We start from the raw sequence: 41,576 nt of genomic DNA on the forward strand, positions 1-41,576 counted from the left end.
TCCTCCCCTTCTCCCCCACTCCCCCACTCCCCTGCTCCCGGAGTTATTCAGCAAGCCCTACCTCTTTTTTCAGGGTCTTAGACTTCTCTGTGCCTTGTCTAGTCAGCTTTCTGGCTCTTCTCAGCCAGTCTTAATGAGTCGGGCCATCCTGATGAATCCCGCAGTTTGCTAAACTGTGTAATGGTCTAATTACACAACAATTGGAATTGGAGTAGGAATGGAAATCGGAACAAAGGTACAAGTTTGCCGACTCAGAGATCGGGTTGCTAAAGACATTGCCGATAAATTGGGAAAAACTGGGGTGGTCGAAGGCTATAAAATGACCGATGGGAATGGGGTCGGGGCTGTAGTGAAATTTGACGATCAAAGTTCAAGCTGGTTTTTTGAAGACGAACTGCGAGCAATTGAAAACTAAGGCATGGCTCAAGTTTTAACATTTTTAGGCAAAGGGGGCAGTGGTCGCAGTACAGTGGCGATCGCCGCCGCCAAAAAACTCTCCGGCGAAGGGGTGCGGGTGCTATTGGTATCCAGCGATCCTAGCCCCGCCTTTGGTTTGATATTAGGGGTCAACCTAGAAGGGGATCCCCTGAACATTGGCGCGAACCTTTGGGCCGTTCAATTACAAGCCACCCACCTAATCGAGAAGGCCTGGGAAGAGGTGAAGCAACTAGAAGCCAAATATTTGCGATCGCCCACCTTAAAAAACGTCTACGGTCAAGAATTAAGCATATTCCCCGGCATGGATACCGCCCTGTATCTCAACGCCATCCGGGAATATAACACCAGTGGTCAATATGATGTCATTATTTATGATGGCTCCGGCGACTTAACCACCCTGCGGATGTTGGGCATCCCCGAAAACGCCAGTTGGTATTTTCGCCGCTTCCGCCAAGTCTTCCGCGAGTCCGACTTTGGCAAAGCCCTGTCCCCCTTCGTCCAGCCCGTCAGCGCGGCATTATTTAACGTCAGTTGGTCCTTTGATGACTTTGCCGAACAACCCACCCAAGAAGTGACCTCCTTATTGGACCAGGGGAAAGCCGCTCTGACCGACCCTAAACAGGTTTTAGCCTATTTAGTCACAACGGAACAAGCCAGTGCGATCGCCCAAGCCCAATACCTTTGGGGAAGCGCCCAACAGGTCGGACTCTCCGTCGGCGGCGTGATTGCCAACACAGGCGGTAATAGCGGAGACTTAGCCTCCCAATTTGCCCCTTTAACCGTCACCCCCCTGCCCCGAACCACCGGGGATGATTGGCAAACCCTCATGGAGGCCTTGCCCTCCCTACAAAATCCCGCCAACATCCCCCAACCCATCACCATTGACGTATCAGCCCGTCAAGTGCGGGTTTTTCTCCCCGGATTTGACAAAAAACAAGTCAAACTGACCCAATACGGGCCAGAAATTACCATTGAAGCCGGGGATCAACGGCGAAATATCACCCTTCCCCATCCCCTAACCGGATGTCCCGTCAAAGGGGCTAAATTTCAAGATTCTTATCTCGTGATTTCGGTGTAAAACCTTTATCTACTGCTCCTGTCATGACGAACAACGAAGTCCAAACCGACACAGGTTCTAAAACCCGGCAACTCCTCGGCATGAAAGGGGCTGCATCCGGAGAAACCAACATCTGGAAAATCCGCTTGCAGTTAATGAAACCCATCACTTGGATTCCCCTCATTTGGGGAGTCGTTTGTGGTGCAGCCTCCTCTGGGGGGTATGTTTGGGGACTAGAAGACCTGTTAAAAGCCTTTACCTGTATGTTACTCTCAGGCCCGTTAATGGCAGGTTATACCCAAACCCTCAATGATTTCTATGACCGGGAAATCGATGCCATTAATGAACCCTATCGTCCCATTCCATCAGGGGCAATTTCTGTCCCCCAAGTGGTGACACAGATTTTAGTCCTACTCTTGAGTGGATTAGGGATTAGCTATCTGTTGGATCTCTGGGCGGGTCATGAATTCCCCTCCATGCTTTGTTTAACCCTATTGGGGGCATTTTTAGCTTATATTTACTCCGCCCCGCCCTTGAAGTTAAAACAAAATGGCTGGCTGGGGAACTACGCCCTCGGGTCGAGTTATATCGCCCTGCCTTGGTGTGCAGGTCATGCCCTCTTCGGCCAACTGAACTGGACCATCGTCTGGTTAACCTTGTTTTATAGTTTGGCCGGCCTAGGGATTGCCGTAGTAAACGACTTCAAAAGCGTAGAAGGCGATCGCCAACTGGGGTTAAAATCCCTCCCCGTCATGTTTGGCGTAGGAACAGCCGCTTGGATTTGTGTCCTAATGATCGACCTCTTTCAAGGAGGCGTAGCCCTGTATTTGATCACCATTGGTCAAAACCTTTACGCCACCATTCTCCTCCTGTTGGTCATTCCCCAAATCACCTTCCAAGATATGTACTTTTTGCGTGACCCCCTAAAAAATGACGTGAAATATCAGGCCAGCGCTCAACCCTTCCTCGTTTTAGGAATGTTGGTCGTAGGACTGGCATTAGGTCACTCCACGCTTTAACGATTCACCCCCCCTATCCTCTATGCCACTCATTGCTTTTGCAACGGTTCCTGCAACAACGGCCAACTTGGGACCCGGTTTCGACTGTATTGGCGCTGCTTTAACTTTGTACAATCAATTTGATTTTGTCCTGGGCAGTGAATTTTCCTCAGACCCTTTGAAAATTAAGGTCGTGGGTTCTCAGTCCAGTCAAGTCAGCACCGATAGCAGCAATTTGGTCTATCAAGCCTTTGCCAAATTTTACGAACAGTTGAAACAAAGCCCGCCCCCGGTGGAAATTACCGTCAAATTAGGCGTTCCCTTGGCGCGGGGCTTAGGCAGTTCTGCCACCGCAATTGTGGCTGGATTATTGGGGGCGAATCAACTCGCCGGGACTCCCCTGAGTACCCGAGACATTATTGAATTAGCGATCGCCATGGAAGGCCATCCCGATAACGTCGTCCCCGCCATCCAAGGAGGCTGTCGTCTCTCCGCCCGCCAAGAAGATGGACAATGGCAAATCTGTGAAATTGCTTGGCACAACACCATCCTCCCCGTAGTCGCCGTCCCCAACTTCACCCTCTCCACCGAAGAGGCCCGTTCCGTCTTACCCCTAGAAGTGAGTCGCCGCGATGCCATTTTTAACGTCTCCCATTTTGGGCTATTAATTAAAGGCCTCGAACGGGGCCGGGGGGATTGGCTCAAAACCGCCCTGAAAGACCGCATCCATCAACCCTACCGCCAGTTTCTCATCCCCGGCTATCAAGTGGTTGAAGAAGCTGCCCTAGCCGCCGGAGCCTACGGCCTGGTAATTAGTGGAGCCGGCCCCACCCTCCTCGCCCTCGCCGACGCACAACAAGCCAAAGCCGTCGCTACAGCCATGACTGAGGCTTGGAATTCCCAAGGCATCCCCGCTCAATCTCGGGTCTTAGCTTTAGATGCCCAAGGCGCTAGAAGTAGCCGAGAAATGCGCCGTTGAACAGGATTGACATGGCCTGTGAACTGGGCAATAGGGGGTTTAGGGGATTTGAGCATTAAGAATTAATTGTTAATTAGGGTCTGCTGAATAAGCCCAACGCTAGACTCAACAAGGGAATAGGTAATAGGTAATAGATAATTGTTCCCCCGCTCCCCTGCCCCCCTGCTCCCCCGCTCCCCTGCTCCCAACTCCCCGAGTTATTCAGCAAGCCCTAATTATTCCCCATCAAAAACGTCCCCGACAGGGCTCGAACCTGTAACCCACTGCTTAGAAGGCAGTTGCTCTATCCGTTGAGCTACGGGGACTCAGTGAAGCTTAACCATGATAGCACACATTGACTAGGACGGCCGCCCCCCGCTTGGTTCGCCGAGACAACCGGAGGAAGCACCAGGAAAAAGCTTAGGATGCTTCAATGCGTAGATGTTTTTGTTCTTACTGACGGTCTGATTGTAGCATAAAGACACGGGGACTGAAGTCCCCCGAGTCGCTTTCCTCTCAGGGCTAAAGCCTCTGAGTTTCCCGCTCACCGCTATATTTGTTATGAAGACTCAGGATAAACTAAGATAGCGGTTAGGGTTGGGGAAATGAGAAATCAGCAAAGGGACTAGAAGGCGGTTAGTTGTCTGTCTAGTCCAAGCTAAATCTCTCGTTGATCCCCCCCTAGGAACGCCCATTCCGGCCTGTCAGGAGTCACTTACTCATACTATGTTTATTCTCAAACGGCAGGATGTTGAACTCTCTAGCATTCAGCACCCCAAGCGAGATCAAAAAATCCCCATTTTAAAATATCAAGATCAGACCTTTCGCTTGATCAGGGTTTTTTCTGCGGAACAGGCCGATGAAGCGATTAGTTTTTGGAAGGATCTGACCGACAATCAGGGGAAATTTTGCGTCTTACTGCAAGAAAGCGATCGCCATAGTGTTTGGGGACGAGTTCAACTCGATCAGCTACTGGCAGAAGGAGCCACCTTAGAGGTGGTACCCGATAGTTACACTCAAGCTTGTTTATTAATTTTGCAGGCGGTTTATTTTGATATTGAGGAACTCCTCGGGACGAGACAAGCGAAATTATTCCAAAAAGATTTAGCCGGAGCCTTAGATGGTCGGCAATTACCCCAAGCCAATTCAGAAAAGGCGATCGCCGCACTCCTCGAATGTGACCCCCTCAACACCAATCAACTCCCCCACTGGGAGTCCCAGCATTTGATTTTTATCCTGCAAGCCGTTCATGGACTGGGCAAAGCCTACTTCGGGAACACCAACTTTGCCCAGGAAGTAGAAGATATCCTACAAGACCTCCCCGAGGGAGAATGTCAACAGTTCGTCACCTGGTTAAAACAATCTCCCATTGGCAAAGATTGGGGCTAAAGATACAGCACCCCCCCAAAAAAACCAAAACCAAGCTCCGTTAGAATCGAGGTCGCTTGTGTCCAGAAAACCTCTAGAATAGAAAGATGAAAATAGGCATAATTTAGTCTAAACCCAGTTGAGTGGGCTAAATTCCCCACCCGTTTGTTACGTCTGGGCGAGTTAACCAGACCTGCACCCCAAACACTGGGGAAGAGCAAGAGGGAGCAATCCCGAGGTCACAGGTTGACTCTTGTGCGAACAAGAGTTAAGAGGAATAAAGTGCTAAGAGGAAGAGCTATGAGTAGCCCTGTAGAAAATACAGCAGAGTCAGAATCTTGGGTTAAAGGGCAAACCGTTATTTATGGGGGCATTACTTGGGGCGTTTTATCACTCGCCCTGTTTCTCAGTGGGATATTCCTACCAGACCTTGAAGATTCTATGGTTTACCTAGTAGGAACTTATATCGCCGAATATGTCCCCTTTATTGCGGGTGTAGCCTTGTGTTATCGAAACTGGCGCAGCCCAAAAATTGCCAGTGGTCGCAATGTTTGGCTAGGCATTGGACTCGGAATTTTATCTTATTTTATTGCCGACTTAATCTTTGGCATTTGGGAAATTTACTGGGGTTTAGATCCAGAAATTTCCCCAGCCGATTTATTTTATATTGCGTTCTACCTCTGTGTGGGGGGGGGAATGGTGCTGGCTGTATTTTCGAGACGCTTAAACTTGGAAGTGTGGCAATGGGTGACCTTATCGATCATTGCGATCGCCGGAAGCGCCCTAGCCATCTGGATTGCCCTAGCCGAACCCGTAGCCTCCGCCGAGATTCTTTCCTCCCCTGTCACCTCCGATCTGGCCACCGAAGAAGGTTTAACCCGCATTCCCCCCGAATGGTTAATGTCCTTGCAAGACTTCCTCTTGCAATTTTCTAAACCCGTAAACTTCTTCTATATCATTTGTGACGTAGCCCTGCTGATTGTTGCCGCCATGCTCCTGTTAGCCTTTTGGGGCGGGACTTTTTCTCAATCATGGCGCATGATTGCCGCCGCCGCCTTCGCCAAGTATTTGGCCGATATGTGGTTTAAGTATGCAGCTACTTTACCCACAGAATACGCCAGTGGTGGTTTTCTTGAAGTATTCTTTGTTTTTAGTGGCATCTTATTTGCCATTGGTGCTGCTCTAGAATATGACATTTCCAGTCGCCCTCGGAAAAGTCGGCGCAGACGGGCTAACAGTAGCGGTGAAGTAGCATGAGTCCTAGAAAATTAACTGAATCCGATAAACAAGAAATCCTGACCCTGTACCGAATGCCCCAAGAAACAACCTCGACCTTGGCGGATCGGTTTCAGGTCAGTAGTTCCACCATTAGCCGCTTTCTCAAGAGCAACCTAGCAGAAGACGAGTATGAAGACTTGATTCAACAGAAGCGTTTGAGTCGAACGCCAACGGGAGCCGCCCAAGTCATGAGTTTATATGAACAACAACAAGATCCCGAGGAGTCGGAAAACGAAGATCACCCGGAAACGGAGGCCATCCCAACCCCTTCCGGCAATCTGACCTTGAGACTCAAAGAGGAACTAGACTCCAACCTGACAGAGGAAACGGACAAACCCTTGCGATCGCGCCCAATCCTCACCAGAAGCAAAACCGAGAGTCCATCAGATCGTCCATCCGAGTCCCAACCTCATCAGTTAGAGTTACTCTCAGAGCGTCCCTTAGAAAGTGACTTTGAGCTAATCCCCTCGGAATCCGCCGACCAACGGAAACCTAAACCCATCCCCAAAAAGAAAATAACTGTCGGTTCCCTCGTCTCAGGAGAAGACTACTTTGAACTCGACGACGACGAAAACGACGTTCACACCCTAGAAGAAATGCTCGGGGAAGATATCGGCGATCTCGATGATGAGGATGAGGATCTCGACGACTATGACGAGGATGACTGGGACGAAGACGACGACGAACCCACGATTCCCCATACTCACGGCGATAAGGTTAACGTCCTTCCCCTATCCGAGGCCGCTTTCCCCAGAACTTGTTACCTCGTCATTGACCGCTCCGGGGAATTAATCACCCGTCCTTTAGAAGAATTTCGGGACTTGGGAAATATTCCTCTTGATGAAGTGCAACAGGAAACCCTGCCTGTCTTTGATAATCACCGGGTCGCGAGACGATTTTCTAAGCGTTCTCAACGGGTGATTAAAGTCCCCGATGGCAGTTTATTCCAAAAAACCCAACCCCATTTACAGGCTAAGGGGATCACACGCTTGTTACTGGATGGTCAAGTCTATTCTTTGGGCTTAAATTGACCATCGCTAGACTGCAAGGGGACTGGGACTCTACTCAGTTAAGCATGAAAGTCCTCTGGTCAAAGTCAGGGAATCGGCAATCGGGAACAATTATCAATTATCAATACTCAATATCGGGGTCAATCTCTGATTGGCTAGACCAGAGTCTCTGAGGAAATAATCCACTCGCCTTTAGGCAGTGAAGTGTCAATCTAAGGGGGATTAGATTTCCCCCTCAAACAAACCCCACGCACCCTCGACAATTCCGAATGGGATGGGTAAGATGCTTGGAAAGCAAGAATCAAGGTGGAAGGATTGCGCTACAACTAGAGATAAACAAAAAAGCTCCTGAGAAACCCGAAAACAAGGAAGGTGAAAGTGAACGCATCTGAACAAGCGACTAGCTTAACCGTGGCCAGTAAAATTGCTGCCATTGTCAACCTGTTTAAAAGTCAATTTCCCGATGCTAAAGCCGATCTCAAACCTTGGCACAGTGACCCAGACACCCAAGAATGGGTAGACCCGGACTCCATTGATATTGGATTCCATCTTCCCGGATGGAGTCCCCGCTTTCAGGGTCGCAGTATTTTAGTCCAAATTCGGTTTCATCAAGACCCCATTGAACACTCTTACCGTTTGATTGGAGTTGAAACGGCAGCCTTTAATCATCAAGGGCAAGCTTGGCGCTTATCAACGGTGGACAATTGGCAATTTGTCGGTCAGGCACTGCCTTCTCCGGATGTGGCAGATAAGCTGAAACAGTTTTGTCGTCAGGTGTTGGAGCTATGGAATAATGTCACTTGAGGGGAGATATTTATTTTAAGGTTAAGACGTGACCCGGAAAAGCAGATAATAGAAATCTGTTCAGATGGAGAAAGTCAGCATGAACCCAGTGCAAGGGAAAATCCGAGTCGGCGTTTTAGGATTTGGAGGATTAGGGCAAGCAGCCGCTACAATCTTAGCCCAGAAACAAGAAATGGAATGGGTGGCGGTTGCCGACCACAAAGGCTATGCTTACAATCCGGCAGGTTTAGACCCCCAAGCCTGTCGTGCCGTCTATCAAAGCCAAGGCACTGTAGGCTATTTAGAACCTTATGGCACTCTCAGCCACCAGAGTATTCAAGATTTACTGGAAAAGGCCGAAGTGGATGGTTATTTCTTAGCGTTACCCAATTTACCCAACACATTTATGGCTTCAGTCGCCCAGCAGTTTATTCAATCGGGGTGGCGAGGGGTGTTAGTCGATGCGCTCAAACGCACCAGCGCGGTGGAACAACTCCTCACGCTACGGGAAGATTTAAAAGGGGCAGGAATCACCTATTTAACGGGCTGTGGCGCTACTCCGGGTTTATTAACGGCAGCCGCGACCTTAGCCGCCCAAAGTTATAGCGAAATCCACAGCGTTAAAATTACCTTTGGGGTAGGGATTGCCAACTGGGAGGCTTACCGGGCCACGATTCGGGAAGATATTGCCCATTTACCGGGGTATAGTGTGGAGAAAGCCCAGGCTATGAGTGATCAAGAGGTGGCGGAGTTGTTGGACCAAACCAATGGCATTCTCGCCTTAGAGAATATGGAACACGCCGATGATATTATGTTGGAGTTGGCGGGAATTTGCGATCGCCATCAAGTCACTGTGGGCGGTGTAGTCGATACCCGCAACCCCAAAAAACCCCTAAGTACCAATGTTCAGGTAACAGGGCGCACCTTTGAGGGCAAAATCTCCACCCATACCTTTACACTGGGAGATGAAACTAGCATGGCAGCCAATGTCTGCGGCCCCGCCTTTGGTTATCTCAAGGCAGGGATTAAGTTCCATCGTCAGGGTTTCTATGGTTTACTCACAGCAGCTGATCTCATGCCTCAGTTTGTGCGTTAATCAGTCACAGATATAACCGTAGGGTGCGTCAGGCATAAAGTCACTTCTCCTAAACCAAAGTCATGGGGTCTGACCCGCCCTACAAACTGATTACTGATTACTGATTACTAATTTCACGCTATACCTTTAGCTGCATTTGAGGGGCAACAATTTACATGGAAAACACCGGGGTTTGTCTTAATATTGGTTGTGGTTTAGTCGTAGCTGAAGGTTGGCAAAATCTCGACGCTTCCCCCAGTCTGAGAATTAAAAAAATCCCCCTCATTGGTCAACCTTTAACCAAATTGCTTAAATCTCCCGATTGGCCCGATGAAGTGATTTATGGCAATATTATCCAAGGTCTAAATATCCCTAAAAACAGTTGTGATTTGATCTATGCTTCCCATGTCTTAGAACACCTCACCTTATTAGATTTTGCCCTAGCAATGGATCATATTCATTCTTATCTTAAACCCGGTGGGATTTTTCGGGCAATTGTACCAAATATAGAGCAACTTGTCAATATTTATATTAAACAGAAAAAAGACCCAAACCTAGCACCCCAAGCAGCATTTAACCTAATGCAGGATTCATTAATGGGGCATACAGGCACCCGGAAAAATATGCTAGTTCGCTGCCGAGAAATATTTTCTAACTATCGCCATCAATGGATGTGGGATTCCGATTCTTTAAGTGCTGCTTTCGTCAAACATGGCTTTAAAAACGTGCAGGTTCGCCAGTATGGCGAATGGTCAGATTCCCGTTTTGCGCAAGTAGAACATCCCGAAAGTTTTCTAGATGGGATTTGTGTGGAAGGGACAAAACAGTAATCAGTAAGCCCCGGCTATTTTATTCAAAAACCCGGTTTCTCGTGTAATCGGACAGTTTTTCGCCCATCCTCACCAGAAACCGGGTTGCTAGAATCCTTATACTTCAAACTTCTAAGGGGTGTTTCTGACTAGCTAACTTCGCCAAGGCAAAACACAACAAGGCATTAAGGCCTAAAAAGCCTTGAGCCAACAAACCGGCCCCCAATCCCCACACTTGAGGATTGACAAACATACTCACCGCTAAACAGGAGGCCACCCCTAACGCACTGCCAATGGCGAACCATTTCCATTGAGGATGACCGAGGAATAAGGTAATTAAAATCCCCGGAATCAAGACACTAGCAAACAAGGGATTGAGCATGGTTCCCCCTTGAATCGCTGTTCCTAACTCAGGAATCGAACTCCCTAACACCCGGAAGGGGGCTTGAGGTAGGTCAAAGACGTAGAAACCGCGCAGGAAGAATAACCCTGAACTCCCAGCAATCAGTCCTCCGGTTAAGGACCAACTCCAAGCAAAGGGGAAATAGTTGCGTAACAGGAAGGCCAAGAGATAAGACCCAATGACCATGGCAATTTTTGGCAGCAGGGCAACGGCACCGCCATCAATCCAGAAGCGGGGGTTTAAGTAGCCGTTTTCTCGCAACCATCGGAAGAAGTCTTTAAAGGTAATTTGTCCTTTCGCCGCTAGTTGGACGGCTTTTCCGGCGTTGAGTTGTCCGGCTCCATAGTGATTAAAGGGGTCTTCTTCAACTTTTTGGGCGGACTCTTGCAGGATGCTGAATACTTCGGCTGGGTCACTGACTCCGGTGGCTTTGATTAAGGCCGCTACTCCAGCAACGTGGGGAGCGGCCATACTGGTGCCTTGATATTCAGCAAAGATGGCCTGATTGGTGCGAGGGTCGATGGTGTTTTGTAGAATTTTGCCGTTTTCACTGCCTCCGGGGGCGGCAATGTCTACTCCTGCACCAAAGTTAGAGTAAGGGGCTTTCAGACCCGCAGAATCAAGGGCAGAGACGCTAATCACATGGGGATAGCGGGCGGGATAGGAGGCGGAATTGCGACTTTCGTTTCCGGCGGCGGCGATGATGACTACACCTTTGTTATAGGCGTAGTTGACGGCATCTTGCATGAGTTTACTTTCTCCGGGACCGCCTAAACTCATGTTAATCACATCTGCCCCGTGGTCGGCGGCGAAGCGGATGCCTTCGGCGATGTCGGCGACGGTGCCACCCCCTTGGGCGCTGAGGACTTTAATGGGCATGATTTTGGCTTCGTAGGCGATGCCTGCTACGCCGTAGTTATTGTTGGTGGATTGGGCAATGGTTCCAGCAACGTGGGTGCCGTGTCCTACGTCGTCGGTGGCTTCAACGCGCTTGTTTACGAAGTCGTAGCCTTGGACGAATTTGGTGTCTTTTAGGTCGGGAACTTGGGTGACTCCGGTATCAATGACGGCGACGGTGACTCCTTTGCCTTTAGTTTCGGCCCAGGCTGTTTCTAGGTTGATGGCGCGGAAGTTCCACTGTTTGGCATAGTCGGGGTCGTTGGGAGTGAAAAAGCTGTGATAAATGTAGTTGGGTTCGATATATTCGGTGCTTTCTTGAATCCCTGCTTCTTTGAGGGTGGCGACGGTTTCTTTGTCGCCTTTGAGGATGTAAATGCGATCGCCCTTGGAAAACTCGCTGTTGAATTCTGGGGTTAGGTTATATTGTTTTGCGATCGCCTTGACCTGTTGTTCAACTTGTTCTTGGGGAATATCATTCCGGAAGTTTAAGATCAGGGAATCATATTCCCCCTGATTAGCTAAACCTTTAAACTGGGAGAGGGCAAACCCTAACCCAAGAATAAATAAGCAACATAGTAGAAAGTTTTTCATAAGCTCAATAGGAGAAGGAAAGACAACAGAATGGAAACAGCAAAAAGGAACAGATACTGTCTCGCTCTGTTCCTTCCACCATAACCCAAGTTTATGGGGTTCTGTTGAAATCGGCTTTTAACGCCATCTAACAGGTTTTCGCCACAGCACTCCCCGGACTCCGCACAATACGATAGTCGGGGTCAATCCAGCAAAGGGGCAGGGGTTCACCGGACGGAAAACGCAGATCCACTTTCGGATAAATTAAAGGATCTTGCATTTCTTCCCCGGCATGAGAACGTCCCATAATTTCGGGTAAGCAAGGATCAAAGAGGTCTTCAATCCGCATGACTTCGATTAGTTCGCGAGTGGGCTGATATTCTAAAAACATAATCCTCCCTCCCAATTCATTAGAACTGGGCAATTCTCAGAAATAGACGCTGCGCGATCTCTTGATCAACAACTCTTGATCAGAAATACTTTTTCAAAGTGACAATAGAAAAACAGTGGAGAGGGAATAGAAACGTGGTGTACTTGCTATTTGACCAACTTAGACCCCTTAAGCACTAACCCCCCATGTTATAGACGCTCAACAGACCAATCTCAGGGGTCTTCCATCCCCTCTGGCTCTCCACCTAGGGCTTGCTGAAAAAGCCCAACGCTAGACTCAACAAGGGAATAGGTAATAGGGAATAATTCTTAATTCCCCGATTCCCGATTCCCGACTCCCCGAGTTATTCAGCAAGCCCCACCTATAGATCGGTTTTTATGCTATTGGTTTTTTGGCTTTCCGATTGCAGTCGTTCCAGTTCAAGCCAAAGAAATCTCTTATCCCTACGCCGAGCCATGCCTCTAGCAGACTCCACAGCGCGGGGTTACAGCGCAGGGCAGTCGAAAGTCTCGCCCAGCAAAAGCCGAACCGACCTCTCCGGGTTTTCAATCTCTCCAGCTTTCTAATCTCTCCGAGTTTCCAACGATGAACTCCGTACAGATATGTTGAGACATTCCGTATATTTACTCTATCACAAGTACAAGGATTGAAGCACAAATATTAAGAAAATTGAACAATTGATGAGTAGACATCTCGTTTCCAAGCAACGTCCATGAAACCCACCCCACCTCGCCCAAGGCAGGTGGGGTTCGGGTGTCGCTATTTGGTTTAATGCCTCTAGAAAATCACCAAACCCAGCGTCTAGAGTGTGCTTACTTGACATTCCTCTAGACACGGCATTAATTGTTACTCTTAAGGGGAAACCCGTTGTACCTTCGCTCCTAACCCCTTCAACTTCGTCTCTAAATCATCATAGCCTCGGTCTAAGTGGTGTAGCCCTTGCACCAGCGTCTCCCCTTCTGCGGCCAAACCCGCCAACACTAGGGCCGCCGATGCGCGTAAATCCGTGGCCAACACAGGCGCACCGGAAAGGTGGGACACCCCGCGAATAATCGCGTTTTGCCCTTTGATGCGAATATCAGCCCCCATGCGGACTAATTCCGCCACATGACGCATCCGGTTCTCAAACACCGTTTCTGTCACTACACTATTCCCCTCCGCCAAGGTCAACAGGGCCATTAACTGGGCTTGCATATCTGTCGGGAAACCGGGATAGGGTAAGGTTTCAATATCTGTAGCGCGCAATTCTCCGGGAATAATCCGCAGACGATTGGGACCGTCGAGGACGATTTCTGAGCCAATATCTTTTAACTTGGCAATGACAGGGGTGAGGTGTTCGGGAATCACGGGAGAAATACTGATTTCTGAGTGGGTGATAGCCCCGGCCACCAAAAACGTTCCCGCTTCAATGCGGTCAGGGATAATGCCATAGTCTACGCTGTGTAAATTCGGCACCCCAACAATGGTGATGGTATTCGTGCCTGCGCCGCGAATTTTTGCCCCCATTGCCCGGCAGAAGTTGGCTAAATCTTCGACTTCCGGTTCTTGGGCGGCGTTTTCAATAATCGTCTCCCCATCTGCCAAGGTGGCGGCCATCAGGAGGGTTTCGGTTGCCCCGACACTAGGATAGTCGAGATAAATTTTCGCCCCCTTTAAACGCCCGCCACTGCCCCGGATATCAGCGTGAACGATGCCGTGTTCAATGTGAACTTCTGCGCCCATCGCTTGCAAACCCCGAACGTGGAGATCTACGGGTCTAGCGCCAATGGCACAGCCGCCGGGTAAGGGAACCCGGGCGGTACCTAAACGAGTTAGGAGGGGCCCAGTGACAAAAAAACTCGCTCTGAGTTGAGAAACGAGATCGTAGGGAGCTTTGGAGGTGGAGAGATGACTGGTATCAAGTTCTAGGGTGTCGTTATGCCTCTCTATTTTTACGCCCAAGGCCTCTAACACTTGTCGCATTTTGGCAATGTCGGCTAGGCTGGGAACATTGCGTAGGCGACAATGTTGGGGACAAAGCAACGCGCCGGCCATGATGGCGAGGACGGAGTTTTTCGCCCCGCTAATGTGAACATGACCGGACAAGGGATGTTTGCCCCAAATTCTGAGGGACTCTAACTCAGTGTCAGGTTTGGCTTCACTGGGTTTTGGGCTGATTAAAGGGTTAATGGCTTTATTCTCCACGATCAACAAAGGGTTTGTGACGATTTTTGAATTTTTGGTTCTGATTGTACCTGAAAGATGGAAAATGTCTAGTCTTTTGTAATTTTCCGGTTCTCTGTCAGATGCTGCATTATACTGGAAACCTTTAGTCAAAACGGAATATTTTTCTGAAAAAAAATATTCCCCCTTGACAAAAAAGGGGAGGAGTGCAATAATACAAAATTGCGTGATTAATGCGGAACTGGCGGAATTGGTAGACGCGCTAGATTCAGGTTCTAGTGGGAGTTTATCCTGTGCGAGTTCAAGTCTCGCGTTCCGCATGATGGAATTGAGTTCTGTAATTTGGCCTTGGGGTAGGGCAAAGGGGGAGCGTTGATTACCAGTTTGCAAAACCCTTTGATTAAACAGTTGCGGAAGTTACAGCAGAGTAAGTATCGTCGGCAAGAGAATTTGTGCCTGTTGGAGGGGACGAATTTGGTGGCGATGGCGAGTCAGGGGGGTTTACCCTTGGAGACGATCTGTTGTACGCCAATTTGGCAAGAACGCCATCCCCAATTGTGGTCAGTGTTGGAGCAAGGGACGGCGAGGCTGGAGGTGGTGAGTGATGAGGTATTGCGATCGCTCACGACAACTGTTAATCCTGATGGGGTGATTGCCACCTTACCCCGAGATCAGATCAGTCCCCCTCCCGTGGCCTTTCCCCGTTTAGGGGTAGTTTTAGAAACCTTGCAAGATCCCGGCAATTTAGGCACGATTATCCGCACAGCGGCCGCCATTCCCAGTGATGGTCTGTGGCTCAGTGGAGATAGTGTAGATTTCGATAATCCGAAAGTGTTGCGCGCTTCAGCCGGCTTTATTTTTCAAGTACCAATGGCCCGTTATGGAGATTTACCCCAACGGGTGAAAGCTTACCGACAACAAGGGGGACAGGTCATTGCCACTGTCCCCCAAGGGGATTTGTCCTACTGGGAAATCGATTTTCAAAAACACACCCTGTTATTATTTGGCAATGAAGCGGCCGGACTATCTCAGGACTTACTCGCACAAAGTGATTTACAAGTCACTATTCCCTTAGCGGTGGGGGTAGAATCGTTGAATGTTGCGATCGCCGCCGCTTTACTCCTCTACGAAGGGAAACGGCAAACCTGGCGCTCGTCTCAATCGTCCTCTTCCTTGAAATAGACCTCTAAATCTTCCCCAGCTTCCTCCCATAAGGCCTCATCAGCCAGAGAAAGGGACTCTTTAGGAGTAGGGGGGGGTTTAACCGATTTTTTAGGCTCCAGAATCTCTTTTAACTCTTCTAGGGATTGCTTAAAAGCCTGATCGGCATCATGACGAGGGTGATATTCATTCATTTTGCAACTTGGGGTTTGATCAACTACGGGCGTTCTTTGCTCTTCTTTAACTCTAGATCCTCTTCTCTTAACATTCCCAGTTTTAAACCTATTTTCCCGGATCTTTTGGCTGAAGACATGACAAAACCCAAAAGTGCAGGGTTTTATCTGCAATGTCGGGTGAAGACCCTCGGCTTGTATAATGGGAGGGTTAACAAAGTGTCATAAAAAGTCCCCAAATCACCAAGGGGGGAGACATAGATCCAAACCAACTCGCAAACAACACGGACAACGAGAAGATGAGTTTTGATTATGATTTGGTCATTATTGGGGCAGGTGTCGGAGGACATGGTGCAGCCTTACACGCGGTGCAGTGTGGCTTGAAGACGGCGATTATTGAAGCGGCCGAGATGGGTGGGACTTGTGTGAATCGGGGCTGTATTCCGTCGAAGGCCTTGTTAGCGGCATCAGGACGGGTGCGAGAGTTATCGGATCAGCAACATCTGGCGGCACTAGGTCTAACGGTGGGTGGTGTCGCTTTTGAACGAGGTGCGATCGCCGATCATGCCAATAATCTCGTCAGCAAAATTCGCGGCGACCTAACTAACAGCTTAAAGCGCCTCGGAGTCGATACCATTCAAGGTTGGGGGAAAGTGGCCGCCCCCCAAAAAGTCTCCGTTAAAACCGAAACGGGGGAAAAATTCATCACCGCCCGGGATATTCTACTGTCTACGGGATCGATTCCCTTTGTGCCGCCGGGCATTGAAATAGACGGCAAAACCGTATTCACCAGTGATCAGGCCGTGAAACTGGAAACCTTGCCCGATTGGATTGCTATTATCGGCAGTGGCTACATTGGTTTGGAATTCTCCGATATTTACTCGGCGCTAGGCTGTGAAATCACCATGATTGAAGCCTTAGATACCCTCATGCCCGGTTTTGACCCGGAAATTGCCAAGTTAGCGGAACGGATTTTAATTACCCCGCGAGATATTGAAACCTATAGTGGAACCTTGGCGAAAAAAGTCACCCCCGGCAGTCCAGTTGTGATTGAATTAGCCGACGCGAAGACCAAAGAACCTCTAGAAGTGTTAGAAGTGGATGCTTGTTTAGTGGCCACAGGACGCATTCCGGCGACCAAGAATCTAGGCTTAGAAAATGTGGGAGTCCAGCCCAATCGTCGGGGCTTTATTGAGGTGAATGATCAGATGGCTGTGGTGTTGGATGGTCAAGTCGTGCCGAATCTCTGGGCGATTGGGGACGCAACCGGAAAAATGATGCTCGCCCATGCGGCCTCAGCCCAAGGGGTGGTTTGTGTGGAAAATATCTGCGGCCGGGAAAAAACGGTGGATTATCGCAGTATTCCGGCGGCCGCCTTTACCCATCCTGAGATTAGCTATGTGGGCTTAACAGAGCCTCAAGCGCGGGAGTTAGGGGAAGCGGAAGGGTTTACTGTGGCGACGGCAAAAACCTATTTTAAGGGCAATTCCAAGGCCTTAGCGGAAGGGGAAACCGATGGGATCGCCAAGGTGGTCTATCGTCAGGATACGGGGGAACTGTTGGGGGTGCATATTCTTGGCCTCCACGCTTCGGATTTGATTCAAGAAGCCGCCAATGCGATCGCCCAACGCCAAGGGGTGCAAAATCTGGCGTTTAATGTCCATACTCACCCCACCCTCTCAGAAGTGCTGGATGAAGCCTTTAAGCGTGCTAAAGTAACAGCTTAAAGGGGACATGGGGGGGTCAAACCACCGGCCTATTCTCGGTCTGCTGATTCAGTATAAAACGCCAATCCGGGAAATCTCGGAGGAGAAGCCTACACTTCCCCGACAGGGAAGTGTAGGAGTGCGTCACAAAAGCAGGGATTCTCTATCCTTGCTCTGGCTTTGAATGTTGTACTTTATGCTCATCTCCTATGAAAATTCGTAGAAAACACCCTAGTCCTCCGGTTAATGTGGACATTTTGCGCTATCAAGTTAAAGTCCCGGATGCAGAACCTCGGCATATTTTAGAAAAGATTGTCTGGCATAAAGAGACGGAAGTTGAACGGATGCGCGATCGCCTTTCTCTGTTAGAACTGCGCAAACGAGTGAGAGATGTCCCGCCCCCCTTGGACTTTTTAGCCGCCCTGCGCCAAGGCAAAACCACCCCCGCCTTAATTGCCGAAGTCAAAAAAGCCTCCCCCAGTAAAGGCGTGATTCGGGCTGATTTTGACCCCGTGGCCATTGCTCAAAGCTATGAGCAAGCCGGAGCGAGTTGTATTTCTGTACTAACGGATCGGGAATTCTTTCAAGGGAGCTTTGAAAATTTGGCCTTAGTGCGCTCAACTGTCCAGATTCCAGTATTGTGTAAGGAATTTATTATTTACCCTTATCAAATCTATCTCGCTCGCAGTCACGGGGCCGATGCGGTTCTTTTGATTGCCGCTATTCTCAGCGATCAGGATTTACGGTACTTCGTGAAAATTGTCCAAAGTTTGGGCATGACTCCTTTAGTCGAAGTTCACACTCTCGCCGAATTAGATCGCGTTTTAGCTGTAGAAGACGTTACCCTAGTAGGCATTAACAATCGGAATTTAGAAAACTTCTCGGTTGATTTACAAACCACCAGCCAGTTAATTGCAGCACGGAGGGAGCAATTAGAAGCACGAAACATCCTCGTCGTTAGTGAGTCCGGGATTCACACTCCCGAAGATCGGCAGGTTGTCCATGAGGCTGGCGCTCAAGCGCTGCTAGTTGGGGAGTCTTTGCTCAAACAAGGAGATCCTCAAGAAGCGATCGCCTACCTGTTCTCTTAGATTATTCGTCCCATTCTTTTTCTATTTTATGACCTACCCTATGCCCCACTCTGAGGATTTAGCTTCTATGGCTCAAATCCCCCTCCCGTCCCATATTCATTATGAATTGCTCTTACAACTCCTAGAACGCCAGACCTCGCCTTCTGTCGATCATTCTCCAGTCATGCGGGAACAGGTACAACAGTTAATTATTACTCTGCGCAAGGCGCTCGCCCAACAGCGCCAACTCGAAACCATTTTTGAGCAGGCGAAAATCCCCTATGAGCATCGCTGGTCTTTAAATAGTTGTGGTATTGACACTCTCAGGTCTAAAGACACTGAGATTCTGCGGACAGAGTAGATTTTGGTATTGTCCAAAGTCTGACTCTCGCTACGGTCGTCAAACACCGTCTACCCAGTTGGCTAAGGTCTAAGCCTAGCTTGCTGGCTACTTTTCTGAGGATATTTGCAGCCTTGTTTGTGCCATCACGTATTTGATGGTTACGCTTGGGGGTTACAGGGTCTAAAGGGAAATCTCTGAAGCCGGGAGAGGTTGACAGAATAGGTAGCCCTGCCCAAATTCACAGCCTAGTTCTTGCAAATATTGTAATTGTTCTCGCGTTTCAATGCCCTCAGCGACCACAGCTAAACCCAGTTGATGACTCAACGCAATAATAGTTTGCACCATCTGATAATTGCGGTTGCCGGGTTGCATTTGGTTGACAAAAGAACGATCGATTTTCAGGGTGTCAATGGGGAAACGGTGCAAGTAGCCTAAAGAAGAGTACCCAGTCCCGAAATCATCTAAGCTGATCTGGATTTGTCGCGATCGCAATTCCTCAGTCAGCGCGATCGCCATTGTTGTATTCTCCATCAAAGCACTTTCGGTAATTTCCAACTTCAGATCCCAAGGATTCACCCCAGTTTTCGCCAGAACATTCTCCACATCCGCCAACAACGTAGCACTCCCAAACTGACGCACCGAAAGATTCACACTCATTATCAAATCTGAATGCCCCTGTTGATGCCACTCCTGGAGTTGTTGACAAGCTTGTTCTAACACCACTAAACCCACCTGCACCACCAAACCCGTTTCCTCCAGACAAGGGATAAACTCCCCCGGTGACACCAATCCTCGTTCAGGGTGTCGCCAACGCACCAAAGCTTCAAACCCCACAATCTCCTGAGTGGTGAGCCGAATAATGGGTTGATAATAAGTGATAAACTCCTGCCCTTCTAAAGCGCGTTGTAAGTCCGTTTCTAGTGTTAACCGTTTTAGCGTCGCTGCCTTCATTTCACGGTTAAAGATTTGAGAACACCCCTTACCCCGGAGTTTCGCCTTATACATTGCCATATCCGCCGCTTGTAAGAGGGCTTCTCCACTCGTGCCGACTTCCTCTTCTAGAGCAAGTCCCAGACAAACCGACATGAAAATATCACAGTTGGCCACCTGAAAAGGACTCAGAAACCCCGCCATCACCTGATCAATCCAAGGGATTAACCCATCAGCATTGGGAACATGATGGAGCAAAAAGCAAAACTCATCCTCCCCCACCCGGCACAGCAAATCCCCCGGGCGTAGATACTGTTTGAGGCGTTGGGCGATGGACTGAAGCAATTCATTTCCTACCCCATAGCCAAAAGCACCATTGACTAACTTGAATTGATCACAGTCTAAATAGGCGATCGCACGATTCCCCCCAGAATCGAAAGTCTTTGCCAATCTATCCAGTAAGTAGACCCGACTCCCTAACTGGGTCAAACTATCTACATTGAGCAAATTTTCTAACTGGGCTGTGCGTTCTACAACCATTGCCTCCAGTTGAGTATTAAACACCGCTAACTGTTGATATTGTTGGTGAATTCTCAACATCGAACGAACCCGCGCCATTAGTTCCAACCGACTTAGAGGTTTGGCAATAAAATCATCCGCCCCCGCCGCTAAACATTCAGCGAGAGTGTCTTTGGAGGACAAAGCCGTGACCATAATAATCGGAGTTCTTGCCCATTCTGGCATCTCTTTAATGCGTTTACAAACCTCGATCCCATCTAGAACAGGCATCATCACATCCAGTAAAATTAAATCCGGTTGGATGATGGGCAGAATGGCAATGGCCTCTGTGCCATTGGCGGCATAGTGTAAGTCATAGAATGAACACGAGCGCGTAATTCTAACGCATTAATCGGTTTACCCATAAAGTCATCTGCACCCGCGGCCAAGCATTCGGCGAGACTTTCCTTAGAAGATAAAGCTGTAACCATAATGATGGGTGTTGTTGCCCATTCTGGCATCGCTTTGATACGACGACAGACTTCAAGTCCATTCATAACAGGCATCATCACATCCAGTAAAATTAAATCGGGCTGCATGATTGGAAGAACTGAAATCGCATCTTCTCCACTCGCCGAATAGTATAACTCATAGTCTTGATTACTTAATAGAGTCTCAATGACATCAAAGTTGTCCGGTTCATCATCAACAACTAATAATTTTGAGAAATTAATCATGATTTTTACGGTTGGAATAACTTAAATATTCAGGCTATTGAATTAAGATCAATACTTAACTTAACAATCCATTAGCACCCATGATTAAAGAGAAAATTATTTCAGGATCTATTCTACAACGAATTTTAAGGCTATTACAAGAATATTGTTTAAGAATATTTGTTTGCCCCCCTATTCCCCTTGGGTAAGCGGGGGAGTTAATAACTGCTGAATGGTCATGGTTAACTGTTTTAATTTCACGGGCTTACTCAAGTATTCATTCGCCCCTGCTTGTAAACAGCGATCGCGATCAATGTCCATCGCCAACGCCGTTAAAGCAATGATAGGAGTTCTAGCCAACTCAGGAATCTCCCGAATCCGTTTCATGGCCTCTAGTCCATCCATGCCTGGCATTTGAATATCCATTAAGATCAAATCAGGAGATAGAGCCACAGCCTGACTAATTGCCTCCTGACCATTTTTCGCCACTTCAATTCGATAATCTTTCGCCATTAAATAGTTAGAAATTGTGCTGATATTGGCTTCATTATCTTCAGCTAACAACAGCAGAGGAGAAGATTCGCCCGGTGATTTGATTGGCAGATCATTGGTTTGTACCCCCAGATTAGCAGGGTGTTGTTCGGGAATCCTCTGGGCCGCTTCATAGGGCAGATCAATCATAAAACAACTCCCTACACCCTCTTCACTGGTTAACCCCACCTGTCCGCCATGAAGTTCAACAATCCGTTTAGTGAGAGCTAAACCTAAACCTGTGCCTTGATATTGGCGATTGAGGGCGCTATCAATTTGCATAAAGGGTTGAAACAACTTTTTGATATTTTTGGGGCTAATCCCAATGCCCGTGTCAATGACTGCAAATCGGAGGGAGTGGGTTCTTCTCCCGGACTCAGAAGGGGGGATTGTGGTAACTTTCAACACGATGCGCCCCCACTCAGGGGTAAACTTCACCGCATTATTCAACAGATTAATTAAGACTTGACGGATGCGCCGTTCATCTAGAACAATATCGGGCAAATTTAAGGGCAGATCAACCGAGAGTTGAATTCGTTTTTTCAGGGCTTGCTGTTTGATGAAGGAGAGACTCGATTGACACAGAGGGGCGATCGCCGTCGAGGAACAATCTAACTCCACCTGACCCGATTCTATCTTAGCTACATCCAAAATATCATTAATCAACTCTAGTAGGTGAGAGGCGCTCCGTTCCACCGTTTGCAGGGCTTTCAGTTGTCCGTCATTGAGGGGGCCGAAAATTTCCTCTTGTAGCCCTTCCGTCATGCCCAAGATCGCATTGAGGGGGGTGCGGAGTTCATGACTCATATTAGCCAGAAACTCATCCTTGAGACGGGTAGCGCGGATCAGTTCTTCGTTAGTTGCTTGCAGTTGGGCTTGGGCTATTTTGCGATCGGTGATATCTTCAGCAATGCCAGCCACCCGATAGATCTGACCTTGGGCATTAGGGATGGGGAAAGCGCGATCGCGAATCCAGCGAATTTCCCCATCGGGGCGCACAATCCGATATTCCTCATCATATTCCCCTTTGATTTGTTTAGGAATCGCTGCCATAATACCAGCACGATCCTCCGGGTGAATCGCCTCCACCCAAGCATGAGGCGAAATATAAAGTTCATCTGACGTGCGGCCCCAGATGCGACTATAAGCTGGGCTGACATAGACTCTCTCCGTGCGTTCGAGTTCAATAATCCAAAAAACCGCATCAATCCCCTGTACCAATTGTCGGAATTTTTCCTCACTTTCCTGGAGAGCATTTTCTGCTCGTTTGCGATCGGTAATATCCTGAAAAGTTCCCACCACCCCAATAATATGCCCCCTCCAATCCCGCAGAGGCAGCTTATTGATATCCAGCCAATGCAAGTCCCCATCGGGAAAAATCGCCTGTTGCACAATACCGATCAGGGGAGATCCCGATTCAATCACCTGCTGATCAAGGCGGCGATATCTCAACGCTTCTGCCTCAGTGTAGAGATCAAAATCGGTTTTCCCCACCACCTGCTCGGGAGAATCAGCCCCCAAAGTTCTGGCGAATTGACCATTACAGCCTTGATAATGGAGTGCGCAATCTTTCCAGAATACAGCTAGGGGAACCGTATCTAAAACAGTTTGTAAAAACTGTTGAGATGCCCGCAGGTCTTGTTCAGCTCGTTCCCGTTGAACCAGTGCGGCGTGCTGTTCGCTAATATCCACATTGACCCCCGTCATGGTCAGAGGATGCCCCGCCTCATCCCGCACCACCACCCCATAGATTTTAAGGTGGCGAATCTTGCCATCAGGTAGGAAAATGCGAAATTCAGTATTGTATTCCCTCCCGGTTTTGAGAACCTTAGCCATATCTTCAGTCAAGCGCCGCAGATCCTCCGGGTGGACATATTCCTGCCACTGTTCATAGGTGATCTGGGCATCTAGGGGGAAATGGTAAATTTCTCGCATCTGTTCATCCCAGATCAGCGTGTTGTCCTGCAATTGCCACGTCCAACACCCCATTGATGCCGATTTTAAAGCTAGGGAGAGACGTTCCGAGAGTTTTTGTAATTGGGCTTCCCGTTTTTGAAGTTCAGCCGTGCGTTGGGCGACCTTGGTTTCTAGCTCTTGGTTGAGGCGATGGAGTTGCTCCTCTGCCTGCTGGCGTTGACGCAGTGCAGCTTGCTTCTGGGTAATATCCCGCACCATGAATAACACCTCATCCTCCCCACTTTTCACCACCCGCACCTCTTCATCCTGACGGCGGTTATTCACCCAGAGGGTTTGCTCATAAACTTGCAATTCCCCCGTTTCTAGGGCTTGGCGAATGTAGTGAAGCTGGCGTTCTGCCAACTCTGGGGGCAACATGGCCGTTATTGATTTTCCCGTGGGGTCAATCTGGGCGGGAATTACATCTCCACAACGAGAGGAGGTGACAAAACCTCGATAAACCCCATCAGCCCCCACCCGAAACATTAAATCAGGAATCGCCATCAATACGGCATGGTTGCGACGCTCACTCTCCCGCAAGGCTTGCTCGGCTTGGCGACGTTCACGGCGAGTTTGAGCTTCTCGCATTTCCCGGCGCACTGTCTCCGGCAACCGGGCTAAATTCCCCTTCATAATGTAGTCGCTGGCTCCGGTTTTCATCATCTCCACGGCCAATTTTTCCCCAATGGTTCCCGACACCACCAAAAAGGGAATATCCTGTTGGCTTTCCTTGAGGATTTCTAGGGCGGTGGGAGCATCAAAACCGGGGAGGTTATAATCGGAGACAATCACATCCCAAGGCTGGTGGGGTAGGGCTTCCCGCAGTGCCTGGGCTGTTTGCACCCGTTCCCAAATCAGATCAAATCCATCCCGTCGCAATACCCGCAGTAATAACTCGGCATCATCATCCGAGTCTTCAATTAATAAAAGATGCAGTGCTTCCGGCATAATTACTCCCTCGGTTCCTCTGTGGGGATTGGCTCATTGATTAAGGCCCAATACAAACCTAATTGCGAAACAGCTTGGGCAAATTGCTCAAAATCGACGGGCTTTCGGACGTAACTATTGGCTCCTAAGTTGTAGCTTTCGAGAATATCGGGTTCTTCGCTGGAGGACGTTAAAACCACGACGGGTAAGGTTTTAAACCTTGGCTCGCTTCGTAGTCTACGCAAAACATCTAAGCCGCTTATCTTCGGTAGTTTTAGGTCTAATAACACCACCGTTGGCAAGGGATAGGTGCTAAAAATCAAATTTAACGCTTCTTCGCCGTTGCGCGCAATTAAAATCGGGTTGGTGATTTTACTCCGACGGAGCGATCGCAAGGTTAAGCGTTCATCATCGGGATTATCTTCAACTAAAATAATGGGACGGGGGGAAACCATGGGCAGGATAACAGAAGGGTTGGCAGGAAAGGTGGGGTTCCCTTGGGCGATTAGGGAATCGTAAAATAAAAGGTAGCCCCTTGTTCGATCGCTCCCTCAGCCCAAATTTTTCCCCCATGGCGACGGATGATCCGTTGTACTGTGGCTAAACCGATGCCTGTACCGGGAAATTCTGCGGTATTGTGGAGCCGTTGGAACACTCCAAAAAGCATTTTGGCGTATTGCATATCAAACCCCGCGCCATCATCGCGCACAAAATAAACGGGGGTGGTTTTGCCGGGCATAACCCCCAATTCAATGCGGGCGCTGGGGTGATGGCTGGTGAATTTCCAGGCATTTTCCAGTAAATTGGTTAAGACGATCGCCATCAAGGTAGGATCGGCGGTTACTTTCAGATCCGGCGCAATGATAAATTCTACGGGTCTTTGGGGATCTTGAATTTGCAAATCTTGGCTCAGGGCGCTTGCTAGGGCGCTGAGGTTCACCTGTTGCGGTTTGAGTTCAGAACGCGATACCCGCGACAGAGACAGTAGATCATCGATCAGGTGACTCATCCGACTAATGTTATAGCGGATGCGATCGAAATAGTCTTGGGCGATGTCGTCAAATAGCTCCCCATAGTCCTCTAGGAGGGCTTGACTAAAGCCGTCAATGGCTCGCAGGGGAGCGCGCAGATCATGGGAGACAGAATAGGCAAAGGCTTCCAGTTCTTCGTTGGAGGCGGCTAGTTGCTGGCTGATTCTCAGCAGGTCAGTTTCGTGGGTTTTGCGCTCGGTAATATCTAAGACAGTACCGACTAAAGCCGTGACCTGGCCTTGGGCATCCATAATGGGTTCCCCTCGCGCTTGGATGTAGGTATAGGGGCCGTCTTCATGGCAGACGCGACATTCCAAATCGTAGGGTTTTCCGGTGGCGATCGCCTCGGCCACCACCCGATCATGATAAATCTGATCTTCTGGATGATAGATTTGCAAGAGTTCCTCATAACTCGGCATCCCTAGGGCGATATCGCGCCCCAACAGCCGAAAAACCTGCTCAGACCAAGTGATTTTACCCGTGGCGACTTCAAACTCCCAACTGCCGAGATGGGCAATCCGTTGGGCGGCATTCAGGTGGGCTTCCCGTTTTTTTAAGGTCTCTTCCATCTCTTGTTGCTGGGTAAGGTTCCGGGCGACAGCATAGAGGAAAGAGCCGTAGGGTTGGGTGTACCACTCTAGCTGAACATAACGACCATCGGCACGGCGATAACGATTCACGAAACCTTCCACCTTTTCTTGTCCCTTCAATTGCTCAATGGCGGCTAGGGTGGCGGCGCGGTCTTCGGGATGGATGAAATCTAAGAGGATTTGCCCTTCCAGGTCTTTGACCTGATAACCCAAGGTGGTTTCCCAGGCGGGATTGAGGCGGATAAATCGCCCTTGGACATCGGCAATGCAAAGCAGATTCAGGGTTAAGGTAAAGAAAGGTTCGAGATTCTTTTTAATATCCCGGTGGGGGGTGAGGAGTGAAAGCCATTTGTCCTGACTGATGACCCCTTCTAGGTTTCCTTGGTCATCCACAATCAAGACATGGCGCACCCCCTCAGTCAGAAAACATTGACCAATCTGGTCAATATCTTGCCAGTCCGACAGGTTCAGGGTTGGGGCGGGGCTAATGTCCAAAGTGGCGAGGGGCTGGCGGGTGTCCTGTCCTTGGGCGAATAGTCTCACCAGATCCTCGGCATTCAACAGCCCAAAGCCCTCCGGTTGGGAGATCACCACACAGCAGGAATCTGCCCCACTGATAGCGGCGATCGCCTCTTGGAGGCTATCCTCTAAGGTAAGTTGGGGGGGAGACGGGATAATGATAGTTTCCAGGTCTGCTAGGGTGGGTACACCAAATGGCATAACTTATTCCTGATTATTTGATTTCGAGTCATTAGATTAATTAGGGCTTGCTGAATAACTCTACCTATTCCCTATTCCCTATTCTTAGAGACATATTCAGCAAGCCCTAGATATTTTCACCCCGCGTAAAATTTAGGATGCCTTGAATGGTCATCGTTAATTGTTTTAATTTCACGGGCTTACTCAAGTATTCATTCGCTCCCGCTTGTAAACAGCGATCGCGATCACTGTCCATCGCCAACGCCGTTAAGACAATGATAGGCGTTGTAGCCAACTTAGGAATCTCCCGAATCCGTTTCATGGCCTCTAGTCCATCCATGCCTGGCATTTGAATATCCATTAAGATCAAATCAGGAGATAAAGCCACAGCCTGACTAATGGCCTCCTGACCATTTTTCGCCACTTCAATCCGATAACCTTTCGCCATTAAATAACTGGAAATGGTGCTGATATTCGCTTCATTGTCTTCAGCTAAAAGCAGCAGGGGAGAAGACTGACCCGGTGATTGGATTGCCAGATTATGGGGGGCAAAATTAGACTCGGAGTCGGTCTGTGGGGAAAAAACCACCGAGGCCTGATAGGGTAAATCAATCATAAAACAACTACCCTTTCCCTCTTCACTCCTGACCCCAACCTGTCCGCTATGAAGTTCAACAATCCGTTTCGTGAGGGCTAAACCTAAACCTGTGCCTTGATATTGGCGATTGAGGGCGCTGTCAATTTGCACAAAGGGTTGAAACAGTTTGGTTAGATTTTCCGGGGTGATACCAATACCCGTATCAATGACGGAAAATCGGAGATAGGGGGGGTTGTTCTTTTCTGTAGGTAACGTAACCTCTAAGGTCACGCACCCCCCTTCGGGAGTAAATTTAACAGCATTGTTGAGCAGATTAATTAACACCTGACGGATGCGCCGCTCATCCAGCACAATATCGGGCAGGTTTACGGGCAAATTAACCGAGAGTTGCAGCTGCTTTTTGAGTGCTTGTTGTTTGACAAAGGTGATACTGGATTGACACAAGGGGGCGATGGCTGTTGGCGCACATTCTAACTCCACCTGCCCGGATTCAATCTTGGCCACATCTAAAATGTCGTTAATCAAGGCCAGTAAATGGGAGCCACTGCGTTCGATGGTGCTTAAGGCTTTCTGCTGGCCATCGTTGACTGGGCCAAATACACCTTCCTGTAGGCCTTCGGTCATTCCTAATATGGCATTAAGGGGGGTGCGGAGTTCGTGGCTCATATTGGCCAGAAATTCATCTTTGAGTCGGGTAGCGCGGATCAGTTCTTCATTGCGTTGGGTGAGTTGGGTTTGGGTTTGTTGACGTTCGGTGAGTTCCTCTTGTAACTTTTCGAAGAGGTGGGATTGTTGAATGGCGATCGCCAGTTGGTTGGCAATTTGCTGTAAAAGTTCAGCGTCGGACTTTTGCCAAATCCGTTGTTCATGGCAGGCGTGAATCACTAAGAGACCCCATAGTTTATTCCCTGACTGCGGATCTGTCCAAGAATCTATTTCCCCATTCCCCATTTCTCCATTCCCCATTTCCCCATTATGGATTTCCTGCAAAATGGGGGCAACAATCTTGGATTGAATCTGTCCCTGGTGAGAATAGTCGAGGAGACAAGGGGTCCAAGGATCATTCATTACATCTGGAACAATCCGGGGCTGGCCTTGCCAATAGAACTGGAGGACTTCTGACGACCATTCTTCATCTTCGCAGTTCATTGGCTTGAGACTCGGCAAATCCTCAGAAACCGCTTCCGCCAGAATGGATGTCCTGCTACGGTCAAAGAGGCGGAAGACAATGACCCGATCCCCTTGCAAAATTTCCCGCACTCGTTGGGTGGTAATGGCTAAAATTTCTTGTAGGTTTAGGGATTCACGAATCTGTTGCACAATCTGGCCCAGGACTGTGCGCTGTCGAAGTTGCTGGGCAATCATGGCTTCGGCCTTTTGCCGATGGCGATCCATGCGATAACCTTCAATCAAATTACTACAGGTGGTTAAGAATGGTCCGAGTGTTTCAATGATGCTCTCGTTATAACCTCCCGGACGATTGGCAATTCCGACCATGCCGATCAGTTCAGGGCCTTTGAAAAAGGGAATCCCTAAAAATGCCTCCAGTGGGGGATGACCTGTGGGGATACCCCCTCGACGGGGATCGGTGATGGCATGATTGGCAATGACGGGTTTTCCGGTCAAAATGACCGCACCAAAAAGGGTTTGGAGGTTGCTAAACTCCATCCCTTTTTCATAATTGTCTTGATAGAATTGCTCTGTGGCGGTATCCCAAGCAATATTGGTAATGCTATGGGTTTGTAAATAGGGAACTCCACGGATTTTGAGAAAATTTTCCTCCATGTGGGCGATTCCGTCTCCTCGGAAGAGGATCTCGCCAATAAATCCATATTCACTATTGGTCAACTCTAAGAGACCATCTAACAAGCCTTCAAAAATCCTCAGACGATTGGCGGCAGTGATGAATTGCGCTTGAGCATGGGTAATGGTAGAGAGGAGAGAATTGCTACTAGCTAGGTCGAGTTCTACCTGTTTACGGGGGGTAATATCAAATTGAATGGATAAAAATTGAGTGGGTTGACCTTGGGGGTTGAGAAAGGGGATGATGGTTGCATCAACCCAGTAAATTTGGCCGTTCTTGGCGCGGTTACAAATTTCGTTGCGCCAGACTTGGCCGTTTAAAATGGTTGTCCAGAGATGGGCAAAAAATTCCGGGGGATGGTGCTGAGAATTGAGAATCCGAGGAGTTTTGCCTAGGATTTCTGCTTGGCTATAGCCGGAAATGGACTCGAAGCGGTCATTGACGTAGAGAATTTTACCTTTGAGGTTGGTGGTGACAACAATGGCTGATTGATCAAGGGCAAATTTAAAGGAACTCAGTTCTTGGAGCAGTTTTTGGCGTTCAAGTTCGTTGTTTTTGCGATCGCTAATATCCGTATGGGTGCCAATAAACCGTAGGGGGTTGCCCGCTCCATCCCATTCTATAATGCGTCCTTGGGCTAAAATCCAGCGATAGGAGCCGTCTTTACCACGTAGACGATGTTCATTGCGATAAACGTCGGTTTGCCCTTGTCTATGCTGTTCCACCTCTTGGTAGGTATGGGCTAAATCGTCGGGATGAACGCGACTTTCCCACTCGCTCAATTGGTTTTCCAGCTCATCTTCCCCGTAGCCTAACATGGCTTTCCACTGTTTATTGAACCAAACCGTTCCGGTTGGCATATTCCAGTCCCACAGCCCAGTATTGGAGGATTCGAGAGCGAGTTCTAAGCGCAGTTGGCTTTCTTGTAGGGCAATTTCGGCTTGTTTGCGATCGCTAATATCCACCACCACACAGACACAAGTTCCCTCAGCCGGGCAAACCATCGCCACCCCCAGCAACACGGCCACGGGATGCCCGTCTTGGTGGAGATAGACCTTTTCAAAGGGGTCAATGAAATTATAGGTCAGCAGATGATAGATCGCTTCTACATCCTGCTGTTGATATTCTGGGGGGGTCAGGTCTGCCCAGTTCAGTCGTCCGGCGTTGAGGTCATCCCGGTTATAGCCCAGCATGGCTAAAAAGCGATCATTGGCCTCGGTGATGTCTCCAGTAAAGTTGGTGAACATCATGCCCACCACATTGGAATCAAACACTTGCCGAAAACGGGTTTCACTGGCCTGCAACTCCCGTTGAGCTTGATGGGTGTCGGTGACATCTAAGTTGACCCCAATCATACTTTGGGGATGGCCGGCCCCATCCCGCAGGACTACCCCATAGGCCCGAATATAGTGCAGGCTGCCATCGGGATGGACTACCCGAAATTCGGTATTGTATTCGGCTGCTCCTAATAGTGCTTGTTGGAGCAGGGTTTCCGTCCGTTGACGATCTTCAGGGTGGACTCCCTTAGACCAGACTTCATAGGGCATCGTGACTCCGGATGGGTCATCCGTTGGACTAGGCTCAATCCCATAGAGGGCATACATCCGCTTATCCCAAGTCAGACAATTTTGGGCAATATCCCACTCCCAACAGCCCAGAGCGGCGGAGGAGAGGGCAATGCTTAAGCGTTGAGAGAGTTGGGCTAAGGTGGCTTCGGCTTGTTGACGAGCGCTAATATCCCGCAAGATGCCTTGAAAAATGATACTATCCCCCACTTGAATCATGGTTCCCGAAAGGGCTACGGGAATTGAATGGCCGTCAGCATGGAGGATGAGTCCGTCCCAGAGAATTCGCTGTTGGGGATTCACAAGGGATTCCCAGACCTGAGTCATGGGGTGTAACTCTTCGGGGGGACAGAGTTGGGAGTAGTGCATTTGGGTCAATTCTGAGCGGGAGTAGCCAAATAATTCCTCGGCGGCGGCGTTCGCCTCAATAATGTAGCCTTGGGGGGTGGTGAGGAGAATAGCATCGCTGGCCCCTTCCATGAGGGCGTGATAGCGGGCTTCCCGGCTTTCCAGTTCGGCAGTGCGTTGGGCGACCCGGGCTTCTAGTTGGGCATTCAGGGCGGCTAGGTCTTGTTGGGCTTGCTGCCGTTCCCGGATTTCGTTCTGGAGTTGTTGGTGTTGGCTGGCTTGTTGCAGTGCGATCGCCAATTGTAAAGACAGGGCTTGTAACAGTTCAATTTCCCAAGTTTGCCAGTCTCGCGGCTGGTCGCGGCAACTGGCAATCATTAACCCCCAGAGATGATCCTCCAACACAATCGGCACCATCAACTTGGCTCGGATCTCAAAGCTTAACAACATCTCCTGATGGCACAGACTTATGGACTCATCATAAATATCCCGCACCACCCGCACCCGACCTTGACGATAGGATTCTAGCCACTCTGAAGTCACACAGGGATCATTCGCTTCCCGATGCAGCACAGAACGCCCACCGGAAATCATCGATTCCGCGATAATCTCTCCCCTCAAGCCCTCCTCCAGTTGGTAGATCATCACACGGTCGCACTGCAAGACCTGCCGCACTTCATCCACGGCAGTCTGGAGAATGGTCGGTAAATCGAGGGAATTCCGCAGGCTAGTGGCAATCTCCAACAAGAGACGGACACGCTCTGCCTGGGCTTCAATGATCTGGGTGCGTTCTTCCACTTGTTGTTCAAGTTCCCGAGTCCGACGTTCGAGCAGAGTCACTCGTTCGACCTCTAAGCGAGCGACTTTTTGTTCTAAGACTTCGGCGAGACGATACAGTTCAAGGGGGTTAAATGCTTGGAGCAAGCTAGTTTGTGTGATAATTCCCAACAGTTCTCCGCCTTCTCCTGTCACAACCACTCGCCGAATCCGGCGTTTTTCCATCTCTTGTTGTGCTGCCCAGAGGTCGGCCTCGGGGCGCATCGTAAACAGGGGGGAACTCATCACCTCCTCAGCCCGAGTTTCCCCCAAGTTTCCCCCCAGCACTTGGAATTTCACCACATCGCGCTCGGTCACAATTCCCAACGGATACTCCCTTAAGTCCCCTCTTTCTGGAGGGCGGGTGAGAATGACAGAAGAGAGCCGATTTTCGGCTAATAACTGAGCAATCTCCAACATGGAAGTATCCGGATGAGCCGTCAAAACCTTCTGAGTCATTACTTCTTGCACAGACCGCAAGCGCAACAAATCCGCCGGACGGGCTAGGTTTCGTAAGGATTCATGGCTGATTAGCCCCATCAGCCGCTCTTGTTCATCGACGATGGGGACATGACGCAGGCAATGCTGTTCGAGAAAATGTAAAAGACTGAAAATATCCGTGAGTTCTGAGGGGCGGAGTGTAAGAACCGGTTGAGTCATCACCTCCCCCACAGACAGTTCTCTAATGTCCCTCTGTTGGGCGCTCAGACGGACAATATCCCGTTCCGTCAAAATTCCCACAAGCTGTCTGCCCTGGTCTTGGTCGGAATCCGTCTCGACTACGACCAAAACACAACTAGAGACTCCCCCCCCATATTCCCCGGGGGCTTGGGGGGCAGGGGAGGCAGATTCTGGAGTACATAAGCCACTCATCAGAGCAATGGCCTCAACGAGGGTGGCCGTGGGGGAAATGACGTGAGGATGGGGAAAAATCGCCTCGGTTACGTCAATAGAAGAGAAGGAATCGCTCTGCATAGTCAAGTAACATAATCCAAAGGAATGGCTCTGCATAGTCAAGTAACATAATCCAACCGTGACTTGCTCCTGATGCTGACTGCAAAGGCTAGAGCGCAGACCTCCCCGTATCGCCCCAGGGCTTTCCTGCTTCCACGGAAGGCGCTAGATGTCTGATTAGAGGCATTCCCGATCACCTTATCCTCTCTAAGCAGCTTGACCCCCAGTGCGATGACTGTAAGTCCGGGTTGCTCCATCATCATTGTAGCTTTCTTGCCTAGTTAGTCCAAACTCTAGCTGCCAAAACCTCCCTGTCAGGCTAAAAAATACTTAGGGCTTGCTGAAAAAAACCAACGCTAGACTCAACAAGGGAATGGGCAATCTTGACTAGTTAAGACCCAAAGTTATAGGCCAAGAGCATCGGGAGTCTTTCGCTCAGATTCAAGATAATTGATTGACAAAATTGGAGAGAATCTGTAACCCACTCGTAGAGGACTTTTCTGGGTGGAATTGAACGGCGGCGACGTTATCCTGTGCGATCGCCGCCGTAACCGTTTGCGAACCATGAACCACCGTAGCCGCACGCACAGCCGGGTCTACGGGGTCTACATAGTAGGAGTGGACAAAATACACATAGGGAGACGGGGGTAATTTATCCCAGAGGAAATGATGACTTTGGGTGAGGGTGAGTTGATTCCAACCCATGTGAGGGATGACCAGATTAGGTTCAGATTTAAACCGTCGCACCTTACCTGGAATAATGCCTAATCCCAGTTCTTTGCCTTCTTCTGACCCCTCAAAGAGAATCTGTAGCCCTAGACAAATCCCGAGGAAGGGTTTCCCTTGCCGAATCACTTGTTTGAGGGGTTCTTCGAGATGGCGCGATCGCAAATGTTGCACAGCCGGATCAAAAGAGCCTACCCCCGGCAAAACCACCGCGTCCGCAGCCTCAATCACCTCCGGAGAGTCCGTAATAATCGGTGTTGCACCCGCATTTTCCAACCCCTTACAAGCGGAGTGCAAATTTCCCATATCATAATCAACGACGGCAATCTTTACCATTCTGGCTTGTAGCTATCCTCTATCTAAAGTTGGCATAGGTTTATTTTATCTTTAATGTGAGCAAGGGCAATTCCCGGTAATCTTGTTAAAGAAATCAGACTCCTTCCTAAGAATTCCCTAAACTTTTGTTAGGATGGCTGAATCCACTGCCCATGAACCCAAAATATATCCATTGACTATGCCTGAATTAGCATCTCCCCAGCCCGTGATTCATGCCCTACAAGTCGCTCCCCGGCAAGTGTTGCGGGGTCATGAGATATTACAATCCTCTGGAGAGGCAATGGCCCAACTGGGAAAACGCCCTCTAGTGGTGGGAGGCGATCGCACCTTACAACAACTCACCCCTCTCCTCCGTCAACTGGGACAAACTCATCCCCTCAACTTAGACTTTGCCAGTTATAGCCCCGATTGTTCGGAAAATTCCCTCGCCCAACTGCACCAAAGCGTAAAGCAACATCAGGCCGATGTCATCCTTGGGGTAGGGGGCGGGAAAGCCATGGACACCGCCAAACTCCTCGCCCATCAATGTCAATTACCTGTTGTCACCCTGCCCACCTCTGGGGCGACTTGTGCCGCTTGGACGGCTTTATCTAATATTTACTCCGATGAGGGAGCCTTTCAATACGATGTTCCCCTCTCCCACTGTCCCGAATTACTGATTTTAGACTACAGCTTGATTCAAACGGCCCCCCAACGGACTCTAGTGGCAGGGATTGGGGATGCGATCGCCAAATGGTATGAAGCCTCCGTCAGTAGTGGCAACTCCGCCGAAACCCTGATCATCGCCGCCGTCCAACAAGCCCGCGTCCTCCGTGATATTCTCTTCCAAAAATCCCCCCTCGCCCTTCAAAATCCCGGCGGTGAGGATTGGTGTGCCGTAGTAGATGCCACCGTCTTGTTGGCGGGTGTCATCGGTGGCCTCGGTGGGGCAAATTGTCGCACTGTAGCCGCCCACGCCGTTCATAATGGCTTAACTCACATTCGGGCCGCCCACCACGCCTTACACGGCGAAAAAGTGGCCTATGGCATCTTGGTTCAATTGCGCCTAGAGGAGATGGTACAAGAAAATCAACTGGCTCTCACCGCCCGTCAACAGTTGCTGAAATTTTATCAAGCCATTGGTTTACCCCAAACCTTAGAAGATTTGGGCTTAGGGGAGGTGACATTAGCCCAACTCCGTCACAGCGCCGAAATGGCCTGTCATCCCCAATCGGACATTCACCGTTTACCCTTCCCCGTCACCCCAGAACAACTCATGGCGGCAATGGTTTCCACAACTCTCCTCCCCGATTTGTCCCGAGAAACGGCGGAAACTGCTGTAAAGGTTGTTTCGGGAAAGGGCGGGAGTCGGGAGAATTGAGAATTGATAATTAGGGCTTGCTGAATAACTTGGGGAATAGGGAACAGGGAATAGGTAATAGGGAATAGGGAATTGATAATTGACATGAGAAACCGGGTTTTTGCTAGGGTGTATCGAGAAAACTAGACAATGAATGCAACCCGGTTTCTGGCTAAAGTTAGTCAAAGTTGGTCAATGACATTACACCCGACTCCCCCGCTCCCCTGCTCCCCCGCTCCCCTGCTCCCCCTGAACCTTCTCTGATTGTCCAAAAATCTTAGGAATTGTGCCTAGAGAAAAAATCGAAAATGTGCCATCATGCAAGGACTCAGTGGGGGATGGTGATTGTTTGATGGTTCCATGTCTTAACTGTACGGTTGTTTATTTTTCTTTTTCCCAGTTGTGTTGCAATGAGTTTAAACTGGCTTACTCCGGCTAAACGCCTTAGCGCGCTTCCTACCTACGTCTTTGCTCGTTTGGATGAACTGAAAGCCCATGCGAGAGAACAAGGGCTGGATTTGATTGATTTGGGCATGGGCAATCCCGACGGATCTCCACCCAAACCCGTGATTGAGGCGGCGATCGCGGCAATGGATAATCCGAAAAATCATGGATATCCCCCCTTTGAAGGCACAGCCAGTTTTCGTAAAGCCATTACCGCCTGGTATTACCGCCAATACCAAGTAGAATTAGACCCAGATAGTGAAGCCCTACCCCTCCTAGGCTCCAAGGAAGGCCTCACCCATCTCGCCCTAGCTTATGTAGATCCCGGCGACGTGGTGATTGTCCCCAGCCCGGCCTATCCCGCCCATTTCCGCGGCCCCCTGATTGCCCAAGGGGACGTTTATCAAGTGGACCTGAAAGCGGAACAAAACTGGGTGATGGATCTAAGCACCATCCCGGAAGACATTGCCCGACGGGCGAAACTGCTCTATTTTAACTATCCCAACAACCCCACCACCGCCACCGCCCCCCGGCACTTTTTTGAGGAAATTGTGGAGTTTGCCCGGCACTATCAAATTGTGCTGGTTCACGATTTGTGTTATGCCGAGTTAGCCTTTGATGGCTATGTTCCCACCAGTTTGTTACAAATCCCCGGCGGCAAAGACCTCGGGATTGAATTCCATACTCTCTCCAAAACCTACACTATGGCTGGGTGGCGGGTGGGCTTTGTGGTGGGGAATTCCCAAGTGATTCAAGGACTACGCACGCTCAAAACCAACTTAGACTACGGGATTTTCTCCGTGGTGCAAACAGCAGCCGAAACGGCGTTACAGTTGCCCGATGAGTATGTCCACCAAGCCCAAGATCGGTATCGCACCCGCCGGGATTTTATGATTAAAGGTCTGGCGGAGTTAGGCTGGGAGGTTCCCCCCTCTCAAGCGACGATGTATTTATGGGTGCCTTGTCCTATTGGCACCAACTCCACGGATTTTGCGTTAGATGTGCTGCAAAAAACCGGGGTGGTGTTGACTCCGGGGAGTGCCTTTGGGGAAGCTGGAGAGGGCTATGTGCGGCTGAGTTTGATTGCCGATTGCGATCGCCTCGGAGAAGCCCTCAGACGACTCAAACAAGCGGGAATCCGTTATCGTCCCGAGGAAGCTGTTGTGTCCTCCAACTCCTAGGCAAGGGGAAATTTTCAGGAAAATTGCGACCAAAGCCCCCAACAAAGCCTAAAATCACAACAGGGCGGATGGAATGGGAGTAATCCCCCATTACTGCACCTCCGCCCTCAACCTTTCCCCATTTTGGCTATTAGAGAGGGATTCCATGTCTCTAGAGAACTTAAAACCCGCCAGCAAAGCCGACGCGATGGTTTATGTCCCCTATTTCCAAGGGCAAAAGCGCCAACTTCTCCCCCTGGCCATTGGTTTATATCAACAGGGTTCCCTCGAAGGGGAACGGCAAATTGAGGGCAGCGACAATATCCCCTTTGTGGCAACCTGGTTTGTGTCTAAATTACCCTCAGAATTAACCCGTTGTCGTCTTCAGTTTGATGGCAACGCAGAATTAAGTTATGAGGTGGATTTACAAAATTCTGAGTTTGTAGATCACCTGATGGATGTGATTATGTCCTACAAACGCACTAATCACACGGATTTTTCTCGGCAATTTTATCGAAAACTTCTACAAAAGGATGATTCTTCCTCTTGAACTGGTAGATTCTAGTTCAACTAGAGGGCAAAGGGCTGATTCTCGCCCCTAATCCATCCATTCACGATCCAATAGGAATATTCATTAACTGCTAACACATTTATAGGAGTGAGGGTGTGCCAAAATCTAGATATCTCTTGGTTGGTTCTACAGAACCTTTTAGTGGGAAGTCTGCCACAATTTTAGGACTGGCTCATCAACTTCGCGCCCAAGGCGTCTCTATCGGCTACGGAAAGCCCTTGAGTCACGGAGGGGAGGACAGGAATGAGGCCGGGGAAGATGCGGATGTGAAGTTTATTCGCCAAGTCCTCGGTCTCACTGAACAACAAACCCAAGTCCCTCTATTATTTTTAGACGAACCGACGGTAGAAAAAGGACTGCACCACGAACCGGGGAGTTATTATGTCGAACAACTCCAACAGTCTTTAGCTCAAGTGGAGGGGGATTTAGTCCTCCTAGAGGGGTTAGGCACGCTGTCTGAGGGGCGTTTATTTAACCTCTCACTCAAGGAGATTGCCGCCCACAGTCAAGCGATGGTTATGATTGTGGCACGCTATCATTCTCTGTTGTTAGTGGATCAATTGCTAGATGCTCAAGATCAACTGGGCGATCGCCTATTTGGGGTTTTGATTAATGATATCGGACCCCAAGACCAGGAAACGGTAAGGCAACACTTACAGCCTTTTCTCGAAAGTCGGGGGATTCCTGTCCTAGGTATGATGCCGCGCAGCAGTTTGTTACGCAGTGTCAGTGTGCGGGAGTTAACGAAACAGTTGGGAGCTAAAGTCCTCTGTCGGCCCGATCGGTTAGATTTAATGGTGGAACACCTCACGATTGGGGCGATGAATGTTAACTCGGCGCTGGAGTATTTCCGCAAGGGCGAGAATATGGCGGTGGTGACGGGAGGCGATCGCAGTGAACTCCAAATGGCCGCCCTGGAAACTTCGACCAACTGCCTCATTTTAACCGGACATACACCCCCGCCGGATTTTATTATCAATCGGGCGGAGGATTTGGAAATCCCCATTTTATCGGTGGATCTCGATACCCTAACCACGGTGGAAATTGTCGATCGCACCTTTGGCCAAGTCCGTCTACAAGAGTCAATCAAAGTCCATTGCATTCGTGAACTCATGGCGGAATATTTTGACATTCAGCGTTTAATGCAAATGCTTGAACAATCTTAGTAGAACCGTTGGACTGAATTGGAAGGGGGGAAAGGGGCGGTTCTTAGGGGACAATGAGAGGGAGTCGTCGAGGTTGTCCCGTGGGAGTAAACCCCCAAATAGCTCGCTTCTGTTGGGGACCATAGCTCAGATGGAGGGGACGAGTTATCCCGTAAAAATACAAGGAATCAAAGGGGAGTTGACTGTCTAAAATCCACTGCATCACCTGATCACTTCCCACCCCTGCCACCAGAAAATCACAAGCGGCTCCGAGGCGATCGCAAAAATAATTCCCTTTGCGGTTGCGCTCATGGGCCATATGTTGATCCCGACTGGGATCAATGCGACCGTTTTTGAGGCCAGTGTGAGGATCTTTTTGGTTGAGATAACGCTTTAAATCCGGTGAACAGAAGCCATAGGTGAGTTGTAGGCGATCGCGTCCAAAATGCCGGGTAATCGGATCCAGTAAATAGTAATTTAACTCCTTTAAGGCTTGCACAGACTCCTCAGTTTGGGGAAAAGGATTAATGTGAGCCGCGTATTTTTGATAAGTTTGGCTACAAGTGCAGAAATCTCCCAAGGTGAAAAACTCCCCCAACGGAGTAGAAGCATCAAAAGAACCTGATTGCACCATGATTAATGTTCTCCCTCCGCTTCCGTATTTTTGCGTAGTGTTCTCCGTATTATGGCGGATATTAGCCTCTGCTCCCAAAGGGACAAACCCATTCAAACCAAAATCTTGAAATGAGAAAAAAAGATGGATTTGAGCCGTGAGAGGAAAAGCCAGAACCCTTAGATCAGAAAGAGAACCGACGACTTGCCGTGTTTCGTCTCGGTTCTCTTTACTGGTTCGCTCCTCACACTTATACAAGATAACCAATCCTCTCCCAGTTTGTCAAGATTTGCGTGATATTCCCAGTAGTCACAACACCAAGGGAGCAATCCAGAAACTACAGGCGATAACCAGAGTCAGCACCAACCCCCACCAACTATAAGCATGAATCCCTTGCCATGTTTGATCCTGTTCCGTTGTGGGTTGGCCATATCCGCGTAAAATCATGGCTTGATAGACCCGTTGGGACTGTTCATAACTGCGCACCAATAAAGTCCCCACCAAATCCGCCAACCGTTCTAAATTGCGTTTTGTGAGGCGATCGCCCCTAAACCCCCGTAAGGTCATGGCTCGTTGCATCCGTAACCGCATCTCGGCCAACTCTTCCAAATAACGATAGGTTAACAGGGCCATATCGACCAATAATTTGGGCAATCCGAGGGAGCGCATGGCCTTTAAACTACTAACAAAAGGAGCTGTCCCAAACAGGACTAAACTCACCGTAACGATACAGACAAAGCGCGTCACAATCAACACCACCGTTAAACAGCCTTCCCAACGCACAGCCACCGCTCCCCATTGGACAATCACCGTTTCTCCCTGCACCAAGGGCAAAAACACCACCACCCCCGCGATAAATAACCCCGGATAGCGTAAATGACCCCACAGGAAGGAGAAGGGCAGGCGAGACAGGGCATATAAGCCCGCCGTTACCCCCACCATCAAGGGTAAAAGTTGTAACCGTTCCACCCCCGCAAAGGTGAAAATTAAACTTAACAAACCTAACAACTTGGGGGGATGTTGCCAACGGTGAACCGGGGATTTGAGATGAGCATAACGGTCGATGCCTAGAATGGCGACCCCCTCTCGCCCCCGTGGGGTAACAGTTCTGGTTTCACGCGCCACAGGAAGGACACCACCATCACCCCAATGGTTCCCTCAATCAAGGATTGAATGCCATAGCCAATCATGGAGATTAAGATGGCCTGACGTTCTAAATCTGTGTCTAAATCGGCCGGAATATTGGCAATCACCACACTCACAAACAGAAATGCGGAGAGCAATAAGGCACTGGCTGAGGTGAAAAATGTCCAAATGGTGGAGCCGAGGGGATATTTTTTGACCCATCCCTGGCCCCATTGATAGCAATGATGAGCATAGAGTGCGGGAATTCCCATTAATAAGGCATTCACTCCCAATGTTGAGATTCCCCCATGACCAAATAAAACCGCCTGAAAAAATAGACCAATCAAAATGGCGGGAAAGGCGTAATAGCCCAAAATAATCCCCATTAAACCATTGAGAATCAAGTGGATACTACTGGGGGGAACGGGAAAATGAATCAAAGATGCCACAAAAAAGGCCGCCGTTAATAAAGAGGCCTTGGGAATATTCTGGGTGGGATCATGGTCTTTATTGATTTGCCGTAGCGCGTACCAGGTTGTCCCTCCGGTGATGGCGTACCCCCCAATGGCGATCGCCGGAGGTAACAAACTATCGGGAATGTGCATGATCCGCGTTTCTCCTTGTAAAGAATAGGGCTGTTCCCACAAACCCCCAAATTCCTAAACCTGCCATAACGGCTTTCTGCATAGGAGTATATCCTCCACTGCTCCCTGTGGCCTGACGAACTGGTGGAGTTTCTCCCTCTGGAGTTTCTCCTGCTTCTGTGGTGCTGTCTCCCACTGGAATGCTCACAATATTACCATGTCCGGCTTGACGAACCGTAACCTCCCAGTTCCCCGGAATGCTGGGATCTGGGGTAAAAACAAATTCTCCTTTTTCATCGGTTGTTGCTTGTAGCCAAGGCGTTTGGGGGTCATTGGGAGCATATATGGTCACTTGAGCATTTTTCATCATCTCTCCGTTGTCATAGGAGGCTTTGAGAGTGATCGCTTCTGTGGTGCGATATTCTACACGACTCCCATGAGCGAGGACTGGGGAAATTATACTTCCACTGGTTAAAAATAATAGGGGAATCAGATACTTGAGTGTGGGATGTTTCATAATTTTCTCCGAGAAACCCCATCCTCTTGTGGGTGGGGAGGAACAGGAGCGGCTATTAATTGGGGTATCTCCTTTGGGGAGGCTTCGCGAACAATACTCCTGAATCTAGGAGTTTTCCAGAAGTCGTTACCACGCTACCACGCTTTTCCTGTTGACAAAAACCCCCGGGGAGGGATAATCCGGGGATTATGGTGCGCCTAGAACCGTTTTGGCTAGTCAAATCAACACCGTTGATACAACATCCCCGGTAAGGCGGTAGCTAAACCCATTAATTCTAAGTCGAATAAGGCGACGGATACGGTTGATATATCTAGGTTAACCTTTTGGGCAATCACATCTACGGGTAAGGGTTCCCCAGAAAGGACGGCGAAAATGGGGGCGAGATGGGGGGGTAAATCG

The 41,576-nt window shown here is 49.3% G+C and carries 32 protein-coding genes, 2 tRNA genes and 2 pseudogenes; 19 read left to right on the plus strand and 17 right to left on the minus strand.

Features of this window, described 5'->3' with window-relative positions; all coding sequences use genetic code 11:
• Window positions 1–217 precede the first annotated feature (217 nt).
• The 4 genes from petP to thrB are packed head-to-tail and all read left to right on the plus strand — an operon-like array spanning window position 218 to window position 3,472.
• Entirely contained in the window at window positions 218–415 is a 198-nt protein-coding gene (gene petP / locus K4A83_RS09640; RefSeq protein WP_265264292.1) for a cytochrome b6f subunit PetP, read from the plus strand.
• Between the two features lie 3 nt (window positions 416–418).
• Window positions 419–1,516: a Get3/ArsA fold putative tail anchor-mediating ATPase NosAFP gene (locus K4A83_RS09645; RefSeq protein WP_265264293.1), complete on the plus strand. Its 1,098-nt coding sequence runs from the start codon at window positions 419–421 to the stop codon at window positions 1,514–1,516.
• A gap of 23 nt (window positions 1,517–1,539) precedes the next feature.
• Entirely contained in the window at window positions 1,540–2,514 is a 975-nt protein-coding gene (chlG, locus tag K4A83_RS09650; RefSeq protein ID WP_265264294.1) for a chlorophyll synthase ChlG, read from the plus strand.
• Between the two features lie 22 nt (window positions 2,515–2,536).
• Window positions 2,537–3,472, plus strand: coding sequence for a homoserine kinase (thrB, locus tag K4A83_RS09655; protein WP_265264295.1), 936 nt, complete (start codon window positions 2,537–2,539; stop codon window positions 3,470–3,472).
• Between the two features lie 232 nt (window positions 3,473–3,704).
• Here the strand turns inward: thrB and K4A83_RS09660 are convergent.
• Window positions 3,705–3,777, minus strand: a tRNA-Arg gene (locus tag K4A83_RS09660).
• Between the two features lie 400 nt (window positions 3,778–4,177).
• Between K4A83_RS09660 and K4A83_RS09665 the strand changes: the two genes are divergently transcribed.
• The 6 genes from K4A83_RS09665 (at window position 4,178) to K4A83_RS09690 (ending at window position 9,795) form a co-directional block, all read left to right on the plus strand.
• Window positions 4,178–4,840: an Npun_F0813 family protein gene (locus K4A83_RS09665; RefSeq protein WP_265264296.1), complete on the plus strand. Its 663-nt coding sequence runs from the start codon at window positions 4,178–4,180 to the stop codon at window positions 4,838–4,840.
• Between the two features lie 279 nt (window positions 4,841–5,119).
• Window positions 5,120–6,076, plus strand: a complete 957-nt coding sequence (locus K4A83_RS09670) for a hypothetical protein (protein WP_265264297.1) — start codon at window positions 5,120–5,122, stop codon at window positions 6,074–6,076.
• Window positions 6,073–7,128 (plus strand): helix-turn-helix domain-containing protein, encoded by a 1,056-nt coding sequence (locus K4A83_RS09675; protein ID WP_265264298.1) that lies wholly within the window; start codon window positions 6,073–6,075, stop codon window positions 7,126–7,128. The genes K4A83_RS09670 and K4A83_RS09675 overlap by 4 nt, the downstream gene beginning before the upstream one ends.
• Before the next feature lie 357 nt (window positions 7,129–7,485).
• Window positions 7,486–7,911: a hypothetical protein gene (locus tag K4A83_RS09680; RefSeq protein ID WP_265264299.1), complete on the plus strand. Its 426-nt coding sequence runs from the start codon at window positions 7,486–7,488 to the stop codon at window positions 7,909–7,911.
• 79 nt (window positions 7,912–7,990) lie between these two features.
• Window positions 7,991–8,986 carry a (S)-8-amino-7-oxononanoate synthase BioU gene (gene bioU / locus K4A83_RS09685; protein ID WP_265264300.1) on the plus strand — a complete coding sequence of 332 codons (996 nt, stop codon included), beginning with the start codon at window positions 7,991–7,993 and terminating at the stop codon, window positions 8,984–8,986.
• Between the two features lie 155 nt (window positions 8,987–9,141).
• Window positions 9,142–9,795, plus strand: coding sequence for a class I SAM-dependent methyltransferase (locus K4A83_RS09690; RefSeq protein ID WP_265264301.1), 654 nt, complete (start codon window positions 9,142–9,144; stop codon window positions 9,793–9,795).
• A gap of 103 nt (window positions 9,796–9,898) precedes the next feature.
• Here the strand turns inward: K4A83_RS09690 and K4A83_RS09695 are convergent, their stop codons facing one another.
• The 3 genes from K4A83_RS09695 to murA form a co-directional block, all read right to left on the minus strand.
• Window positions 9,899–11,668, minus strand: coding sequence for a S8 family peptidase (locus K4A83_RS09695; RefSeq protein ID WP_265264302.1), 1,770 nt, complete (start codon window positions 11,666–11,668; stop codon window positions 9,899–9,901).
• Between the two features lie 127 nt (window positions 11,669–11,795).
• Window positions 11,796–12,038 (minus strand): acetyltransferase, encoded by a 243-nt coding sequence (locus K4A83_RS09700; protein ID WP_265264303.1) that lies wholly within the window; start codon window positions 12,036–12,038, stop codon window positions 11,796–11,798.
• Between the two features lie 852 nt (window positions 12,039–12,890).
• The gene (gene murA, locus K4A83_RS09705; protein ID WP_265264304.1) at window positions 12,891–14,222 is read right to left on the minus strand and encodes a UDP-N-acetylglucosamine 1-carboxyvinyltransferase; all 1,332 of its coding nucleotides are present in this window, start codon (window positions 14,220–14,222) and stop codon (window positions 12,891–12,893) included.
• 214 nt (window positions 14,223–14,436) lie between these two features.
• On the opposite strand from murA, the gene K4A83_RS09710 reads away from it, so the two are divergent.
• Window positions 14,437–14,521, plus strand: a tRNA-Leu gene (locus K4A83_RS09710).
• A gap of 52 nt (window positions 14,522–14,573) precedes the next feature.
• Window positions 14,574–15,383 carry a TrmH family RNA methyltransferase gene (locus K4A83_RS09715; RefSeq protein WP_407809984.1) on the plus strand — a complete coding sequence of 270 codons (810 nt, stop codon included), beginning with the start codon at window positions 14,574–14,576 and terminating at the stop codon, window positions 15,381–15,383.
• On the opposite strand, the gene K4A83_RS09720 is transcribed toward K4A83_RS09715, so the two are convergent.
• Window positions 15,359–15,556 (minus strand): hypothetical protein, encoded by a 198-nt coding sequence (locus K4A83_RS09720; RefSeq protein ID WP_265264306.1) that lies wholly within the window; start codon window positions 15,554–15,556, stop codon window positions 15,359–15,361. The genes K4A83_RS09715 and K4A83_RS09720 overlap by 25 nt on opposite strands.
• A 278-nt stretch (window positions 15,557–15,834) precedes the next feature.
• Between K4A83_RS09720 and lpdA the strand changes: the two genes are divergently transcribed.
• From lpdA to K4A83_RS09735, 3 genes are all read left to right on the plus strand, one after another.
• Entirely contained in the window at window positions 15,835–17,262 is a 1,428-nt protein-coding gene (gene lpdA, locus K4A83_RS09725; RefSeq protein ID WP_265264307.1) for a dihydrolipoyl dehydrogenase, read from the plus strand.
• A gap of 188 nt (window positions 17,263–17,450) precedes the next feature.
• Window positions 17,451–18,332: an indole-3-glycerol phosphate synthase TrpC gene (trpC, locus tag K4A83_RS09730; RefSeq protein WP_265264308.1), complete on the plus strand. Its 882-nt coding sequence runs from the start codon at window positions 17,451–17,453 to the stop codon at window positions 18,330–18,332.
• Between the two features lie 67 nt (window positions 18,333–18,399).
• Window positions 18,400–18,672 (plus strand): DUF5340 domain-containing protein, encoded by a 273-nt coding sequence (locus K4A83_RS09735; protein WP_407809986.1) that lies wholly within the window; start codon window positions 18,400–18,402, stop codon window positions 18,670–18,672.
• A gap of 162 nt (window positions 18,673–18,834) precedes the next feature.
• On the opposite strand, the pseudogene K4A83_RS09740 reads toward K4A83_RS09735, so the two are convergent.
• The 7 genes and pseudogenes from K4A83_RS09740 to hisH form a co-directional block, all read right to left on the minus strand.
• Window positions 18,835–20,460, minus strand: a pseudogene (locus tag K4A83_RS09740) (two-component system response regulator); the annotation flags it as partial.
• Window positions 20,457–20,819, minus strand: a pseudogene (locus tag K4A83_RS09745) (response regulator); the annotation flags it as partial. The pseudogenes K4A83_RS09740 and K4A83_RS09745, both read right to left, overlap by 4 nt.
• Window positions 20,820–20,990: 171 nt before the next feature.
• The gene (locus K4A83_RS09750; RefSeq protein ID WP_265264312.1) at window positions 20,991–24,233 is read right to left on the minus strand and encodes a PAS domain-containing protein; all 3,243 of its coding nucleotides are present in this window, start codon (window positions 24,231–24,233) and stop codon (window positions 20,991–20,993) included.
• Window positions 24,234–24,235: 2 nt separating this feature from the next.
• Window positions 24,236–24,667, minus strand: a complete 432-nt coding sequence (locus K4A83_RS09755; RefSeq protein WP_265264313.1) for a response regulator — start codon at window positions 24,665–24,667, stop codon at window positions 24,236–24,238.
• A gap of 50 nt (window positions 24,668–24,717) precedes the next feature.
• Window positions 24,718–26,553 (minus strand): PAS domain-containing protein, encoded by a 1,836-nt coding sequence (locus K4A83_RS09760; protein ID WP_265264315.1) that lies wholly within the window; start codon window positions 26,551–26,553, stop codon window positions 24,718–24,720.
• A 106-nt stretch (window positions 26,554–26,659) separates the two neighbouring features.
• The gene (locus K4A83_RS09765) at window positions 26,660–32,638 is read right to left on the minus strand and encodes a PAS domain S-box protein (RefSeq protein WP_265264316.1); all 5,979 of its coding nucleotides are present in this window, start codon (window positions 32,636–32,638) and stop codon (window positions 26,660–26,662) included.
• Between the two features lie 420 nt (window positions 32,639–33,058).
• On the minus strand, window positions 33,059–33,679 hold the full coding sequence (gene hisH / locus K4A83_RS09770) for an imidazole glycerol phosphate synthase subunit HisH (RefSeq protein ID WP_265264317.1): 621 nt from the start codon (window positions 33,677–33,679) through the stop codon (window positions 33,059–33,061).
• 178 nt (window positions 33,680–33,857) lie between these two features.
• On the opposite strand from hisH, the gene K4A83_RS09775 reads away from it, so the two are divergent.
• The 4 genes from K4A83_RS09775 (at window position 33,858) to K4A83_RS09790 (ending at window position 38,359) form a co-directional block, all read left to right on the plus strand.
• Window positions 33,858–35,039 carry an iron-containing alcohol dehydrogenase family protein gene (locus K4A83_RS09775; protein ID WP_265264318.1) on the plus strand — a complete coding sequence of 394 codons (1,182 nt, stop codon included), beginning with the start codon at window positions 33,858–33,860 and terminating at the stop codon, window positions 35,037–35,039.
• A gap of 389 nt (window positions 35,040–35,428) precedes the next feature.
• Window positions 35,429–36,643, plus strand: a complete 1,215-nt coding sequence (locus K4A83_RS09780; RefSeq protein ID WP_265264319.1) for an aspartate aminotransferase — start codon at window positions 35,429–35,431, stop codon at window positions 36,641–36,643.
• Between the two features lie 145 nt (window positions 36,644–36,788).
• The gene (gene ebsA / locus K4A83_RS09785; protein WP_265264320.1) at window positions 36,789–37,172 is read left to right on the plus strand and encodes a type IV pilus biogenesis protein EbsA; all 384 of its coding nucleotides are present in this window, start codon (window positions 36,789–36,791) and stop codon (window positions 37,170–37,172) included.
• A 116-nt stretch (window positions 37,173–37,288) separates the two neighbouring features.
• Window positions 37,289–38,359 carry a phosphotransacetylase family protein gene (locus K4A83_RS09790; RefSeq protein WP_265264321.1) on the plus strand — a complete coding sequence of 357 codons (1,071 nt, stop codon included), beginning with the start codon at window positions 37,289–37,291 and terminating at the stop codon, window positions 38,357–38,359.
• A gap of 43 nt (window positions 38,360–38,402) precedes the next feature.
• Here the strand turns inward: K4A83_RS09790 and K4A83_RS09795 are convergent, their stop codons facing one another.
• The 5 genes from K4A83_RS09795 to K4A83_RS09815 all read right to left on the minus strand — a co-directional run.
• Window positions 38,403–38,972: a hypothetical protein gene (locus K4A83_RS09795; RefSeq protein WP_265264322.1), complete on the minus strand. Its 570-nt coding sequence runs from the start codon at window positions 38,970–38,972 to the stop codon at window positions 38,403–38,405.
• A 288-nt stretch (window positions 38,973–39,260) separates the two neighbouring features.
• Window positions 39,261–40,076, minus strand: a complete 816-nt coding sequence (gene cbiQ, locus K4A83_RS09800) for a cobalt ECF transporter T component CbiQ (protein WP_265264323.1) — start codon at window positions 40,074–40,076, stop codon at window positions 39,261–39,263.
• Complete coding sequence (gene cbiM, locus K4A83_RS09805) at window positions 40,019–40,681, minus strand: cobalt transporter CbiM (protein WP_265264324.1); 663 nt, start codon at window positions 40,679–40,681, stop codon at window positions 40,019–40,021. The genes cbiQ and cbiM overlap by 58 nt, the downstream gene beginning before the upstream one ends.
• Window positions 40,665–41,177: a carboxypeptidase-like regulatory domain-containing protein gene (locus tag K4A83_RS09810; RefSeq protein ID WP_265264325.1), complete on the minus strand. Its 513-nt coding sequence runs from the start codon at window positions 41,175–41,177 to the stop codon at window positions 40,665–40,667. Before K4A83_RS09810 ends, cbiM begins: the two co-directional genes overlap by 17 nt.
• A 221-nt stretch (window positions 41,178–41,398) precedes the next feature.
• Window positions 41,399–41,576 (minus strand): DprA-like winged helix domain-containing protein (locus K4A83_RS09815; protein ID WP_456154566.1); only part of this gene is annotated, 178 nt, incomplete at its 5' end.

The organism is Spirulina subsalsa FACHB-351 (assembly GCF_026130165.1).
GTDB classification, from domain to species: domain Bacteria; phylum Cyanobacteriota; class Cyanobacteriia; order Cyanobacteriales; family Spirulinaceae; genus Spirulina_A; species Spirulina_A subsalsa_A.

Coding starts and splice junctions, on each gene's coding strand:
- lpdA (WP_265264307.1), top strand. CDS start 15,835: ATGAGTTTTGATTATGATTTGGTCATTATTGGGGCAGGTGTCGGAGGA.
- K4A83_RS09690 (WP_265264301.1), top strand. CDS start 9,142: ATGGAAAACACCGGGGTTTGTCTTAATATTGGTTGTGGTTTAGTCGTA.
- K4A83_RS09810 (WP_265264325.1), bottom strand. CDS start 41,177: ATGAAACATCCCACACTCAAGTATCTGATTCCCCTATTATTTTTAACC.
- K4A83_RS09645 (WP_265264293.1), top strand. CDS start 419: ATGGCTCAAGTTTTAACATTTTTAGGCAAAGGGGGCAGTGGTCGCAGT.
- K4A83_RS09700 (WP_265264303.1), bottom strand. CDS start 12,038: ATGTTTTTAGAATATCAGCCCACTCGCGAACTAATCGAAGTCATGCGG.
- bioU (WP_265264300.1), top strand. CDS start 7,991: ATGAACCCAGTGCAAGGGAAAATCCGAGTCGGCGTTTTAGGATTTGGA.
- K4A83_RS09780 (WP_265264319.1), top strand. CDS start 35,429: ATGAGTTTAAACTGGCTTACTCCGGCTAAACGCCTTAGCGCGCTTCCT.
- thrB (WP_265264295.1), top strand. CDS start 2,537: ATGCCACTCATTGCTTTTGCAACGGTTCCTGCAACAACGGCCAACTTG.
- K4A83_RS09735 (WP_407809986.1), top strand. CDS start 18,400: ATGGCTCAAATCCCCCTCCCGTCCCATATTCATTATGAATTGCTCTTA.
- K4A83_RS09670 (WP_265264297.1), top strand. CDS start 5,120: ATGAGTAGCCCTGTAGAAAATACAGCAGAGTCAGAATCTTGGGTTAAA.
- K4A83_RS09720 (WP_265264306.1), bottom strand. CDS start 15,556: ATGAATGAATATCACCCTCGTCATGATGCCGATCAGGCTTTTAAGCAA.
- K4A83_RS09795 (WP_265264322.1), bottom strand. CDS start 38,972: ATGGTGCAATCAGGTTCTTTTGATGCTTCTACTCCGTTGGGGGAGTTT.
- K4A83_RS09665 (WP_265264296.1), top strand. CDS start 4,178: ATGTTTATTCTCAAACGGCAGGATGTTGAACTCTCTAGCATTCAGCAC.
- K4A83_RS09695 (WP_265264302.1), bottom strand. CDS start 11,668: ATGAAAAACTTTCTACTATGTTGCTTATTTATTCTTGGGTTAGGGTTT.
- hisH (WP_265264317.1), bottom strand. CDS start 33,679: ATGGTAAAGATTGCCGTCGTTGATTATGATATGGGAAATTTGCACTCC.
- K4A83_RS09775 (WP_265264318.1), top strand. CDS start 33,858: ATGCCTGAATTAGCATCTCCCCAGCCCGTGATTCATGCCCTACAAGTC.
- K4A83_RS09675 (WP_265264298.1), top strand. CDS start 6,073: ATGAGTCCTAGAAAATTAACTGAATCCGATAAACAAGAAATCCTGACC.
- K4A83_RS09765 (WP_265264316.1), bottom strand. CDS start 32,638: ATGCAGAGCGATTCCTTCTCTTCTATTGACGTAACCGAGGCGATTTTT.
- K4A83_RS09750 (WP_265264312.1), bottom strand. CDS start 24,233: ATGCCGGAAGCACTGCATCTTTTATTAATTGAAGACTCGGATGATGAT.
- petP (WP_265264292.1), top strand. CDS start 218: ATGGAAATCGGAACAAAGGTACAAGTTTGCCGACTCAGAGATCGGGTT.
- ebsA (WP_265264320.1), top strand. CDS start 36,789: ATGTCTCTAGAGAACTTAAAACCCGCCAGCAAAGCCGACGCGATGGTT.
- K4A83_RS09755 (WP_265264313.1), bottom strand. CDS start 24,667: ATGGTTTCCCCCCGTCCCATTATTTTAGTTGAAGATAATCCCGATGAT.
- trpC (WP_265264308.1), top strand. CDS start 17,451: ATGAAAATTCGTAGAAAACACCCTAGTCCTCCGGTTAATGTGGACATT.
- K4A83_RS09760 (WP_265264315.1), bottom strand. CDS start 26,553: ATGCCATTTGGTGTACCCACCCTAGCAGACCTGGAAACTATCATTATC.
- chlG (WP_265264294.1), top strand. CDS start 1,540: ATGACGAACAACGAAGTCCAAACCGACACAGGTTCTAAAACCCGGCAA.
- cbiM (WP_265264324.1), bottom strand. CDS start 40,681: ATGCACATTCCCGATAGTTTGTTACCTCCGGCGATCGCCATTGGGGGG.